Origin of the sequence: Nocardioides sp. ChNu-99 (assembly GCF_029493445.1) — a bacterium.
Classification (GTDB): Bacteria; Actinomycetota; Actinomycetes; order Propionibacteriales; family Nocardioidaceae; genus Nocardioides.
The window spans coordinates 1-55400 of record NZ_JAHWBL010000023.1; the positions used below are offsets into that span (position 1 = coordinate 1).

The following is a 55400-nucleotide window of genomic DNA, read 5'->3' on the forward strand; positions in this document are numbered from 1 at the left end:
GGCGCGGTCCGCACGCCGGCGCTCGCGCTCGGCCCGTCGGCGGGCCGCGCGGTCCTCACCGGGCGCGGCGAGCGGGGCGCCGAACGCGGCGTACCCGTCCTGGGGCCCGTCCTGGGGCCCGTCCTGGGTGCCGTCGTGCCGACCGGGGCGCGCGGGGAGGGTGCCGGTCTGCTGCCCGGGGGCGGGGTACCCGGCGTGCTGGTCGTGCTGGTACGGCGGGGAGGCCCGGTGGGCGTCGCCCGTCCCGTCGCCCGTCCCCTCGCCCCCGCCGGCGCCGTGGGCCAGGGGGCGGGTGTGCTCGACGTCGTCCGCGCCGTCCCGGGGGTCGTCGCGGAAGGGATCGCGGGGGTCGCTCACGGGGTGGCACCGTCCTCGTCGGGCTGGGGAGACGTCGTCACGTCCGCCACCGGGGCGCCGGTCCCGGTGACCCGCGCCGGTCCGGCGGTGCGGGCCCGCAGCGCATCGGTCACCTGCAGCAGGTTCGCGGTCGGCGGGCGGCGCTCGGCGGCGGGCGGCTGCGGGGAGACCCCGAGGGCCACGATCCCCAGCATCGCGGCGCCCACGGCGCCACCGCCGATCGCGGCCACGGTCCACCGGTGGCGACGGTCGTCGTCGGGCGCGGGCGGGTTCGTCCACTCGGGCGCGGCGGCGTACGACGCCACGAGGCGGTCGGCGCTCAGGCGACCCTTGAGGGAGTCGGAGACGCAGTCGGGGGCGGCCGTGGCCAGCGTCGACAGGGTGCGCTTGACCCAGGCCTCCGTCTCGACCTGCTGCTGGCAGGAGGGGCAGTCGGCGACGTGCGCCCAGGCGCTCGCGCTGGCGCGCTCGTCGAGCCGCTCGTCGAGGAGGTCGCTGACCTTCGTCCCGAGGTGTCCGAGGAGGGTCATGACCTCACCGCGGCCCGGCCGGGACGACGCGGCGGGCGACCAGGCCCTCCGCGGCGGTGCCGGTGACGCGGCGCGCGGCCTCGGCGGCCCCGCGGACCACGGGCAGCGGACCGGTGCCGGGGCCGGCGTACCGGGTGCGGCCCGCGGACGGCGCGCGGTGCGCCAGCGCCTGGCGCAGCTGGGCGCGGCCGCGGTGGATGCGCGAGCGCACCGTGCCGAGCTTGACGCCGAGGATGTCGGCGATCTCGTCGTACGACATCCCCTCGATGTCGCACAGCACGACGGCGACGCGGAAGTCGGGGGTGAGCTGGGCGAGCGCGTGCTCCACGTCGTCGTCGAAGGTGCGGTCGCCGACGGAGGTGGCCGGACCGGGGACGGCGGAGGCGAGGGACTCGGCGCGCTCGGAGGAGAGCTGGTCGAAGCGCAGGCGCTGGCGGCGCCGGGCCTGGTCGAGGAACAGGTTGGTCGTGATGCGGTGCAGCCAGCCCTCGAACGAGCCGGGGCCCGACTCGGTGAACGAGTCGATGCTGCGGAACACGCGCACGAACACCTCCTGCGTGAGGTCCTCCGCGTCGTGACGGTTGCCCGTCAGGCGGTAGGCCAGCCGGAAGACGCGGTCGGAGTGCCGGTCGACGACCTCGTCCCACGTGGGCGCCCCACCGGGGCGACCGGGACCGTCGTGGTCCACCTCGTTCACGGCATCCTCCTGGTTGTCCGACCGTCCCGACCCCACCTGGCGACGGAAGACGAAAATAGGCGGTCGTACTGAGAGGAACCTGTGAGGGGTCCCTCCTGTTCCCGCCGCGACGGGCGTGGGGCGGCCCCCTCCGGGTCCCGGCACCCGGTACCCCGTTCCGGCCGGTCGGGGCACGCGGGTCGAGACGGTCCCCCGTGCCCGGCACGGCGTGGGCCCCGCGGGGCCGCGCGCCCACTAGAGTTCGACGCGCCACACGCACCCAGGAGGCCGTCATCACCACCCCGATCACCGCTGCGAGCTGGACCTACTCGGAGGAGTTCGTCGTCGAGGACGACGTGCTGGCCGCTGCGCGCGCCCGGGCCGAGGAGGTCGGCGTCGCGCCGGTGTCCCCCGGGGCCGGCGCCGCCCTGCGCTTCCTCGCGGCCGTGCTCGACGCCCGCGCGGTCGTCGAGATCGGCACGGGCACCGGCGTCTCGGGCCTCTGGCTGCTGCGCGGCATGCGCGCCGACGGCGTGCTCACCAGCGTCGACGTCGAGGCCGAGCACCAGCGCCTGGCTCGCGAGACGTTCGCCGAGGCCGGCATCCCCAGCCAGCGGGTCCGCGCCATCCCCGGCGCGGCGCTCGACGTGCTCCCCCGCCTCACCGACGGTCACTACGACCTCGTGCTGTGCGACGGCGACAAGCTGGAGTACTCGGCGTACCTCGTCGCCGCGCTCCGGCTGCTGCGTCCCGGTGGCGTGGTGGTCTTCGACAACGCGCTGTGGCACGACCGGGTCGCCGACCCGGCCAAGCGGGACGAGACGACCGTCGCCGTGCGCGAGCTCGGCCGGGAGGTCGCCGCGTCCGAGGAGCTGGTGCCCGTGCTCCTGCCCGTGGGCGACGGCCTGCTGGCCGCCAAGAAGGTCGGCTGACCCCCGCCGTACGTCGCGGCGCACCGCCCTGCCCGCAGCCCCGTCGACGGCCCCGTCCTCGGCCCTGCCGTCAGCGGGCCCTCAGCGGGGCAGCGCGGCGGGGTCGAGGCCGGCCAGCCAGTCGAGCAGCAGCCGGGCCCCGAAGCCGGTCGGGCCGGCCGTCCACTCGTGGGCGTCGCCCGCGGCGTCGCCGACGGACGCGATGTCGAGGTGGGCCCACGGCCGGCCGCCCGTGAAGTGGCGCAGGAACAGCGCGGCCGTGATGGCGCCGGGTCCGCCGGGGGCGTTGTCGGCGTCGGCGACGGTCGAGGCCAGCTTCTCCTCGTAGACGTCGGCGAGCGGCAGGCGCCACAGGGGCTCCCCGACCGCGCGTCCCGTGGCGAGCAGGCCCTCGGCGAGCGCGTCGGAGGTCGCGAACAGCCCGCCCGTTCGCTGGCCGAGCGCGACCTTGCCGGCGCCGGTCAGGGTGGCGATGTCCACCAGGATCGCCGGGTCGAGCTCGTCGACCGCGTAGGCGAGGGCGTCGGCCAGCACGAGGCGGCCCTCGGCGTCGGTGTTGGTGACCTCGGTGGTGCGCCCGCCGTAGTGGCGCAGCACGTCGCCGGGGCGCAGGGCGTCGCCGCCGACCGCGTTCTCCGCCGCCGCCACGAGACCGGTGACGCGCACGGGGCAGTCGACCGCGGCGAGGGCGGCCAGGGTCGCGATGACGACGCCGCCGCCGGTCATGTCGCGCTTCATCGTGCGCATGCCCTCGGCCGGCTTGAGGGAGAGACCGCCGGAGTCGAACGTGATGCCCTTGCCCACGAGCACGACGCGGGGCAGGCGGCGGGCGGCGGCCCGCGACGTGCCGGCCGGCACGTAGTCGAGCCGCACCAGGCAGGGTGGGGTGGCCGAGGCGCGGCCGACGGCGGCGATGCCACCGAACCCGCGGCGCTCCAGCTCGGGGCCCTCGACGACCTCGACCTCCAGGCCCTGGGCCTCGGCGAGGCCGCGGGCCTGCGCGGCCAGCCAGGCCGGGGACTTCACGTTCGAGGGCACCGTCGCGAGCAGGCGGGCCAGCCACGCGGCGCGCGCCACGGCCGCGGCCCGGTCGACCACGGGCACCAGCGCGTCGGGCAGCCCCGCGAGCACGACGGTGCCGACGGGGGTCGACGTGGGCGCGGAGGCGCCCCAGGTGAAGGAGAAGGAGCCGAGCGTCAGCCCGGCGACGTGCGCGGCGACGGCATGGTCGTCGTCGGTCGCGGCCGCCACCGTCGAGACGACCCGGTCGCGGCCACGGCAGGCCCGGGCGACCGCGGCGCCGGCGCGGCGCAGATCGGCGGGCGATCCGGCTCCGATGCCGACGAGCAGCAGCAGGCGCGGGACGGCGTCCTCGTCGGACGGGTCGAGCAGGGGCACCCGGGTGATCTCGCCGGCGGCGCCGGTGGCGCCGTGGGCGTCGAGCTGGGCCAGCAGGTCCAGCGACCAGCGGTCGGCGACCTCGGGGCCGCCGGGACCGACGACCGGGCCGGCGGCGTCGTCGTCGGTCGCCGCGTCGGCGTCACCCTCGGCGTCACCGTCGGCGTCACCCGAGGCCGTGCTCTCCCCCGGCTCGCCGCGCAGGACCGGCACGACGATCGTCGTGCCGGTCCGCGGGGCGTCGTGCTCGGTCGGCCCGTCGGCGGGCGCGTCGTCCCAGGCGTCGGCCAGCGCCGCCGCCACGAGGACGGTGGGCGGCTCGGGCTGGGACGGCAGTCCGTCGAGCGGGAGTCCGGTCAGGGGGGAGGGCACGGCGGGAGGCACGTGTCAGGCGACGACGGCCTTGAGGGCGTCACCGAGCTCGCCCGCCTCGACGGCGTTGAGCTCGACGACGAGCCGGCCACCGCCCTCGAGGGGCACGCGCATGACGATGCCGCGACCTTCCTTGGTGACCTCGAGCGGACCGTCACCGGTCCGCGGCTTCATCGCCGCCATCCGTGCACCTCTTTCTCTTGGTGGATCGAACCGTCGGCGCGTCGGCGACGGAGCGGCCGGTGGGTGGGCCGCCGACCATTATCCCCCATCCGCGCGCGAATCCCCGGAAGACCTCACAGGTCGTCCCGGGTTCGTGCGGCGCGCCGACCGGGGTGGGGCGCTCAGGCGGCGCCGGCGGAGCGCTGCAGCAGGGCCGCGATGCGGCGCGAGGCGTGGGTGCGCATGTAGGTCGCGTCGGGGTTCGTGCCGTACTCCACGGTGAGCGCGACGCCCGGGTAGTTGTTGTTGAACCAGCCCGTCATCGTGCCGTGGCAGACGCCGCCGCAGGTGAAGCGCTTGCCGGGCAGGTCGAGCGTCTCGGCGGTGGCGCGGGCGAAGCTGGGGAACTTGGTGTCGAGGTCCACGCCGTTCAGCGGCTGGTGGAAGCTGAGGATGACGTCGGGCTGGATGCGGCTCAGCAACCGCACGGCACCGACCGTCTCCGGCTCGGAGACGGGGCGCGGGCCCGAGTAGTAGTTGCCCGTCAGACGGCGCCAGTCGTTGTCGAAGTTGCGGTTGAGGTCGACCCCGCGGGCGTTCTGGCGGTCCCGGCGCAGCAGACCGTCGGGGTTGTACGACGGGACGACCCACAGGTTGACCGCGCTGAAGCGACCCGCCGCGGCGAGGTCGCGCAGGCCCGGGTAGATGGGGCCGACACCGCGCTCGTTGCCGTGCATCCCGATGACCACCACGGCGGTGAACTCGGCGTCCCAGTTGCCCATGCGGTGGGCCACGAGCGGCCGCCCCTGGACGGAGGTCCCGTAGGTCCACGACGCGAACTGCTGCGCGGCCGCCGCCTGCGGGGCGACGGCGGCGGGACCGGCCGTGGCGCGCGGCGCCGCCTGGGTGGCCGGCGTACCGGCGAGGAGCACCGCGCACAGCGCGGCGACGACCGCGGCGAGGAGGAACGGGGACCGTGTGCTGCGCGGCGACGACGTCACCGGCGCATCGTGTCACAGGTCACGCGCGCCGGGGAGGGTCCGCGACGCGGCCGCGCCCGGCTTCCGGCCCGCTGCCGCGCGGGGTCGGGTGGCGGGTTCCCCGGTGCACCGGGGAACCCGCCACTTCACACACGAAACTTTCACCCGGAAGTGGCGGGTTGCGTGGTCAAGTGTCGTCTCGGGGCAAGTTCCGGGCCGGTACGGCGGCGCGCGGGGTCGGCGTACCGGGTGCGGGCTGCGGATGGGCACGGCGCCGCGCCTGCGCGGAGGTCTGCTGCTCGACGTCTGCTCAGCAGACCTCCGCACAGGCGGGCCGGTCGGGCTCGAGCGGGTTGGGCGACCACCCGACGGGCGTCACCGCCGGGGCGGCACCCGCCTCAGACCGACCCGGAGAGGTAGGCCAGCGTGAAGACGACGGCCGACGCGGCGACGCCGAGGTGGCCCAGCAGCGCGAGGCCGAGGCCGACGAACCAGCCGCGGTCGCGGGCGTCGGAGTGGCGACCGCGACTGGGCAGCCAGCGGCCCAGCAGCAGGAGGCCGGCCCAGCCGGTGATCCACCACAGGCCCAGGCCCACCACGCCGAGCAGCGAGTGCCACGTCGCGCCGTCCTGGTCGACGAGGAGGAACACCACCCACAGCAGGCCGCCGGCGAGCCCCGCGCCCGTGTGCACGTCGAGGAGCCACGGGGAGACCCCGTGGCCGTGGCGCGGGCCCTGTCGGGTGCCCGCGGACCTCCGTCCGAGGACGCGACGGGTCAGCAGCACCACCGCGACGGCGAACGCCGTGAGCAGGTGGACGGCCAGCGGATCGGGAACGGGCACGGCGGCTCAGTGTGCCGCACGCGGCGGGTCGTCGTCATCCGCGGGGGCGGCCGGCCGGTACAGGTCCAGCCCGTCGCGCTCGGCGGCCAGGCGGGCGAGGAGCGCGTCGACGTCGGCCGGCCGGTAGCCGCGCACCACGAGGGGGAAGCGCACCCGCCGCAGGTCGTCGGCGGTCAGCGGTCCCTGAGCGGGCAGCCCGCTGTCGGGGCGGTCGCCGTGCTCCGGGGCGAGCGGGGTGCCGTGGCCCGCCGCCACCGCGGCCGCGCCCACCATGGCGGCGACGGCGAGCACCGCGAAGACCCACATCACCGGGGTCCACCTCCTGGTCTCGTCTGCGGTCCGCCCGCACGCGCGGCCGTCTGCACGGCTGCGGCGTGCGGCTCACTCAGGGTAGGAGCCGGCCGGTCGCGAGGAGGAGCCGCCCTCGAGACGGTCGACCACGATCCGCACCGCCTCCGCGGGGTCGTCCGTGAGGTGCAGCTGGTCGAGGTCGCTGGCGCGGATCTTGCCGTCGGCGAGCACGACGTCGCGCATCCAGTCGATGAGCCCCCGCCAGTACGCCGTACCCAGCAGCACGACGGGGAACTCCGTGACCTTCTGGGTCTGGATGAGCGTGAGCGCCTCGAACAGCTCGTCCAGCGTGCCGACGCCGCCGGGGAGCACGACGAAGCCGCTGGAGTACTTCACGAACATCGTCTTGCGGGCGAAGAAGTAGCGGAAGTTGATGCCCTTGTCGACCCACGCGTTGAGCCCGGTCTCGAAGGGCAGCTCGATGCCGAGGCCGACGCTGACGCCGCCCGCCTCGGACGCGCCCTTGTTGGCGGCCTCCATGGCGCCGGGCCCGCCGCCGGTGATGACGGCGTACCCGGCCTCGACGAGCAGCCGCCCGACCTCCTCGCCCTGCGCGTAGTGCGGGTGGTCGGTGGGGGTGCGCGCCGAGCCGAAGACGCCGATGGCCGGCCCGAGCTCCGCGAGCGCCCCGAAACCCTCGACGAACTCGGCCTGGATGCGCATCACGCGCCACGGGTCGGTGTGCACCCAGTCGGCCTCACCCGTGGAGTCGAGCAGGCGCTGGTCGGTGGTCGTCAGGTCGACCTGGCCGCGGCGCAGGAGCATGGGGCCGCGGCGCTTGATGCGCTCACGCAGCGGGACGGCCGCCGTCGGCACCCGGTCAGGACCGGTGGGCATCGGCTCGCGCTGCCCGCCCGAGGCATCCGGCTCGGCCGGGTCGGTGGACCCGGTGAGCTCGCCGGCCGGCGCCGGCCGGCCGTGCCCGTCGTCCTGCTGGTGGTCCTGCCGGTCGTCGTGCTCGTGGTCGTTCACGCCGCTCCCCCGTCCTCGCCCAGCCAGGTGCGCAGGGCCCGCTCGCAGTGCACGACGTCGGCCGCCGGCACGAACTCGTCCTGCTTGTGGGCGAACATCGGGTCGCCCGGGCCGAAGTTGACCGCGGGGATGCCGAGCGCGGTGAAGCGCGCGACGTCGGTCCAGCCGAACTTGGGCGCGACCTCCCCCCCGACCGCCGCGACGAACGCCGCCGCCGCCGGCACCCCGAGGCCCGGGAGCGCGCCGGGGGCGGAGTCGGTGAGCGTCACGTCGTACCCGGAGAAGACCTCCTCGACGTGCGCCAGCGCCTCGGCCTCGCTGCGGTCGGGTGCGAAGCGGTGGTTGACGGTGACGACGCACTCGTCGGGCACCACGTTGCCCGCGACGCCGCCGGAGACGAAGACGGCGTTGAGGCCCTCGTGGTACTCCAGGCCGTCGATGACGGGGCGCCGGGGCTCGTACGCCGCGAGCCGGGCCAGCACCTCGCCGGCCGCGTGGATCGCGTTGACCCCGCGCCACGAGCGGGCGGAGTGGGCGCGCTCGCCGCGGGTGCGGACCTCGACGCGCAGCGTGCCCTGGCAGCCGGCCTCGACGGCGGCGTTGGAGGGCTCCATGAGGATCGCGAAGTCGGCGGTCAGCAGGTCGGGGTCGGAGGCGGCGAGCTTGCGCAGCCCGTTGTGCTCGGCCTCGATCTCCTCGGCCTCGTAGAGGATGTAGGTGACGTCGCGGTTCGGCGCCGCCAGCTCGGCGGCGAGCTTGAGGATGACGGCGTCGCCGCCCTTCATGTCGCACGTGCCGAGACCGTGGAGCAGCTCGCCGTCGGGGGTCTGCTCGCGGCGGTGCGGCAGGTTGTCGTTGACCGGCACCGTGTCGAGGTGGCCCGCGATGACCACCCGCTCGGCGCGCCCCAGGTCGGTGCGCGCGACGACCGTGTGGCCGCGCCGGGTCAGCGTGAGGTGCGGCAGCCCCGTCAGGGCCTGCTCGACCGCGTCGGCGATCGCGCCCTCGTCGCGGCTGACGGACTCGATGTCGACCAGCTGCGCCGTCAGCGTGACCACGTCGGCGCCCAGGTCGAGGCGGGGTGCGGGGGGCGGGGTGGGCATGGGGGTCATCCAACCAGGCGGGGTGGCGGGTTCCCCGGGGCACCGGGGAACCCGCCACTTCCGGTGCCGAACTTCCCACCGGAAGCGGTGGGTCGGGTGTTAAACCGGCCCTCAGGCGCCCTCGGCGCGCGCCAGCTCGGCCTTCCAGGTGCGGAAGCCCTCCTCGGTGCGGCCGCGCCGCCAGTAGCCCGAGACGGACAGGTCGCGCTTCCCCACGCCGCGGCGGCGCAGCACGGGGCGGACGTGGTGCATGACCGCCTCGGCCTCGCCGTGCACGAACGCCTGCACGCGACCCTCGGGCCAGGCGCCCGCGTCGAGCTCGGCGACCGCGACGGCGAGCGGGGACCCGGCGCCGGTGAGGTACGCGGGGGCCTCGTGGGCCGCCGTACCGCGGTGGAGCCAACGCAGCTCGACGCCCGCGGGGACGGGCAGCGGCAGCTCGTCGCCGGGGCCCGCCACCTCGACGAGGGCGAGACCGCGGGCGTCGGCGGGCAGCGCCTCGACCGCAGCCGCCAGGGCGGGCAGCGCCGACTCGTCGGCGACGAGGAGGTGGAAGTCGGCGGTCGGGTCGGGCGCGTACGCCCCGCCCGGGCCGTTGACCCACAGCCGCGTGCCGACGGCGACGCTCGCCGCCCACGGGCCCGCGACCCCCTCGTCGCCGTGCACCACGAAGTCGATGGCCAGCGTGCCGGCGGCGACGTCGAGCTCGCGCACCGTGTAGGTCCGCACGACCGGCTGGTCCTCCGGCGCCACCGTGGCCCGCATCTCCCGCAGGTCGAACGGCTCCGGGTAGGTCACCCCCGGCCGCGGGAACACCAGCTTCACGTAGCGATCGGTCGCGGTGCTGTCGGCGAACGCCGCCAGGTCTCCCGAGAAGCGGACACGGACGAGGTGCTCGCCCAGCGGCGCGGAGCCGGTGACGGTGAGCAGGGTGGCGCTGGGCAGGACGACTCCTCGGGACGCGTACGGCGACACGCACCGTCCGGTGCGCACTTAGGCAAGCCTAACCCCGGACTGTGCGCGGAATCCCGGTGGTCTACGACCCAGGCATCGCGCGCAGACCACAGGTCTCCCCGCCTCAGCGGGGAAACCCGTGGCCCCGTCAGGCCTTCGCCAGCGCGACGGTCACGACGACACCGTCGCCGACGGTCGCCTCGGTGGTGCTGGCGCCGGCCGGGGCGTCGCCGCCCACGGCGTACGACGTCGCGAGGGTCTCCCCCGCCACCAGCGCCTCCCACGTGCGCAGCGCCGCGGCCGCCTCGTCGGGCCCCGTGAGCACGAGCGCGATGCGGTCGGAGACGTCGAGCCCGGCGTCCTTGCGCGCCTGCTGCACCGCCCGCACGACGTCGCGGGCCAGGCCCTCGGCCGCGAGCTCGGGCGTCACGGTGGTGTCGAGCACGACGAACCCGCCGCCCGGCAGCACGCCGATGGCCTCGCCCTCGCCGGCCTGCGCGACCGTCTCGAGCGTGAACTCGCCGTCGACGAGCGCGAGCCCGCCGGCGGTGACGGTGCCGTCCTCGGCCACCGACCAGTCGCCCGACTTCGCGCCCTTGATCGCGCGCTGCACGTCCTTGCCCAGCCGCGGGCCAGCGGCGCGGGCGTTGACGGTCAGGCGCTGCGCGACGCCGTACGACGACGCCTCCTCGGCGTCGGCGGGCACGAGCCGCACCGCCTTGAGGTTGAGCTCGTCCGCCACGAGGGCGGCGAACCCGGGCAGCACGGCCTCGAGGCCGGCGGGGTCGTCGACCACGACGGTCAGGGACGCCAGCGGCAGCCGGTTGCGCAGCTTCGCGCCCTTGCGCAGCGCGGAGCCCGCCGAGCAGACCTCGCGCACGAGGTCCATCGCGGCCACCAGCGCGTCGTCGCCGGGCAGCTCCTCGACGTCCGGCCAGTCGGCGAGGTGCACGGAGCGCTCGCCGGTCAGGCCGCGCCAGACCTCCTCCGTCGTCAGCGGCAGCAGCGGCGCCGTCACCCGGCAGACCGTCTCGAGCACGGTGAAGAGGGTGTCGAACGCCGCCGTCGACGCGTCGCCGTCGCTGGCCCAGAAGCGCTCACGGCTGCGCCGGATGTACCAGTTCGTCAGCACGTCGAGGAACCCGCGGGTCGTCTCGCACGCGTCGGCGATCGCGAGGTCGTCCAGCTGGGTCGTCATCGCCGCGACGTACTGGCGCAGCTTGGCGAGCACGTAGCGGTCCAGCGGGTCGGTCGAGTCGGTGCGCCGCTGCGCGGTGTACCCCTCGGCGTTGGCGTAGAGGCTGAAGAAGTACCAGCTGTTCCACAGCGGGATCATCACCTGGCGCACCGAGTCGCGGATGCCCTGCTCGGTCACCACGAGGTTGCCGCCGCGCAGGATCGGGCTGGCCATGAGGAACCAGCGCATCGCGTCGGCGCCGTCCCGGTCGAAGACCTCCGAGACGTCGGGGTAGTTGCGCAGGGACTTGCTCATCTTGTTGCCGTCGCTGCCCAGCACGATGCCGTGGCTGATGCAGGTCGAGAACGCGGGCTTGTCGAACAGCGCCGTGGCCAGGACGTGCAGCGTGTAGAACCAGCCGCGGGTCTGCCCGATGTACTCCACGATGAAGTCGGCCGGGAAGTGGCCCTGCAGGCCCGCCGCCCCGTCGAACCAGTCGGCGTTCTCGAACGGGTAGTGCACCTGCGCGAAGCTCATCGAGCCCGAGTCGAACCACACGTCGAGCACGTCGGTGACGCGCCGCATCGTGGAGCGCTCGCCCTCGGGGCGCGGGTCGTCGGGGTTCGGCCGGGTCAGGTCGTCGACGAACGGGCGGTGCAGGTCGGGCTCGCCGGCGGCGTTGCGCGGCAGGCGGCCGAAGTCCCGCTCGATCTCGGCGAAGGAGCCGTAGACGTCGAGGCGCGGGTAGGCCGGGTCGTCGCTCTTCCACACCGGCACCGGGGAGCCCCAGAAGCGGTTGCGGGTGATCGACCAGTCGCGGGCGTTCTCCAGCCACTTGCCGAACTGGCCGTCCTGGATGTGCTCGGGCACCCAGCGGATCTGCTGGTTCAGCTCGAGCATCCGGTCCTTGATGGCCGTCACCTCGACGAACCACGACGAGACGCCCTTGTAGATGAGCGGCTTCCGGCAGCGCCAGCAGTGCGGGTAGGAGTGGTCGTAGGTCTCGCGGCGCAGCAGCACCGTGCCGAACGTGACCGCCCCCAGGTCGGCGGCGTCGCGGCCCGCGACGTGGTCGAGGGCGTACGTCGCGTTCTTGAGGTGCTCGATGACGAGCGGGTTGGCGTCGAAGACCTGGACGCCGGCGTACTCGGTCACGGGCGCGGTGAAGCGGCCGTCCTTGCCGACCGGCATGACCGCCTCGATGCCCTCCCGGTCGGTGACGACCTTGTCGTCCTCGCCGAAGGCGCCGGCGGTGTGCACCAGGCCCGTGCCGTCGGTGGTGGTGACGAACTCCGCGGTGACGATGCGGAACGCGTTCTCGTGGCCCAGGTAGTAGGAGAACGGCGGGGTGTAGTGCCGCCCCGCGACCTCGGCGCCCGTGTACCGCGCGACCACCTGGTCCTCGATCGCGTCGCTCCCCTCGTCCTTCAGCTCCCGCGCGTACGACGCGAGCCGCGCCTCCGCCAGCAGGTAGCGCTCCGGCGTACCGGTGGAGGAGGACTCGACGACGACGTAGTCGATGTCCTCGCCCACCATCACCGCGAGGTTCGACGGCAGGGTCCACGGCGTCGTCGTCCACACCAGCGCGAGCACACCGGCCAGGGGGTCGTCGCCCCCGTCGGGGCCGTCGCCGTGGATGCGGACGCCGACCGTGACGGCCGGGTCCTGCCGCACCTGGTAGACGTCGTCGTCCATCCGCAGCTCGTGGTTGGACAGCGGCGTCTCGTCGTTCCAGCAGTAGGGCAGGACGCGGAAGCCCTCGTAGACCAGGCCCTTGTCGTGGAGCGTCTTGAACGCCCAGATGACCGACTCCATGTAGTCGGGGTTGAGCGTGCGGTAGTCGTTCTCGAAGTCGACCCAGCGCGCTTGGCGCGTGACGTAGTCCTGCCACTCGCCGGTGTACTTCAGCACCGAGGCGCGGCAGGCGTCGTTGAACTGCTCGATGCCCAGCTCGAGGATCTCGTCGGTGGTCTTGATGCCGTTCAGGCGCATCGCCTCGAGCTCCGCGGGCAGGCCGTGGGTGTCCCAGCCGAAGCGGCGCTCGACGCGCTTGCCGCGCATCGTCTGGTAGCGCGGCACGATGTCCTTCACGTAGCCCGTCAGCAGGTGGCCGTAGTGCGGCAGCCCGTTGGCGAACGGCGGACCGTCGTAGAACACGTACTCGTTGCTGCCGTCGGCGCCCGCGTCGCGCGCCGCGATGCTGGCCGCGAACGTGCCGTCGCCCTCCCAGTAGGCGAGCACCTGCTTCTCGATGTCGGGGAAGCGGGGGGAGGTCGGGATGCGGTCGAGACCGCTCGTGGAGACCCGGGGGTAGGCCATCGCGCTGCTCTCCTGGTACGTCGCTCGGGCGCCGGCAGGGCTGCCGGAACTGTCTGGCCACGAGGACGACGGATGCCGCGGTACCACCTCGCTTGCCGCCCCACCCCGGTGTCCCGGGACGGCGCGACCGCTTCGTCGGGGGCTGTGACGGGCCCACCCGTCCGGTTCTACTGAGCGGTCGTGCGGACCGCCGTTCTTCCGGAGGCTCGCCGCTGATGACGGCTCGGACGCCTCTGCGCGGGATGGTACGCCGCGGCGCGGGGCCCCGCGAATCCGATCCCGGGCCAGCCGGGGCGTCGGCCGGGGCCGGCCGGGGTCAGCCGGTCGGGGCCGGGGGCAGGACGCCCGCGGCGTCGAGCGCCGCCGCGGTCAGCCGGCGGCCGAGCTCGACCATCTCGGTCGCCCGGTGGAAGTCGAGGGTGCGGCAGGCGTCGACGGGCACGTCGACCGTCACGTCGGCGGGGAACGCCGCCTGGCGGTAGCGGTGCACGAGGCCCTGCATCGCCTCGAACGACTGCGCGGTGACGTCGGTGAGGCGCAGGTCCTTCGGCAGCGGGTCGGTGCCGCCCGTGACCGGTTCGGCGGCCGTGGCGGGCTGCAGGCCCCCGCCGCCGTCGCCCGCCAGCACGGGGGCCTGCTCGGCGGGCGTCGGGGCGTCGTGGTGCCGCCCGTGGCGCCCCTCGTGCAGCTCGTCGGCGTCCGGCTCGCGGCCGGTGACGCTGGCGATCGTGCGGCGCAGGCGGTCGCGCCACTCCTCCAACCGCTGCGGGGCCGCCGACTCCTGGGCGGGCGCCTGCCGGTCCGCGCGGGCGCGTCGACCCAGCAGCGAGACCGCGACCGTGAGGTCGGCCGGAACCGCCGTCGTCGGGTCGACGGGCACGGGGTTGAGCAGGCCGCCGTCGACCAGGAGCCGCCCGTTGATCATCACCGGCGTGAACAGCCCCGGGATGGCGATCGACGCCCGGACCGCCGGCAGGAGCGGGCCGCGCTGGAACCAGACCTCGCGCCGCGAGCCGAGGTCGGTCGCCACCGCGGTGAAGGGCACGGGGAGGTCCTCGATGTCGGTGCCGTCGAAGAGCTCGCCGATCGCCCCCAGCAGCCGGTCGGCGGCCACCGCGCCGGGCGCGGACAGCTTGAAGTCCATGAGGCGCAGCACGTCGCGCTGGCGCAGCCCCGCGGCCCAGGCGAGGAAGTCGTCGTCGCGGCCGGCGGCGGCCAGGCCGCCCACGAGCGCCCCCATGGAAGTGCCGGCGATGGTGACGATCTCCCCGCCCCGGGCGCGGATCTCGTGGATGGCGCCGAGGTGGGCGTACCCCCGGGCGCCCCCGCTGCCGAGCGCGAGGGCGACGCGGACGGGCGACGGGGCGGACATGGCGCCGAGGCTACCGACGGCCGGCGCGGGCCGCGCGGGGGCGGCCGGCGCCTCAGCAGGTCGGGTCGGTCGCCGGCTCCCCGGCGAGGCGGGCACGCGTCCACGCCACCAGCTCGGCGGTCAGCGGGGAGGAGTCGGCGACGAGCGAGCCGTGGTCGAGCCCGTCGTACTCGACGTAGCGGGGCGTCTCCCCCGCCGCGCACCGCTGAGCGATCCACCGGCGCTGCAGGTCGGCGCGCACGACGACGTCCGCGGCGCCCTGGGCGACGAGGACCGGCACGTCGGGCACGGTCGGGGTGTTGGCCACGAGCCGGTCCGCGACGTCGGCGCGGTCCAGGTCGTCCTCGCCCAGGGCGGGACCGCGCAGCTGGCTCGCCGCGGCCCACGCGGCGACGGCGTCGCGGCCCACGAGGCAGCGCGAGGCCACCCGGTCGGCGAGGTGGGCGGCGAGCCAGCCCTCGTCGTCGCGCAGCCCCAGGTCGTAGGTCTCGTCCCAGGTCACCGCGAGGTAGGCGTTGAGCACGCGGTCCCCGCCCGGGCCGGAGAGGTCCCGCACGAGCGCGGTCAGGTCGGTGGCCGGCGCGAGCGCCGCGACGCCGGCGACCCCGACCTCGGGGGCGTACGACGGGGCGAGCCGCCCCGCCCACAGCGCGGCGTGCCCGCCCTGGGAGTGCCCCCACACGACGGTGGTGGGCGCGAGCGCCCGCAGCTCGCCGGCGGCGCGCACGGCGTCGAGCACGTTCGCCCCGGCCGCCGGGCCGTCGAGGTAGGCGTGGCGGCCCGGCGCCCCCAGGCCCACGTAGTCGGTGGTGACGGCGACGGCACCCGCCGCGACCACCTCGGCCAGCGCGGCCTTCGCGCCGGCGAACGGGTCGCTCGACGCCGACGGAGCGCACGGCCGGGCGACGCCGGTCGTGCCGTGCCCGACCGCCACCGCCGGCAGGGCCTCGGGGCGCCCGGTCGGGGCGACCACGGTGGCGCTGGCCAGCGCCGGCTCCCCCGCCGCGTCGCGCGTCGTGTAGAGGATCCGCCACCCCTCGGCGCCGTCGGGCACGTCGGTGGTGAAGGGCTCCTGGCGCACCAGGCGGCCGGCCTCCGCGGGCACCTCGTCGTCGTCCGGGGCGGCGTAGAAGGCGTCGAGGGTGGGCCGGGAGCCGACGTGCACCACCACCGTGGCGACGAGGAGCAGCACCGGCACCGCGGCCGCCCCGACGAGCAACCAGGTGGGCACGCGGCGCCGGTCGCGCTCGGACCGGCGCGTGCGGCCGCGGCCGGTGTCCGCCTGGTCGCCGCGGACGCGTCGTACGACGTCGTGCACCCCGGTCCGCAGGGCGACGAACCCGCCGCCCACGACGAGCGCCACGGCGAGCAGCCACGGGAGCACGCGCAGGGTCGTGGTGGGCCACGCCAGGGCGAGGAGGACGAGGGCGGCGAGGCCGACGACGACGGCGGTCCGACGGATCACGGGGCCATCCTGCTCCCCACGACGACCGGCTCGGCGCCCGGGCGTAGCGTGACGCGTCGTGCAGCTCCGCGGTCTCCTCGCCGACACCCGCCCGCTGGCGGTGCCGGCCTTCCGGCGTCTCTGGCTGGCCAACATCGTCACCGTCGTCGGGGCCCAGCTCACCGTGGTGGCCGTGCCGGCGCAGATCTACGCGATGACGGGCTCCTCGGCGTACGTCGGGCTGACCGGCGTCTTCGGGCTCGTGCCGCTCGTCGCGTTCGGCCTGTGGGGCGGCGCCCTCGCCGACCACGTCGACCGCCGCCTCCTGCTCGTGGTCACCACCCTCGGGCTCGTCGCGACGAGCGTGCTCTTCTGGGTGCAGGCGGCGCTGGGGTCGCAGGACGTGTGGGTGCTGCTGGGGCTGTTCTCGGTGCAGCAGGCCTTCTTCGCGGTCAACCAGCCGACGCGGACCGCGATCCTGCCCGCGCTCGTCGACACCCCGCTGCTCGCCGCGGCGTCGGCGCTCAACACGACCGTCATGCAGGCCGGGGCCATCGCGGGGCCGCTGGTGGCCGGCGTGCTCATCCCCTTCACCGGCTTCGCGTGGCTCTACCTGGCCGACGCCGTGTGCCTGCTCGCGACGCTGTACGCCGTGCTGGCGCTGCCGCCGCTGCCCGTCGTCGGCGCCGTCGGCACGCCGGGCCTGCGCTCGGTGGTCGACGGCCTCGTCTACCTGCGGACGCAGCCGGTGCTGCTCATGAGCTTCGTCGTGGACGTCGTCGCGATGCTCTTCGGGATGCCCCGAGCGCTCTTCCCCGAGATCGCGCACCTCGACTTCGGCGGCCCGGACGGCGGCGGCATCGCGTTCGCGCTGCTCTTCGCCGCCATCCCGGCCGGCGCGGTGGTCGGCGGCGTGTTCTCGGGGTGGGTCTCGCGGGTGGAGCGCCAGGGCCTGGGCGTCGTCGTCTGCATCGTCGTCTGGGGCCTGGCCGTGACCGCGTTCGGCCTCGCCGCGGGGCTGGCGGACGGGTCGGCCGGGACCTGGCTGGTCGTGGCCGTGCTGGCGCTGTCGATCGGCGGCGGCGCCGACATGGCGAGCTCGGCACTGCGCCAGTCGATGCTGCTCACGGCCGGGACCGACGAGGTGCGCGGCCGCCTGCAGGGCGTCTTCCTCGTGATCGTCGCCGGCGGCCCCCGCCTGGCCGACGTCGCGCACGGCGGGGCGGCGGCGGTCGTCGGGGCCTCGGTCGCCGCGGCCGGCGGCGGGATCCTCACCGTGGTGGGCGTCGTCGTCGCCGCCCTCGCGGTGCCCGCGTTCGTGCGCTACCGCGTCGCGGTCAGTCCCCGCTGAGGCCGGCGCGCACCACGGGCTGGGGGCCGCGCATCGTGTCGATCCAGAACGTCACCTCGTCCGGCGAGGGCCAGCGCGGCAGCACCGGGCCGGCGAACGGGTCACCGGGCTCGACGGTGCGCACGCGGATGTAGGCCAGCCGGCCCTCGTCGACGCGCAGCCCCACCACCAGAGGCTCACCGTCGTCGCCCACGAAGCGGGCGTGGACGGGGAACTCGGCGTCGGCGGGCACGGCCAGCGGCACGTCCCCGGCCACCTCGAACGTCGCGAAGTCGACGGCCTCGTGCTCGCCGCGCTCCGCGTCGGTCGTGACGGCGCGCAGCAGCTGGGCCCGCAGCGCGAGCGCGCCGTAGTCCTCGGTCTGCGACAGCAGCGCGTCGGTCAGGGCGCGCACGTCGGCGTCGAGCGGGCGCTCCACCCACTCCAGCTCGCCGGGCTCGGGGGTCTCGTCCGCGGCGCCGCGGCCGAGGCGGTCGCGCACCCAGGCGCGCGGGTCGCCCACGAGGTCGACGGGCACCGCCGCCCGGGCGGCCTCCCACCCGGCCCAGGCGAGCCCTCCGACGAGGGACGCGGCCGCACCGCGTCGTACCAGCCGCAGCGCCTCGCGGCGCGCTCGGGATTCGGGGTGCATGCCCCCGACGGTAGCCGGACGGTCGGCGCGGTTCCGTAGCATGGGTCCACGTGACCGCAGCCAACGCCGCCGACGTGCCGACCTCGACCTCCGGGCCGACCCCGCCGACCCCGCCGACCTCCGCCTGGGGCGTGGGGCTCGCGACCACCGCCCCCGACGGCACGGTGCTCGACGTCTGGTTCCCGGCCCCCGCGCTGGGCGAGGCGCCCGCGGCCGACGCCCCCGACGCCGTGGCCGGCGCGGACCTCGACGCCCTGGCCGGCGTCGACGAGCTGCGGGGCGTGGTGCGGGAGGTGCGCCGCGTCGAGATCGCCGACCTGCAGGCGCCGCCGACCTCGACGGAGGACGTGTGGCTGCGGCTCCACCTGCTGTCGGCCCGCCTCGTCGTGCCGCACTCGATCTCGCTCGAGGGCCAGTTCGGCCTGCTCGCCAACGTGGTGTGGACCTCGGCCGGCCCCTGCGCCGTCGAGGGCTTCGAGCTCACCCGCGCGCGGCTGCGGGCCGCGGGCACCCACGTGAGCGTCTACGGGATCGACAAGTTCCCCCGCATGACGGACTACGTCGTGCCCTCCGGCGTGCGCATCGCCGACGCCGACCGCGTCCGCCTCGGCGCGCACCTCGCGTCCGGCACCACGGTGATGCACGAGGGCTTCGTGAACTTCAACGCCGGCACGCTCGGCGCCTCGATGGTCGAGGGCCGCATCTCGGCCGGGGTCGTCGTGGACGACGGGTCCGACGTGGGCGGCGGCGCCTCGATCATGGGCACGCTCTCGGGCGGCGGGAAGCAGGTCATCTCGATCGGCCGCCGCTGCCTGCTGGGCGCCAACTCCGGGCTCGGCATCTCGCTGGGCGACGACTGCGTCGTCGAGGCGGGCTGCTACGTCACCGCCGGCTCCAAGGTCGCCGTCATCGAGCCGGGCGCGGAGCCCCGCGTCGTCAAGGCCGCCGAGCTCTCGGGCGCCTCCAACGTGCTGTTCCGCCGCAACTCCGTCTCCGGCGCGCTCGAGGCCGTGCCGTGGCGCAGCGAGGGCGTGTCCCTCAACGCCGCGCTGCACGCCAACGACTGAGGGTGCGGGCATCGACGGCGCGGACGGGGCCGCTGGTGGCTCCGGCAGGACCGGGCGGGTGAGCCGCCGGCTGCTCGTCGGCGCCGTCGTCGTGGCCCTCGTCGTCGGCGTCGTCGCCCTCACCGGGCGCTGGGTCTACCGCAGCGTCGAGGGCTTCCTGCCCGGCGCGCAGGGGTGCGTCGCGACCCTCGACGTCGACGGGGAGACCGCCGAGGTCGAGCTCGACGTCGAGCAGGCGGAGCACGCGGCGCTCATCGTGGCCACCGCCGTGCGTCGCGGCCTGCCCGCGCGGGCCGCGACGATCGCGCTCGCCACGGCGTACCAGGAGTCGAAGATCCGCAACATCGACTACGGCGACCGCGACTCCGTCGGCCTGTTCCAGCAGCGGCCCTCCCAGGGCTGGGGCACCGAGGAGCAGCTGACGGACCCCTCCTACGCCACGAACGCGTTCTACGACGCACTCGTCGAGGTGCCGGGGTACGCCGACCTGCCCGTCACCGAGGCCGCCCAGGCCGTGCAGCGCTCGGGCTTCCCCGAGGCGTACGCCGACCACGAGGCCGACGCGCGGGTGCTCGCCTCCGCGCTCACCGGGTGGACCGGGGCGGCCCTCACCTGCCGCGTCGACACCGACGTGCGCACCGAGGCCGGCGACGAGCTCGACGCGTCCGGCCTGACGGCGCGGGCGGCGACGGTGCGCACCGAGCTGGCGGCGGCGTACGGCGAGCTCTCCCTCGGCGGGTTCGCGCCCGGCGGGGTGAGCACGGGGCACTCGGAGGGCTCGGCGCACTACGACGGCCGCGCCCTCGACGTCTTCACGCGACCGGTCACCGAGGAGACGCAGCGGCTGGGCTGGTCGGTGGCGCAGTACCTCGTGGCCCACGCCGAGCGGCTCGACGTCGCCACCGTCATCTACGACGACATGATCTGGACGGCGCGGCGCTCCGGGCAGGGCTGGCGCCCCTACGACGTGGACACGTCCGGCGTCGACGAGGACACCGCGGCGATCCTGGAGCACCGCGACCACGTGCACGTCGACGTGTTCGGCAGCTGACCGCTGCCCCAGGCCGGCGGGGCGCAGGCAGGGACCGGCGGGGCGCTCAGGCCAGGCGCGCGGCGGCGGCGGCGATGCGCTCGTCGGTGGCGGTGAAGCCCACCCGCACGTGCTGCGCGCCCGCGGCGCCGTAGAACGAGCCGGGGGCCACGAGGATCCCGCGCTCGGCGAGCCACCCGACGGTGGCCCAGCAGTCCTCGCCGCGGGTCGCCCACAGGTAGAGCGACGCCTCGGAGTGGTCGATGCGGAACCCGGCGCGCTCCAGCGCCCCTCGCAGCTCGGCGCGGCGCGCGGCGTACCGGCTGTGCTGCTCCGCCACGTGCTGGTCGTCGTCGAGGGCGGCGGCCGTCGCGGCCTGGACGGGCGCGGGCACGATGAGGCCGAGGTTCTTGCGCACGGCGAGCAGCTCGGCCACGACGGCCGGGTCGCCGGCGACGAACGCGGAGCGGTAGCCGGCGAGGTTGGAGCGCTTCGACAGCGAGTGCACGCTCAGCAGGCCCTCGTGGCTGCCGCCGCACACGTCGGGGTGCAGCACCGAGGTGGGCGGGCGCTCCGCGTCCCAGGCGCACTCGAGGTAGCACTCGTCGGAGACCAGCAGCGTGCCGCGCTCGCGGCACCACTCCACGACCTTGCGCAGGTGCTCGGGCGGCAGCACGCGGCCCGTGGGGTTCGACGGCGAGTTGAGCCACAGCAGCGCGGGGCGCTCGGGGCCGATGGCCGTGAGCGAGTCCGCCGCGAGCACCCGGGCGCCGGCGAGCGCCGCCCCCACCTCGTACGTCGGGTAGGCGAGCTCGGGGATGACGACGAGGTCGTCGGGGCCGAGCCCGAGGTGCACGGGCAGCGCACCGATGAGCTCCTTGGAGCCCACGCTGGGCAGGACGCCGTCGAGACCGAGGCCGGTCACGCCGAAGCGGCGGGCCAGCCAGTCGACGACCGCCTGGCGCAGCCGCGGCGTGCCGATGGTCGTCGGGTAGCCCGGCGCGTCGGAGGCGGCGGCCAGGGCGTCCCGCACCACGGCGGGCGTCGGGTCGACCGGCGTGCCGATCGAGAGGTCCACGACCCCGTCGGGGTGCGCGCGCGCCGTGGCGGCGTACGACGCCAGCCCGTCCCAGGGGAAGTCGGGCAGCCGGCTCGAGACCGGCCGCCGGCCCGTCGGGGTCACTCCTGGTTCTGGGGCGGCAGGGCGGCGACGAAGGGGTGGTCGGCGTCGATGGCGCCCATCTTCGCGGCACCGCCGGGCGAGCCGAGGTCGTCGAAGAAGTTGACGTTCGCCGCGTAGTAGTCCTTCCACTCCTCCGGCGTGTCGTCCTCGTAGTAGATCGCCTCGACGGGGCAGACCGGCTCGCACGCACCGCAGTCGACGCACTCGTCGGGGTGGATGTAGAGCATCCGCTTGCCCTCGTAGATGCAGTCGACCGGGCATTCGTCGACGCACGCGCGGTCCATGACGTCCACACACGGCTGGGCGACGACGTAGGTCATCTTGAGGTCCTCCTGAGACGGGCAGGGCGGGTCGTTCGCGATCGGGGGGTGCGCTCGCGCGCACCGGCCCACCCTAGTATCCGCACGGTGACGCCTCCCGACGAACCCCAGCATGCGGGCACCCCCGCGGCGCACGACCTCGGGGCGCACGGTCTGGGTCCGCACGTGGTCGGCACCCGCGTGGTCGTGCGACGCGTCGTCCCAGGTCAGGTGGGTCCCACCGGCGGCCCGAGCTTCACCGACGTGCTCGGCGTGGCCGAGCAGTGGTCTCCGTCACTCGTGGTGCGCCGCGCGGACGGCACGCGCGTCGAGGTGCCGCACGACCTCATCGTCTCCGGCAAGCCGGTGCCGCCCCGCCCGAGCCCGCGCCTGCGGGTGGACGCCGGGGCCGCCGAGGCGCGGATGCGGCTGCTGTGGCCCGGCACCGAGCGCGAGCGGCTCGAGGAATGGGTCCTCCAGGCCTCGTCGCCCACCGGCGGCCGGCTGCGGCGGCGCACCAACTCGGTGCTCGCGGCCGGGACGGTCGACCTCTCCCCCGCCGACGCACGGGCGCACGTCGCGGACTGGTACGCCGCGCGGGAGCGCCGACCGCTCGCCATGGTCGTCGTGGGCTCGGCGGAGGAGGAGCTGTTCCGCGACGGCGGCTGGCACGAGCCGGTCGACGTGGACGGGTGGCAGGTCGCGCTGCAGCTCGCCTCCCTCGCGCAGGTACGGCGCGCGCTCGCCCGCCGCGGGGCGTCGCCGTACCCGGACCTGACCGTCGCCGAGACCCACCGCGACGAGCACCTGGTCGTGCTGGACGCCGCGGTGGAGGTCGAGGAGCCCGGCGGGGAGCGGGTCGTGCTCGCGCGGGGCGGCGCGGCGGTGCGCGGCGACTGGGCCGGCCTGCACGACCTCGCGGTGGAGCCGGCGTACCGGCGCGCGGGGCGCGGCACCGCGGTGCTGGCGGCGCTCGTCGACGAGCTCGCCGCGCTGGGAGCGACGACGCTGGCCCTGCACGTGCTGACCACGAACGCGCCCGCCCTCGCGCTCTACGAGGGGCTGGGTTTCGTCACCCACCACACGGTGACGTACCTGGCGCCGCCCGACTGAGGGCGGGGGGCCCGCGGCCCGGGTCAGCCCGTCGGGGCCGCCGGGTCCGCGATGGTCTCCTCCGGGGCGGCCGGCGGCGTCGGCGCGGGGGCCGGGTCGGGCTGCGGGGCACGGCAGACGACCGTGTCGGACGGCGTGTAGGTCGTGCTGAAGACCTCCTCGCGCACCACCTCGCCGGAGCCCGGGCGCTTGAAGATGCGGGTCACGTCGACGTCGAAGCCGCGGTAGCCGGTGTGCGGCTCGCAGTCCGGGGTGGTCAGCGTGCGCGTGCTCGGCTGCGTGAAGTTGTGGCGCTCCGAGGTGGTCTCCTCGATGTCCCACACCTTGGTGGAGTACATCCGCACCGTGATCGAGCCCGGCGACCCCGGCGAGCTCGCGTCGAGCTGGGTGTCGATGAGCACGCCGTGCTCCGTGTCGTTCTTGAAGCGCAGGTCGAGCGCCCCCCAGACCACCGTGGCCTCGCGGCCCACCGGGTAGCGGTCGATGTAGAACGAGTGCGGCTTGTGCTCGACGTCCTCCAGCCCGGCGAAGAACATGGCGTTGAACAGCGTGGTCGCCATCTGCGAGACGCCGCCGCCCAGGTCCTGGCGCAGGATGCCGTCGCTGATGACGTAGCCCTCGGTGAACCCGTTCTCGCGGGTGCGCTCGCCGACGGTGTCGTTCATCGAGAACGTCTCGCCCGGCAGCAGCAGGGTGCCGTCGATGAGCTCGGCGGCGCGCCCGATGTTGGTGTTGCGGTAGGACGCGTGGGGGTACGACGTCGTGAACTCGCTGACCAGCTCGGTGACGCCGAGCGCCTCGGCCTCCTCGGTGGTGAGCTCCGGCTCGGCGGCCGTCGCCTCGACGACGCCCTCGCGGCTGCCCTCCGGCGCGGTGACGAGGCCCTGGAAGACCGACGCGAGGGTCTCGGGGAGGTAGTCGACGCCCGGCTGCGCGGGCACGACGGTGGGCCGGCCGTCCTGCAGCACGATGGAGGCGTCGACCGGGCGGCCCGGGTCGCCGACGCGGTCGTCGACCGCGTCCTTGAGCACGGCGCCGTCGACGACGCCGACCAGCCCGCCGTCGCGGGCCTCCATGCGCAGCGCGGGCGAGAACTCGGCCGGGTCGAGCTCGACGGGGGTGTCGCCGAAGGTGAGGGTGACGGGCGCGGAGACGGCCGGGTCCGCGAAGGCGGCGCGCGCGGCCTCGACGTCGGCCGCGTCGACGGTCGGGCTGATGTCGGCCAGCTCGAGCTCCGTGGCGCCGCCCTCGGCGACGAACGCGTCCTCGATGCGCTGCGCGGCGGCCTCGCGGTCGAAGCCGCGGCCCGGGGTGGGCTCGGTGACGACGACCGCGCCGTCCTCGAACCCGACGGCGCCCTCCACCGCCGGCTGTCCCGCGGCCTGCTCCAGCTCGGAGAGCGCCTGCTCGACGGCGGCCGGGTCGGAGTCGACGACGGCGGGGAGGTCCTCGCCGCCGGTGAAGTAGGTCCAGAGCCGCTCGGGGCTCCAGCTGCGGCGCCCGCCCGCGTCGGCGACGGACGCCTCGTGGTCCACGGCGAGACCGAGGGCCGCCGGGTCGAGCTGCCGGGTCACGTCCGTGCCCGCCACGCTCACGTCGAGGGGCTGGGCGACGCGGTCCGCGAGGCCCGCCTCGAGGGTCGCTGCGGCCTCGTCCTGCGGCTGGCCGCCGATGTCGACGCCCGCGACCGTGGTGCCCCGGGCGACCTTGTCGCCCGCCACGACGTACGCCGCGACGTAGAGGCCGCCGAGCACGAGGAGGAGCCCGAGCAGCGAGTACGCCGCCACTCGCCGCCCGCGGCGCCGGCGCGGCGGCAGGGGGCCGGTGTGACCGGTGTCGTGGCCGGTGTCGTCGGCCTCGTCGTGGGTGTCGGGGAAGCCGGGGACGAACGGTCGCTCGGCGGTGTCCGCGCGCTCCCGCTTCGGGTCGGGGCGGGTCGCGGCGTCGCGGCCGGTCCGGGGGCCGGCCGCACCACCCGGCGCGGACTCGTCAGCACTGCTCACCGCGCCATAGTAGGGAAGGCGACTCGAAGTCGGTCGTCGCGGCGCCCGGCTCACCCGTGCGGGTGGGGCCCCCGGCCCTCGGCGGGCGGGGTCCGCCGTACCCGGCCGCCCGCGGCGAGCACCACCACGCCGACGAGGGCGACGGCGAAGGTGAGGGCCAGCAGCGTGTAGCCGCGCCCGTTCCCCTGGATGAGGTAGTCCCCCTCCGGGCGCGTCCGCAGCGCGAGGAGGACGGGTGCGACCCAGCCGACGACGAACGGCACGACCGTGCCGCGCCGCGTCGGCACGGCCCAGAGCACGGCCGCGGTGGCCGCGGCCACGAGCGGGAGGCCCCAGTCGTGGCCGGTGACGACCACGGCCGCCGCCCCGGTCAGGGCGCCCACGAGCAGCAGGCCGGCGCCGAGCAGTCCGGCGCGGAGCACGAACGCGGGGCCGGTGCGGCTCACAGCCCCGCGAAGAGGTCGTCCTCGAGCCCGTCGGCGCCGACCGGCCCGCGGGGGCCCTTGGCGAGGCGGTAGAACTCGATGCCCCACACGGCGTTGCCGAGGTTGTTCGAGAGCGCGAAGAAGGGGCCGTCGACGGTGATCTGGGTGGCGTGGGCGCGCATGGCGTCCATCTTGGCGTCGGCGTGGTCCCCGCCGTCGACGCGGCAGTCGAGGTCCTCGTCCGGCGAGCCCATCGGCATGGGGCCCTCGGGGTCGACGCCCTCGAAGGTGGTGGTGTCGCCGGCCGCGCGCAGCTTGCGCAGGCCCTCGCGCAGCTGGGTCGCCGACATGGCGCCCCAGTAGACCTTCGCGACGTCGTGGGCCTCGCCCAGGTCGCGGCGGTAGGAGGGCACGGCGGCCAGCGCGACGGCGTACGTCGCGACGCGGTGGGCCTGGATGTGGTCCGGATGGCCGTAGCCGCCGAACTGGTCGTAGGTGACGAGCACCTGCGGGCGGACCTCGCGGATGATCGCGACGAGGTGGTCGGCCGCCTCGGTGAGGTCGGCGTTGGCGAAGGCGCGCTCGTCGGTGTCGTCGGCGGCGATCGCGTGGCCGTCGGCGTGCCACTTCATGCCGGAGTCGCGGTAGCGGCCGAACCCGCCCAGGAACCGGTGGTCGGTGACGCCCAGCACGCGCATCGCGTCGGCCAGCTCGCCGCGGCGGTGCTCGCCCAGCGCGTCGTCGCGGTCGGCGGCCAGGTGCTCCAGCTCGGGGACGAGCACCTCGCCCATCTCGCCGGCGGTGCAGGTGACGAGGGTGACGCCGCGGCCCTCCGCGACGTACCTGGCCATCGTGGCCCCCTGCCCGATCGTCTCGTCGTCGGGGTGGGCGTGCACCAGCATCAGGCGCTGCGCGGGTGCGGTGGTGTGCTCGGGCATGGGGACGAGCGTACGGCGAGCCGCCCACCCCCGGTCGCGGTAGGAGCGGTAGTCGTCGACTATCGCTCCCGCCGCGACCCGGAGTCGGCTGACGCCCCGGACCCGGTTGCGGTACGAGCGGTAGTGGATCGCTACCGCTCCTACCGCGACCCGGGCTGGGCGAGCGCTGCGGCTCGAGGCGCCGCGCGATGCAGCTCGGCCGGGGTGGGTCAGGTGGTGGTGGGGTCGGCCGGTGGGCGCTTGATCCGCTTCGGGGCGGCGGGGAGGTCGAGCGGCGGGAGCGCCGGGGCCGGGGCGTCCGGGCGCGCCTCGTCGAGCCAGCCGTCGAGGTCGTCGACCACCACCTCGAGCACGAACGCCGGCGCGTCGGTCAGCACCGCCCAGGGGTGGTCCTCGTCGTCGTCCTCGCCGGCGAGGCGCTCGCGGACGACCTCCGCGTCGTACCCGTCCCGGCGCAGCCGCGCCGCAGCCGCCTCGGCGTCGTCGTCGCTGAAGAAGATGGCCCGCACGGTGTCCATCATGCCGCGACCCTGTCCCGCCGGAGGTCGCGGTAGGAGCGGTAGTGGATCACTACCGCTGGCACCGCGACCCGTCCGTCAGGCCGCTGCCGCACCACCGCGGCGGGGTACGCCGAGCGCCACCAGGTCGGCGACCACCTCGCCGGGCTCGGTGCGCAGCTCGACGGCCGCGCAGCCGATGACCACGCGCCCCGGACCGCTCAGCCGACGGTGCCGGCGCTTGTCGGCCACCCAGTGGGCGACCTCGAGGTGGAAGGCACCGTCGACCTCGAGCACCACGACGGTGCCGTCGGCCAGGTCCCACTCCGCATCCGTGTAGCGGCGACGGCCCCCGGCGTCGAGGCGCACCCGCTGCCGGTGCGGCGCCACGAGCCCGGCGGCGGCGCACACGACACCCAGGTCCATCTCGGCGACCGAACCGGCGCCGCCCACCACCTCGACCAGCGCCTCGGCGAGCAGCCGGGCCCGGGGCAGGGGCGCGAGCCGGGGCAGCCAGTCGAGCAGCTGCTCGCCCGTCGTGACCCGTTGCTGGACGCAGGCGGCGATCAGCCCCGCGGCGGAGCGGGGGTGCCGCAGGCGCGAGGCGGCGAGGAGGGCCGCCGGCTCGGCGCGGAGCACCGGAAGACCACGGCGGTGCGTCGTCCAGCGCTCGAACGGGCGTCGCGTGCGGTGCACCTCGATCCCGTCGGCGGGCAGGTGCTGCCCCGTGCGCACCACGACCGACACCTCACGCGTCGACCAGCCGCTGAGCCCGTGCAGGGCGAGGGCGGTCCGACCGGCCAGCGCCGACGGCCCGGACGGGTGGAGGACGGCGATCCACAGGCGCTGCTCCTCGACCGGCGGACCGCTGGTGGTGCTCACGACGGTGGGCGTGCGGACGACCCACGTGCCGGCGGCGACGCGTCGGCGTACCTCCTCGCGGTGGAAGCCCAGCTCGCGCAGCTGGTCCCGCGAGACCACGCCGGCCTGCTGGTCGGCGACGGCCCGCAGGGCGGCGAGCTGCTCCGTCCTGCGGCGCCGCAGCGCGGCGGCGTGGCGGTCGGCGATCTCGTCGGGCACGCGTCGAGTCTCGACGCGCCGGGCCGTCCCCGCGACCGGCCGTCCACAGGGGAGAGGGGTCAGCGGTGGCGACGCCTGACCGGGCCGGGTCGCGGTACCAGCGGTAGTCGGCGACTATCGCTGCTACCGCGACCCCGAGGCCGCAACCGGCGCGGGCGAAGCGGGCGAAGCCCCGGGCGACCCCGGCCCAGGCGTCAGGAGATGACGCGCAGGCGCACGGTGCCGCCGATGTCCCCGAGCTCGGACAGGGCGGCGTCGGGGATCGGCGAGTCGGTGTCGGTCACCGCGTAGCCGAGGTCCCCGCGCGTGGCGAGCGACTGGTAGCCGATGTTGATCGCGTGGCGGCCCAGCACGTCGTTGAGCGCGGCGAGCACGCCCGGCACGTTCTGGTGCAGGTGCGTGATGCGCTGCGTGTGCGGGGTGCGCTCGGGCATGAGGGTCGGCAGGTTCACCGACAGCGACGTGGCGCCGCGGCGCACGTAGTCGCGCAGCTTGCCGCCGACGAAGCGCCCGATGTCCTCCTGCGCCTCCTCGGTGGAGCCGCCGACGTGCGGCGTCAGGATCACGTTCGGCAGGTTGCGCAGGGGCGAGTCGAACGCGTCGCCGCGCTTCTTCGGCTCCTTCGGGAACACGTCGACCGCGGCACCGGCGAGGTGGCCCGACACCAGGGCCGCCCGCAGCGCGTCGTAGTCCACCACGAAGCCGCGCGAGAGGTTGAGGAACAGCGAGCGCGGCCGCATCATTGCGAACTCGGCCGCCCCGAACACCCCGGCGTTGGCCTCGCGGCCGTCGACGTGCAGCGTCACGGTCTCGGCGACCTCGAGCAGCTCGGCCAGCGAGCTGCAGCGCGTCGCGTTGCCGAGCGACAGGCGGTCGTCGACGTCGTAGAAGTAGACACGCATGCCCAGCGCCTCGGCCACGACGGAGAGCTGCGAGCCGATGTTGCCGTAGCCCACGATGCCGAGCGAGCGCCCGCGGATCTCGTGGCTGCCGTCGGCCGACTTGTCCCACACGCCCGCGTGCAGCGCCTTGTCGCGCTCGGTGAGGCGCCGCGCCATCGCGATGATGTTCGCGATCGCGAGCTCCACGACGGAACGGGTGTTGGAGTACGGCGCGTTGAACGTCGCCACGCCGAGCGTCGCGGCGCGCGCGAGGTCGATCTGGTTGGTGCCGATGCAGAAGGCACCGATGGCCGTCAGGTCCGGGCGCGCATCGAGCACGCGCTGCGTCACCTCGGTCTTGGAGCGGATGCCGAGCAGGTCGACGCCCTCGAGGGCCGCGATCAGCTCGTCCTCGTCGAGCGCACCGGAGTGCTCCTCGACGTCGAAGCCGGCCTCCGTGAGGATCTTGCCGGCGGTCGGGTGCAGGTTCTCCAGCAGCAGGGCTCTCACGTCCCCTACTTTCCCACTCCGGAGGTGCCCGGAGCACATCCGCGCGGATGGTGGGACGCCGTCCTGGTCCGGGCCGGTTCGTGCGGGTTCGTACCGTGGCGAGATGAGCACCCCCCTCCTCGTGCGCCGCAGCGCCTCTCGCCGTGCCCTCGTCGACGAGCTCGCCCAGCGGTACGGCGGACGCCCCGGCCTCGGCGCCCTCCTCTGCGACCTGCCCGGCCGCGCCCACCGGGCCCCCTGGGCGCGTCTGCTGGGCCACCGGGTGGAGCAGGCGTGGGGCTGGGAGGCCGCGGACCGTCGTACCGCCCAGTGGTGGCCCCAGGGCGTCACCACCTCCGGCGACGCCACCGCGCTGGGGAGCAGCCCGGCCGGGCTGGGGGAACGCCGCGTGGCGGTGGTGAGCTGGTACGCCAAGCCCGTCGCCGGCCCGGGCGGCAAGGACGAGAACCACGGGGTGCGCCTGACGTTCCTCGACCTCGACACCCTCCGCTACCGCCACGTGCTGCTCGTGAGGCCGGTACGGCGCGAGGACGGGCAGGTGCGCCTCGAGCCGGTGACCGCCCACGCGGGCGGCATCGTCTGGGCCGGGTCGTGGATCCACGTCGCGGCGACCGGGAAGGGCTGCGTCTCGGCCCACCTCGACGACCTCCTGTGGCTGCCCGACGGCGAGGAGGACACCGCGCACGGCTACCGCTGGGTGCTGCCGACCCGCGTCGACCACCGCGGCGGCGTGGAGGAGCCGGCGCCCACGAGCGCGCAGCCCGGCGCGAAGGTCGAGAAGCTGCGCTGGTCCTTCCTCTCGCTGGCCGAGGGGACGCAGGGGCCGTCGCTGCTGGTGGGCGAGTACGGCCGGGGCGAGAAGTCGACGCGGGTGGCGCGCTTCCCGCTGGGCCCCGACGGGCTGCCGGCGGGCTCGCCGGGCGACCGCCGCACGACGTACGCCAGCGAGGTCGTGGAGACCGGCGTGAAGGGCATGCAGGGCGTGGCCGACGTCGCCGGCCGCCTCCACGTCACGACGTCGCACGGCCCGTGGGGCGCGGGGAGCCTCGTGACGGCGCAGCACGGGGCGGGTCTCGCCGGGGCCGCGTGGCGGCGCACCGCGGCCGCCACGCCGATGGGCCCGGAGGACCTGTCGTGGTCGCTGGGCCGGCTGTGGGTGCCGACCGAGCACCCGCGGCGCCGGTGGCTGGTCGCTCTGCGACCCGTGGGCTGAGGCCCTCAGCCGCGCGGCACGCGGGCGAGCTGGCGCGCCTGGGCGACGAGGCGGCCGGCGGAGTCCCAGACCTCGCAGTCCTCCTCGAAGAACCCGCCGGCGACGTTGCGGGTGGCCTGGCGCACGCGCAGCCACCCGGGGGCCGGTACGGCGCGCACGTGCGCCGTCAGCTGCACGGTCGGGGCCCAGCCCGGCCGGCCGAGGTCGAAGGTGACGGGCGGCATCGCGTCGAGCGTCATGAGCAGCGACAGCGGGTCGGGCTCGCGGTCGGCGAGGCGGAACCAGGCCTGCAGCTCGCCGCGGCCCGACGGCCGCCCGGCGATCCACCCGGCGCAGGCGGGGTCGAAGCGCATCTCGAACCGCTCGACGAGCGGGGCGAGGCGGCGGAACTCCTCGGGCGCCGACGACGAGGCCGGGCACTCCTCGACCGGGGGCAGGGCGGGCGGGGCGCCCGTCGTACCCACCTCGTCGGTCAGCGCCCCCAGGTCGCCGAAGGTGGCGAGGGCGGTGATGCGCGTCGTACCGCCCTGGGCCACCTCGGCCGCCACCGTGGTGAGCGTGCCGCGCCGCACCACGCGGGTCACCAGCTCGGCGGGGCCCTCGACGCAGGCGCCGACGTACGTCGCGGCCACCGCGACCGGGTCGGGCCGCTCGGGCACCGTCGCGCGGACCGCGGAGCCGATCAGGGCCAGCAGGAAGCCGCCGTTGATGCCGCCGCCGACGGACCAGCCGCCCGGCAGGTGCGCGGTGAAGCGGCGCTCGTCGTCCCCCACCTCCCCGGCGCCCGGGGTCAGGGTCAGGTCGCGGTCGAAGGCGGACTGCTCGCTCACGGCGCGGAGCCTACGTGCGCACGAATCGGCGCGGACGGCCCCCCGCCCCTAGACTCCTGGAGGCCCCTCGGGCCTTCCCACCCTTCGACGGAAGCGACGCATCCTCACCATGACCACCCTCCGTTCCGACCTGCGCAACGTCGCGATCGTCGCGCACGTCGACCACGGCAAGACGACCCTCGTCGACGCGATGCTCCGCCAGGCCGGCGCCTTCACCGCCCACCAGGCCGAGAGCGTCGCCGAGCGCGTCATGGACTCCGGGGACCTGGAGCGCGAGAAGGGCATCACGATCCTCGCGAAGAACACCGCGGTGCACTACGCGGGTCCCGCGGCCGACGGCCAGCCGATGACCATCAACATCATCGACACCCCGGGCCACGCGGACTTCGGCGGCGAGGTCGAGCGCGGCCTGTCGATGGTCGACGGCATCGTGCTGCTGGTCGACGCCTCCGAGGGTCCGCTCCCCCAGACCCGCTTCGTGCTGCGCAAGGCGCTCAACGCCGACATGCCGGTGATCCTGGTCGTCAACAAGACCGACCGCGGCGACGCCCGCATCGCCGAGGTCGTCGACGAGACCTACGAGCTGTTCATGGACCTGCTGGACGAGAGCCACAGCCAGGACGCGCTCGACTTCCCCGTCGTGTACGCCTCGGGCCGCGCCGGCGTCGCCGGCCTCGAGCAGCCCGAGAACGGCGAGCTGCCCGACTCCCCCGACCTCGAGCCGCTCTTCAAGACGATCCTCGAGACCATCCCGGCCCCGACCTACACCGAGGGCGCGCCGCTGCAGGCGCACGTCACCAACCTCGACTCCTCGCCGTTCCTCGGTCGCCTCGCGCTGCTGCGCATCCACGAGGGCAACCTGAAGAAGGGCCAGACCGTCGCGTGGATGAAGCGCGACGGGGACGTCAAGAACGTCCGCATCACCGAGCTGCTCGTCACCGAGGGCCTCGAGCGCAAGCCCGGCGAGTCGGCCGGTCCCGGCGACATCGTCGCGGTGGCGGGCATCCCCGACATCACCATCGGCGAGACGCTGGCCGACCCGGAGAACCCGGTCGCGCTGCCCCTCATCCACGTCGACGAGCCGGCCATCTCGATGGTCATCGGCACCAACACCTCGCCGCTGGTCGGCCGGGTGAAGGGCTCGAAGGTCACCGCGCGCCTCGTGAAGGACCGCCTCGACTCCGAGCTCATCGGCAACGTGAGCCTGCGGGTGCTCCCGACCGAGCGTCCCGACGCCTGGGAGGTGCAGGGCCGCGGCGAGCTGGCGCTGGCCATCCTGGTGGAGCAGATGCGCCGCGAGGGCTTCGAGCTCACCGTCGGCAAGCCGCAGGTGGTCACGAAGGAGATCGACGGCAAGGTGCACGAGCCCGTCGAGCGCCTGACCATCGACGCGCCGGAGGAGTACCTCGGCACGATCACCGAGCTGCTCGCGACCCGCAAGGGCCGAATGGAGCAGATGACGAACCACGGCACCGGCTGGGTCCGGATGGAGTTCCTCGTGCCCGCGCGCGGCCTCATCGGCTTCCGCACCGAGTTCCTCACCGACACCCGCGGCACGGGCATCGCGCACCACATCTCCGAGGGCTACGAGCCGTGGGCCGGCGAGATCCGCTCGCGCAACAACGGCTCGCTCGTCGCCGACCGCAAGGGCGCCGCGACGGCGTACGCCATGACCTCGCTCCAGGAGCGCGGCGTCATGTTCGTCGAGCCCGCGACGGAGGTCTACGAGGGCATGATCGTGGGCGAGAACTCCCGCGCCGACGACATGGACGTCAACATCACCAAGGAGAAGCAGCAGACCAACATCCGGTCCGCCACCTCCGACAACTTCGAGAAGCTGATCCCGCCGAAGAAGCTGTCGCTGGAGCAGTGCCTGGAGTTCTGCCGCGACGACGAGTGCGTCGAGGTCACGCCGGAGATGGTGCGCATCCGCAAGGTCGTCCTCGACCAGAACGAGCGCGCCAAGATGGCGTCGCGCGCCCGCAAGTCGAAGTGACCCCCGGCGCCCCGCGCGCCTGAGCCACCCCGGCTCCACCACCGCCCCGTCCGGGTCCCCCGGGCGGGGTGGTGTCGTCAGCGGGGACCTCGGCGAGCGCTCAGGCGGCGCGGAGCCGCACGACCCAGTACTGCACGCCGTACGGCGCCGCGTCGTGCAGCACCTGCGCGGTCCAGGTGCGCCCGGTCGCGGCGACCGCGGCGAGGTGGCGCCCGAGCGCCGCGAGCGGCGCGACGTCGGCCCACAGGGCGGCGGCCAGGTCGAGGTCGAGGCCCGCGAGGGCCTGCGCGTCGGCGGACGCGAGCGCGGCCCCGGCGGCGGCGTCGAAGCCCTCGGCGCGCTCGTCGAGGTGGCCCGGCGCCTTCTCGGTGCGGGTCGCGGACCCGTTGGCCACGACGAGCAGTCGTCCGGCGTCGGCCGGCACCTCGCCCTCGACCGCGGTCGCGTCCGTCGCACCGGCCTCGGCCAGCAGGTGCCGCGCGACCCGCAGGCCGACCGCGGGGCCGGCGCTGCGGCGTACCTCCGCGGGGGTGGGCGGGCTCGCGAGCACGGTGACGGGCTGCGGGGGCTCCCCCACCAGCCCGGGTACGGCGGAGCGCACCGCCCGGCGCAGGTCCGCCACCGGGTCGACGAGGCCGGCGTGCTCGGGCAGCAGCGCGGGCACGCCCGGGACGACGAGGACGTCGACGCCCGCCTGGGCCGGGGGCACCTCAGCCGCCGTGGTGCGGCGGCACCTGCGCGCGCAGCCACGCGTCGCCGGCGGCCTCGCCGGCCCCGGGGCCCTCGCGGTCGTCCCGGTCGTCGCTCGTCTGCTCCGGCAGCGTCTCGCCGAAGACCGCGGCGAGGCGCCGGCGGCGCTGCTCGGGGGTCTCGGGGGCGCTGCCCGGCCCGGACGGACCGGACATCAGGCGCAGAGGCCGTTCTGCTCGGCGATCTCCTCGGGCGTCAACGCCTCGGCCGGGTCGCTGTCGGTCGGCTCGGAGGTGGCGGAGTCGGTGTCCGTCGGCTCGGAGGTGGCGGACGAGCTCGGCGGGGCGGTGGTGGACGGCGCGGCCGTCCCGCTGCCGCCCGGCGCGATCGTGCCGGTCGAGTCCGTCGCCGTGATCGCCTCGCCGAGGAACTCCCCGGTGAGGGGCCGGTCGGTGCGCACGAGCTCCCAGAGGTCGTCGGCCTCCTCGGTCCACACGAGGCGGTTCGGGTCGGGCGCGTACTCCTCGTTCGGCACGGTGATGAACGTGATCTGGTCGAGCCCGATGCCGTTGAGCTGCAGCCCGAGGTTGCCCAGCTTGGCGAGGCTGCGGTACTCCGACGAGATCGTCATCGAGCCGGTCACGGCCTGGAGGAAGCCGCTGACGCGGTTCGGGTTCGTCAGGGTGTCGGCCGAGACCACCTTGTTCACCATCGACGCGAGGAACGCCTGCTGGCGCTTGATGCGCCCCAGGTCGCCGTTGGGTGAGCCCTGGTGCCGCTCGCGCACGTAGTCGAGCGCCTGCTCCCCCGTGGCGTTGTAGGTGCCCTCCGGGAGGCTGATGTTGTACTGGTCGTCCTCGATCTCGTTCGGCACGCAGATCTCGACGCCGTCGATGGCGTCGACCATCCGCTCGAAGCCCTCGAAGTCCATCTCGACGACGGCGTCGATCGGCACGTCCGTCAGCGTCTCGAGCGTCTTGACCGTGCAGATGGCGCCGCCTGCGCTGTACGCCGTGTTGAACATGACCATCTCCTCGCCGGGGACGGTCTCGGAGTTGTCGTCGACGCAGTCGGGGCGGTCGACGAGCGCGTCGCGCGGCAGGCTGATGCCGTAGGCGAAGTCGCGGTCGGCCGAGACGTGCATGAGGATCGCCGTGTCGGAGCGCCGGCCGCCCTCGTCCTCCTTGTCGGAGCCGACGAGGAGGATGTCGAGCGGCTCGCCGTCGGCGACCTGCTCGGGCCGCTCGTAGTCGAACTGCTCCTCCTCGTTCGCGAACTCGCCCAGGTTGCTCTCGAGCTGGCGGTAGAGGAAGGTGACGCTCAGCGCCGTGACGAGGGCCAGGGTGAACGCCGTGCCGAGGACGGCGCGCAGCACCGTGTGCCGGCGCTTGCGCCGGGCACGCCGCTTGGGGGTGGACATCGGTCTGCTCCTGGATGCTCGTCGGGCCACGCGAAATCTACGCGGAACCGCCAAGTCGTCGCGTATCGGCGGCATGGGGCGGCGACCGGTGGGTACCCGCGCACCGCCTGCGAGCCCCCCGCCCGGCGGTGGCAAGATTGCCCGCGCGGCCCCAGTAGCTCAGCGGATAGAGCAGCCGCCTCCTAAGCGAAAGGTCGCAGGTTCGACTCCTGCCTGGGGCACCACGCCGTACCCACGCCCCTCGGACGACACGCGGGCCTGCGTCGGACCGCCACCGCCGGGTACCGGCCGGTCACGGCGCCCGGGTCCCCGCGCGCTGCCCCGAGAGCCATCGAGGAGCCCCATGTCGACCGACGCCATCGTCCTCCTCAAGGACGACCACCAGCAGATCCTCAAGACCTTCTCCGACTTCGAGGCCGCCGGCGAGAACGCGCTGAAGACGAAGCAGCGGCTCGTGGACCGGATGATCGAGCTGCTCACGGTGCACACCTACATCGAGAACGAGGTGATGTACCCCCGCGTCCGCGAGCTCGTGCCGGACCTCGAGGACGACGTGCTGGAGTCCTACGAGGAGCACCACGTGGCCGACCTGCTCGTCGTGGAGCTGGCCGGGCTGACGCCCGAGGCCGAGCGGTTCGACGCGAAGACCACCGTGCTCATCGAGAACGTGCGTCACCACATCGCCGAGGAGGAGGACGAGTGGTTCCCGAAGGTCCGCGAGGCCCTCGGCCGCTCCGTCCTGCAGGAGATCGGCGCCGACATGCTCGAGGCCAAGAAGAAGGCGCCGCGCCGACCGTCGCAGCCCAGTGCGCTGAAGAAGACGATCGACGCCGTCATCAAGTAGCGACGGTCGCGGACGTCGGGCCGCGGCGCCCGCCCGGGGGGCCCCGCCCCCCCGCGCAGTTCCCCGCGGGGTGCGCCCCACATCTCGCCGGGGGGGGCGGGGGCGGGGGGCCGGGGCCCCGGGGGGGGGGCCGCGCCCCGACGGCTCAGTACCGCGCGGTGTGCTCGAGCACGGCGGCGGCCAGCGGCCCCACGACGGCGGCGGGCAGCGCGTGGCCCATCCCCGGTACGACGACGCGCCGCGCCAGCGGGACCCGCGACGCCAGGCGCTCCGCCGTGGGCGGCGGCGCGACGGGGTCCGCCAGCGCGTCGACGACGAGCACCGGCACCACGATCGCGCTCGTGTCGCGCTCGAGGCCCCGCTGATCGGCACGGGCGTGGGCGGTGGCCGCCGACGGGGTGCCGCGGTGCTCCGCGATGCGGCGCTCGCGCTCCTCGTGCTCGGCCGCGTCGAACGGCAGGTCGGGGCCGTGGAGCAGCCGGGCGTGCCGCAGCTGCCACTCGTGCTCCTCGGCGGGCGGGCGGTCGCGGCCCATCTCGGCCCACACCTCCAGCAGCTCGGGGAGCGGCCCGGGGGCCTCGTGGTCGTCGAGTGCCGGCGTACCGAGGATCGTGGCACTGAGGAAGCGCTCGGGGTGGTCGACCAGCTGCACCTGCAGCAGGGTGCCGCCCAGCGACATCCCGACCGCGTGGGCCCGGTCGACACCGAGGGCGTCGAGCACGGCGAGCAGGTCGCGGGCGAGGTCCCGCAGGGCGTAGGGCCGCTCGTCGAACGCGTGCGTGGAGCGGCCGGTGTCGCGGTGGTCGTAGCGGACCACCCGGTGGTGCTCGGCGAGCCGGTCGACGAGCGCATCGGGCCACTCGAGACCCGAGGCGTTGGCCCCCATCACCAGCAGCAGCGGCGGGGCCGACGGGTCGCCCGGCGTCTCGACCCAGAGCTGGTAGCCGTCGCCCACGTCCACGAACTGCTCGTCCCGGTGGGACCGGTCAGGTCGCTCGGGTCCGTCGGGTCGCCGTTCGCCGCTGTCCACCCGGCCACCGTACGCAGCCGCTCAGCGCGGCGTGCGGTCCACGAGGTCCAGCACGCGGCGGGCGACGCAGCCGTCCGGCGCCCGCACCTCGACGACGACCCCGCACGCGCGGGCGGCCCGGACGCCGTCGTCCAGCTCGCGGACCCCGACGGTGTGGAGCACCTCCACCTCGGTGAGGTCGACCACGAGTCGCCGCACGCCGGTCCGCAGGACCAGCTCGACGAACTCCCGCAGGTTGTGCGCGGCGGGGGCGTCCACCACCCCCCGCACGCCGACGGTGGCGTTGGCGCGGTCGAACGCGATCTCGAGCGATCGTTCCTGCTGGTCCACGGGGCACCTACGAGGCCGTACGACGGGTGCCCGCTGCTCGAGCACCGTCCGGTACCCATCGCCCTCTCCCCGAACCCGACCGGCAGGACGTGACCGACGGGACCCCGCTGGCGGGGCCCGGCGGGGAGCCCCGACTGGCGCCTCCCTTCCCCGCCGTGGGATCGTTGTTGCATGTTGTTCGCGATAAGCACGGAGGGCGCGGCGTGACCACCACGGACGCACCCCCCGTCGTCGCGACGGGACCGCCCGGGCGCGGGGGCCCGGGCGGTCCGCTGCGGGACGAGGGCCACGACCTCCTCGGGCTCGCGGCCCAGCGCCGCCGAGCGGCGCTGTGGACCACGGGCCTGGGCGTGGTGCTGCTGGCGACCCTCGTCGTCGGCGTGGGCGCCGGCCCGGTCGGCGTCTCCCCCGCCGACTCCGCCCGCATCGTGCTCCACCACCTGACCGGCTTCCCGGGCGAGATGACCTGGGAGCGGCGTCACGACGCGATCGTGTGGGAGATCCGCGCGCCGCGCGTCGTGCTGGGCGCGGCCGTGGGCGCCGGGCTCGCGCTGGCGGGGGTCGTGCTCCAGGCGATGGTGCGCAACATCCTGGCCGACCCCTACGTGCTCGGCATCTCCTCGGGCGCGAGCTGCGGCGCCGCGGGCGCCATCCTCTTCGGCGTCGGCGCCGGGTTCGGCGACTACGCGCTCCAGGGCAGCGCCTTCGTCGGCGCCCTGCTCGCCTCGCTCCTCGTCTTCCTCGTCGCCCGCAGCTCCGGGCGGATCACGTCCGTGCGGCTCCTCATGGCCGGGGTGGCGGTGGGCTACGCCCTGTCGGCGGCCACGAGCTTCCTCATCTTCGCCTCCGACTCCGCCGAGGGCTCGCGCTCGGTGATGTTCTGGCTGCTCGGCTCCCTCGGGCTCGCCGCCTGGAACGGGGCGCTGGCCGTGGTCGTCGTCGTGGTCGCCGCCACCGTCGCGGCGCTGGCCGTCGTGGGACGCCGCCTCGACGCGCTCGTCGTCGGCGACGAGACCGCACTGACGCTCGGCGTGCACCCCGAGCGCTTCCGCACCCTGCTGCTCGTGCTCGTCTCCCTCGTCGTCGGCGTCCTGGTCGCCATGGCCGGCAGCATCGGCTTCGTCGGCCTCGTCGTGCCCCACCTCGCCCGCCGCCTCGTCGGAGGGGCCCACCGCGCCGTCGTACCCGTCGCCGCCCTGCTGGGCGCCGTGCTGCTCGTGTGGGCCGACGTGCTCGCCCGCACGCTGCTGGCGCCGCAGGAGATCCCCATCGGCATCATCACCGCCCTCGTGGGCGCCCCCTTCCTGCTGCTCCTCGTGCGCCGCCTCCACGCGGTGCCGTCCTGACCCCGGAGGAACCATGTCGTCGACCCGCCCCGCCGTCCGTCGCCGTGCCGCGACGGCGACGGCCGCCGCCCTGCTGCTGCCCCTCGCCGGGTGCGGCGGCGAGGCCGCCGGGGACGCGGCCATCTCGGTGGAGAACTGCGGCGCGACCGTCGAGCTCGACGCCGCCCCCGAGCGCGTCGTGATGCTCAAGAGTGCGGCGGTGCCGACGCTGCACGAGCTCGACGTCCTCGACCGAGTCGTGGCCCGCGCCGGGCTCTACCCGGAGGAGTACTACGACGCCGAGACCCTCGCCGCCCTCGAGGAGGTGCCGCTGCTGACCGACCGCACGGACACCAGTGGCCACCTGCAGATCTCCCGCGAGGAGGTCGTCGCCGAGACGCCCGACCTCGTGCTCGGCGAGACCGAGAACCTCACGCGCGAGACCCTCGCCTCCTCCGGCATCGAGCTCGTCGAGGAGCCCGCGTTCTGCGGCTCGCTCGAGGGCGACGCGACCTTCGAGGACCTCTACGACCAGGTGCGCCTCTACGGCGAGGTGTTCGAGCGCGCCGACGAGGCCGACGCCTACGTGGGCGAGCTGCAGGACCGGGTGGCGGAGATCGAGGCCCGCGTCCCCGCCGACGAGGCCCGCACCGTCGCCGTCCTGTACCCGACGGTGGGCGGCGGCGTCACCTACGCGTACGGGCAGGGCTCCATGTCCGCACCCCTCGTCGAGGCCGCCGGGCTCGAGAACGTGTTCGGCGACGTCGCGGACCGCGTCTTCGAGGTCAGCGCCGAGGAGCTCGTCGCGCGCGACCCCGACGTGCTCGTCGTGCTCCACAGCGACGGGGACCCCGCGGAGGTCGTCGACGCCGTGGCCGACCTGCCGGGTGCCGACGCCCTGCGGGCGCTGGAGTCGGGCGCCGTCCTGCCGCTGCTCCTCAACTTCGCCGAGCCCCCCACGCCGCTGGCCGTCGACGGCCTGGACCGGCTCGTGACGTTCCTGGCGCAGACGCCAGCCGGGCCCACCGCGTGATCGCCGGGCACCGGGTGCGGCACCGCTACGGCGACGCCGTCGTCGTCGACGGTGTCGACATCGCGGTGCCCGCCCGCCGGACCGTCGGACTCGTCGGCCCCAACGGCAGCGGCAAGACGACCCTGCTGCGCGCGCTCTACGGGTCCCTGCAGCCGACCGAGGGGCGCATCGAGCTCGATGGCCGCGACCTCGCCGACGTGCCGCGCCGCGACCTGGCGCGCGCCATCGCCGTGGTCGTGCAGGAGCACAGCGGCGACCTGCCGATGCGGGTCACCGACCTCGTCCTCCTCGGCCGCCTGCCCCACCAGGGGCTGTCCGGGCGGCCGTCGGCCCACGACCAGGAGGTCGCGACCGACGCCCTGCGGCAGGTCGGCGCCCTCCACCTCGCCACCCGTGAGTACGCCGGGCTGTCCGGCGGCGAGAAGCAGCGCGTGCTCATCGCCCGGGCCCTGGCGCAGGAGGCCGAGCACCTGCTGCTCGACGAGCCCACGAACCACCTCGACATCCGCTACCAGCACGAGGTGCTCGACCTCGTCGCGCGCCTGCCGGCCAGCGTCGTCGTGGTGCTCCACGACCTCAACCTGGCCGCCCGCTACTGCGACCACGTCGTCGTGCTCGGCGCCGGTCGGGTCGTCGCCCAGGGCCCGCCCGACGAGGTCCTCGTCCCCGAGGTCCTCGAACCCGTCTACGAGGTCCAGGTGCGCCGCGTCGACCACGACGGCGACATCAACCTCGTCTTCCGCAAGGCCACCACCACGAGGAGCAGCGCATGACGCTCCAGCAGACCGCCGTCGGGGCGCCCACCACCCCCGGGACGACCTCCGGGACCGGCGCCGGCGACGACGTCGACCTGCAGACCCGCCTCGACCGCTACTGGAGCGGCCGCGCCGCGGCGTACCACCAGCGGCAGGTCGAGGGCGAGCGCGCCCCGCACGACCGGGCGCTGTGGCACCGGGTCTGGGGTGGCGCGCTGCCGCCCGCGCCGGCGCGCGTGCTCGACGTCGGGACGGGCACGGGGTACGTCGCGAGCGTGCTCGCCGAGCTCGGCCACGACGTCGTGGGGCTGGACAGCTCCCCCGGCATGCTCGCGGAGGCCGAGGACGACGCGGCCCGCCGCCGGGCCGCGGGCCTACCGGCGGCCCGCTACGTGCTCGGCGACGCGGTCGCGCCCCGCGGCGTCGCCGTCGGCCTCGACGCGGTCACGAGCCGCTACCTGCTCTGGACGCTGCGCGACCCGGTGACCGCGATCCGCGCGTGGGCCCGCCTGCTGCGCCCCGGCGGCACCGTCGCGTGCGTCGACGCGAACTGGTACCCCGGCGGCATCGACCGCGGCGTCGCCGTCGAGTCCGCGGACGGCCCCGGCGCCTTCGGCGCGACGTACGACGCACCCACCGAGGGCGGGCTGCCGCTCGCCAACGCGACCGGCGTCGAGGACCTGGTCGCCGTCATGGAGGCGGCCGGCCTCGTCGGCGTGCGGACCACCCGCCTCGACGAGGTCGCCGAGCTCGACCGCCGCTTCGGGATGTCGCCGGGGCACGAGTCCCGCCCGCAGTACCTCGTCACGGGCCGCACGCCGGCCTGACCCGCACCCCACCCGGTTCGTGGGGGGAGCGCCGCGGAAACCCTGGCGCTGGTACCACGAACCGAGGATCAGGCCCCGGGCTCGGCGTCGGACCCCGGCTCGGCGCGGTGCCGCGGTCGGGGCTCGAGGCGGTAGCGCGTGGTGCGGCTGCTGTTGGCGACCACCGCGATCGACGAGGCGTTGTGCAGCACCGCGGCGGCGACCGGTGACAGCGCGCCGGCGGCGCTGACGGCGAGCCCGGCCGCGTTGACCGCGATCGACATGCCGTAGTTCTCCCGGATCGTCGCGACCGTGTGCCGCGAGAGGTCCCGCAGCTCGAGCAGCTTGGCCAGGTCGTCGCCCGCCAGCGCGATCTCGGCGGTCTCCAGAGCCACGTCGGTGCCGCCGATGCCCATCGCGATGCCCACGTCCGCCAGCGCGAGGGCCGGGGCGTCGTTGGTGCCGTCGCCGACCATCGCCACCGTGTAGCCCTCGGCCTGCAGCGCCCGCACCACGTCCTGCTTGTGCTCGGGCATGACCTCGGCGCGCCACTCGTCGATGCCGAGCTCGGCGGCGACGGCGGCGGCCACCTGGGGGTGGTCGCCGGTGAGCATGACGATGCGCTCCACGCCGTCGGCGCGCAGCGCCCGCACCACCTCGGCCGACTCGGGGCGCACGGTGTCGCGCAGGCTGACGAGCCCGGTGAGCACGCCGTCGACGGCGAGGAGCAGCGGCGTCTCGGCCTGCGCCTGCAGCTGGGCGATCCAGCGCTCGGCGGCCGCGTCGACCGCGATGCCCTCGCGCTGCAGCAGCGCGGTGCTGCCGAGCAGCAGGGTGCGCCCGTCCGCGATGGTGCGCATGCCGAGGCCGAGGAGCACCTCGCACTCCTCGTGCTCCGGGATCGCGATGTGCCGCTCCTCGGTGGAGCGGATGACGGCCTGGGCCAGGGGGTGCCGCGAGTGGATCTCGGAGCTGGCGGTCGCTGCGCACGGCGGTGACGGGGTGCCGGACGGCGCGGTCCGCCTCGCGGTGACGTCACTGCTCCACATGCTCGACGGCGAGGCCCTGCTGCAGGCCATCCTGCCGCGCCCCGACCTGGAGGAGGAGCGGCTCGTGGCCGCCGCCGGCCTGTACGCGGCCGTGCTCACCGGCCGGCTGGACATCACCGGCGACTGAGGCGGCGACCGAACGCCGTCACCGGCCGACGGCGTACCCCTGGGCCCCGCGCGGGTTGGCGGCGCCGAAGAGCAGACCGGTGGCGAGGTCGCGTCCGACGGTGGAGATGCGCCCCAGGGTCCACGGGCCCGAGAGCGTGACGTCGTGCCCGCGCTCGCGCAGCTCGGCGACGACGTCCGCGCCCAGGCGGTCCTCGACGACGACGCCGCCGGGCTCCCACGTGCGCGGCCAGAACGAGCTGACGATCGAGGTGGTGTGGAACGCGGGGGCGTCGATCGCCTCCTGCGGGGTGTAGCCGCCGACGAGCAGGCGCAGCAGGTAGAGCAGCTGCCACTGGTCCTGCTGGTCGCCGCCCGGCGTGCCGAGCGCCGCGAACGGCACGCCGTCGCGGCTCAGCACGGTCGGGCTCAGCGTCGTGCGCGGGCGGGTGCCCGGCCGCAGCGCCGACGGGCTGGCCTCGTCGAGCCACGTCATCTGCAGCCGGGTGCCGAGGCAGAAGCCGAGCCCGGGGATGGTCGGCGACGACTGCAGCCACCCGCCCGACGGCGTCAGCGCGACGAGGTTGCCGGCCGCGTCGACGACGTCGACGTGGCAGGTGTCGCCCCGGGTCTCGCCGTTGCGGGCCACGGTGGGCTCCCCGACGCCGACCGGGCGCGCCGGCCGCCCCGCCGGCTGGCCCGGCCCGGGCGGGCCCGCGACCTCGACGTCCTCGGGTCGACGCAGGGGCGGGACGAACGGCACGAGTCCCGCCACCTCGCCCGGCCGGAACTCCAGCGACGCCGTCTCGCCGACGAGCCGGGCGCGGGCTGCGGCGTACTCGGGCGAGAGCAGGGCCTCGAGCGTGGCGCGGTCCGCCGAGCCGCCGTAGTGCGCGTCGCGGTCGGCCATCGCCAGCTTGAGCGCCTCGACGATCGTGTGGACGCCGAGCGCCGTCGAGGGGTCGAGCCGCTCGTCGGGGAGGTGGTCGAGGATGGCCAGGGTCTGCAGCAGCACGGGGCCCTGGCTCCAGAAGCCGGCCTTGTGGATCGTCGTGCCGCGGAAGGACGCGGTGACCGGCTCCTCGAGGCGCACGGGGTCGTCGGCGAGGTCTGCGAGCGTCAGCACGCCGGCGTGGTCGGTGCCCGACGAGTGCCGGTTCGGGGTGCGGCCGTGGGCGACGACGGCCTCCGCGACGCCGCCCGCGCGCCACTCGGCCCGCGCGGCGCGCACGCGGTCCTCCCGGGTGCCGCCCGCGGCGTCGGCCAGGTCGGGCGCCTCGGCGGCGGCTACGAGGCGGCGCAGCGTGGCGGCGTACGCCGGGTTGCGGACGACCTCGCCCGGCTCCGGCGCGCGGCCCTCCGGCATCCACAGCGCGGCCGAGTCGGGCCAGTGCTCGGTGAAGTGGTCGCCCATGACGGCGACGGTGCGGCACAGCTGGGCACCCGCCGCGTGCCCCTCCTCGAGGTAGTGCACCGCCGGCGCGAGCACGTCGCCGAGCTCCCACGTGCCGTGCTGCTCGAGGAGCGCGAGGAGCGACTCGACGGCGGCCGGTACGGCGGCGGCCAGCGCCCCGCTGCCCGGCACCGTGGTCAGGCCCTCCGCGCGGAGGTGCTCGATGGTGGCGCCCGCCGGCGCCGGTCCCTGGCCGTTCACGACCACGGGGTCGCCGCCCGCGGGGGCCAGGATGCCGACGAGGTCGCCGCCGGGACCGTTGAGGTGAGGCTCGACCGCGTGCAGCACGAAGGCGGCGGCCACCGCCGCGTCGACCGCGTTGCCGCCGCGCTCCAGCACGGACTGGGCGCTGCCCGCAGCCAGCCAGTGCGTCGCGGCGGCCATGCCGAACGAGCCCGTCAGCGTGGGGCGCGTCAGGTCGGCCGGCGGCGGGGTGAAGGACCGGCCGGGCGCGGAGCCGGGCGTGGGGGCGGGCGAGGGCGTGGAGGTCGCGTCGGGCACGCGTCGAGCATGCCAGGCGCGGTGACCACCGCCGGTCCGTGGTGGCCCGGGATTCGTGGTAGCAGCGCCGCGGAAAGCCTGGCGCTGCTCCCACGAACTGGGACGGGCGGGCAGGCCGTGCGCCCCTGCGGCCTCCGGCTCAGCGCCCCGAGGTCTCCTCGGCCTCCTCGACGGCCTCCTCGGCGCTGTCGCCGGTGACGTCGTGGGCTGCCTCGTCGGAGAGGTGCGCGCCGCCGAAGGGCTCGCCCGACCAGCGCAGCAGGCGCCACCCGGCGTCGGGGTCGCCCTCGAGCACGGCGCCGCCGGTGTTGCCGAGGCGGGACCCGGCGAGCTGGTCGCGGTCGGCCTGCGCGACGCGGATGCCCACGTACGCGCGGATCGCGGCGCCGTGGCTCACCACGAGCGAGGCGGCGCCGTCGGTGGACCGCTCGGCCACCACGCGCAGCGCGGCGTCGTAGCGGGCGAGGAACGCGTGGCCGCTCTCGCCGTCGACGAGGGCCGCGTCGAGGTCGCCGTGCAGCCAGGCGGCGACGCACCCGACGTACGCCCGCACGGCCTCGACGCTCGTGCCCATCTCGTGCTCACCCGCACTGATCTCCCCGAGGCCGTCGACGACCTCGAGCGCCAGCCCGTGGGCGGCGACGAGCGGGGCCGCGGTCTCCTGGGTGCGCACCCGGTCGGACGCGTGCGCCCGCGCGAAGGTCTCGCCGGCGAAGGAACCCACGAGCGCGTCGGCCTGGCGACGTCCGAGGTCCGTCAGGGAGGCGCCGGGGGCGGCGGTGTCGAGGGCACCGGCGACGTTGGAGGAGGTCTGGCCGTGCCGCACGAGGATCAGGCGCACGGGACCACCCGCGCCGGCGGGGCCGCGGTCACGGCGGGGACGAGGGGGGCGAGGGGCACGCGTCGAGCCTAGCGACCGGGGCGGCGGCTCAGCCGGGCCGGACGGTGAGCAGCTGGTTGCTCGTGCCGACGGGTCCGGTGGCGTCGTGCAGCACGCTCGTCGTCACGCCCAGCCCCTGCGGCCCGAACGAGACGGTCGTGTCGAACCCCAGCCAGTCGCCCGTGGGGGCCCGCAGCAGGTGCGCCGTCAGGTCCACGTTGGGGAACGCGACGCGGCGCGGGTCGACCCGCACCGTCATCCCGTTGCTGATGTCGAGCAGCCCCGCAGCACGGGCGGTCGGGCTCACCGGCTCGTCGGCGACGAGCGGTACGGCGGGGCGCGCCCAGAACGAGGCCCGTCCCGGCTCGATCTGGCGGCGGCGCACGTCGACCGACGCGATGAACCCGCCCGGCCAGACGGTCGTCGGGTCCCACGCCGGGACGTCCTCGGGGCCGGCGATGCGGGGCAGCGCCGACGCGGCGACGGTGGCGGTGGTGCGCTCCTCGAGCAGCCAGGCGCGCAGCGTCACCGCTGCACGACCGCCGGCGCACATGGTGGCCTGCACCAGCTCGATCGTGCGCCCGGGGCGCAGCACCTCGACCTCCACCTCGACCTCGCCGAGCGGCATGGTGCCGAGGACGTCGGCCGAGATCCGGGCGGTCAGCAGCGCGTCGTCGCGCCGGGCGTCGCGGTCGAGCTCGATCGCGTGGACCAGGAGGCCGAGGGCGGGTGCGACGTGCTGGGCCGTGGTGTCCCAGGCGCCGCCCGTGTGCTCGGTGGCCCGGAACCGGCCGGGCCCCGTCCGCTCGTAGTACGCATCGCTCACGGCGGGTCCCCCTGGTCGTCGGCGGTCCCGTCCGGGGCCGCCCGGTGATCTTCCTCGCCCCCGGCCGTCGGCGCCACCTCCACGAGCACGGAGCCGAGCGCGACCTGGGCGCCGGTGCTCGCGCCCAGGACCGCGACGGTGCCCGCGAACGGCGCGCGCAGCGCGATCTCCATCTTCATCGCCTCGAGGACGACGAGCACCTGGCCCGCCGCGACCGCGTCGCCGACGGCGGTGCGCACGTCGAGCACGGTGCCCGGCATGGGCGCGGTGAGGGCGCCGTCCCCGACCGGTGCAGCGCGGTCGCCGGGCGGCAGCGGACGGGCGAGGACGTGGCGCTGGCCGCGGTGCGCGACCTCGACCGCGTGCCGCCGGACGGCGACCGTGACGTCCACCCGCTCGCCGTCGACGAGGAGCGACAGCTCGCGGACCTCGGCCCCTCCGGCCGCGTCCCCGGTGCCCGCGGGGAGGACCCGCTCGCCGAGCAGACGCACCTCTGCGGTCCCGCCCCCCTCCGGCGTCACCCCCGTCCCGTCGACCACGACGGCGGTGCCGCCGAGCACCGTGCGCCACGGCGCGCGGGCTCCGGCGATGCGCCAGCCGTCCGACCGGAAGGCGCCGCCACCCGCCCGGGAGCGCCCGGCGCGGGCGTCGGCCCACGCGCCGACGACGAGGGGCAGCCTCGGGTCGGGCGCGGGCACCTCGGCGTGGTCGAGCCACGCGGTGTGGATGCTGGCGTCGCGGAACTCGTCCGAGGCCACCAGCGTGCGCAGGAACCCCGTGTTCGTCGTCAGGCCCAGCACGACGGTGTGGTCGAGCGCGGCCAGCAGCCCGCGCCGGGCGGCCTCCCGGTCGGGGCCCTCGGCGACGACCTTGCCGAGCATGGGGTCGTACGCCGTCGTCACCTCCTGGCCCGACTCGAGCGCGTGGTCGACGCGCACCCCGGCGGGCCACCGCACGTACGACGCCGTGCCCGCCTGCGGGAGGAAACCGCCGTGGCTGTCCTCGGCGTACACCCGCGCCTCGATCGCGTGCCCGACCAGCACGAGGTCGTCCTGGCGCACCGGCAACGGCTCGCCCGCCGCGACCCGCAGCTGCCACTCGACGAGGTCGATGCGCGCCGGCTCGCCTGCCGCGCCCGCGGGACCACCCGCCCGGCCGGCGCCCTTCACCCGGCAGACGGCCTCGGTCACCGGGTGCTCGACCTGCAGGCGCGTGTTCATCTCGAGGAAGAAGAAGTCGCCGGAGTCGACGTCGAGGAGGAACTCGACGGTGCCGGCTCCGACGTACCCCACGTGCTCGGCGAGCCGCACCGCGGCGCTCGTCAGCCGTTCGCGCAGGGCGGCGTCGACCGTGGGGCCGGGGGCCTCCTCGAGCACCTTCTGGTGGCGCCGCTGCGTCGAGCAGTCCCGCTCGAAGAGGTGGAGCACGGTGCCGTGGGTGTCGCCCACGACCTGCACCTCGACGTGGCGGCCGCGCTCGACGTACCGCTCCACGAGGATCGTGTCGTCCCCGAACGCGCTCAGCGCCTCGCGCCGCGCGGCGGCGACGGCCTCGTCGAGCTCGCCGGGCGTCCGCACGACCCGCATGCCCTTGCCGCCCCCGCCCGCGGCGGCCTTGACGAGCACGGGGCCGGACCAGTCGCCCGTGCCGCCGGCGCCGTCCGGGTCGCCGGCGTCGCCGCGCGGGACGACCGGCACCCCGGCGGCGACGGCGATCTCGCGGGCGGCGTCCTTGCGGCCCATCTGCTCCATCACGGCCGCGCTCGGCCCGACGAGGGTGACGCCCGCGGCCTCCAGGGCGGCGGCGAACGCGGCGCGCTCGGAGAGGAACCCGTAGCCGGGGTGCACGGCGTCGGCCCCCGCGGCGACCGCGGCGGCGACGACCTCGTCGACGTCGAGGTAGGACGCGACCCGCACCGCCCGGTCCGCCGCGCGCACGTGCGGGGCGCCGGCGTCGAGGTCGGTGTGGAGGGCGACGGTGCGCAGCCCCATCCGGGTCGCGGTGCGCAGCACCCGGAGCGCGATCTCGCCACGGTTGGCGACGAGCAGCGTGCGCAGGGGGCGCGCGGCCGGGGCGGTGGAGGTCGGGGTGGCGGTGCTCGGGGTGGTCATGGCCTCACATCCGGAAGACGCCGTAGGCGGGCGGGGGCACCGGTGCGCCCGCGGCGGCCGCGAGGCCGAGCGCGAGCACGCGACGGGTGTCGACGGGGTCGATGACGCCGTCGTCCCAGAGCCGGGCGGTGGAGTAGTACGGCGAGCCCTGCGCGTCGTACTGCGCGCGGATCGGCGCTCGGAACGCCTCCTCGTCCTCGGCCGACCACTGCTCGCCGCGGGCCTCGAGCCCGTCGCGGCGCACGGTGGCGAGCACCGCGGCGGCCTGCTCACCGCCCATGACGGAGATGCGGGCGTTCGGCCACATCCACAGGAAGCGGGGGTCGTAGGCGCGCCCGCACATGCCGTAGTTGCCGGCGCCGTAGGAGCCGCCGACCACCACGGTCAGCTTGGGCACCACCGAGCACGACACGGCGGTGACGAGCTTCGCGCCGTCGCGGGCGATGCCGGCGTTCTCGTACTCCCGGCCGACCATGAACCCCGAGATGTTCTGCAGGAACACGAGCGGGACGCCGCGGGCGTTGCAGAGCTCGACGAAGTGGGCGCCCTTGAGCGCCGACCCGCTGAAGAGGATGCCGTTGTTGGCGACGATCCCGACCGGGTGGCCCTCGATGCTCGCGAAGGCGCACACGAGCGTCTCGCCGTAGAGCGCCTTGAACTCGTGGAACCGGCTGCCGTCGACGATGCGGCGGATCAGCTCCCGCACGTCGTACGGCGTGCGCGGGTCGGCGGGCACCACGTCGTACAGGCTGTCGGCGGGGAACGCGGGCTCCTCGAACCCGGGGTCGTACGGCGCGCCCCGGCCGCCGTCGAGCCCTGCGGCGCCGCTGCCCGGGACGGGGGTGGGCGGCAGGGTCGCGACCGCGTCGCGCAGGATCGCCAGCGCGTGGTCGTCGTCGTCGGCGAGGTGGTCCACGACGCCGGAGCGCCGGGCGTGCACCTCGCCCCCGCCGAGCTCCTCGGCGGTGACGACCTCGCCGGTCGCGGCCTTCACCAGCGGCGGGCCGCCGAGGAAGATCGTGCCCTGCTCGCGCACGATGACGGTCTCGTCGCTCATGGCCGGCACGTAGGCGCCGCCCGCGGTGCACGACCCCATCACGGCCGCGAGCTGCGGGATGCCCTGCGCCGACATCTGCGCCTGGTTGAAGAAGATCCGCCCGAAGTGCTCGCGGTCCGGGAAGACCTCGTCCTGCATCGGCAGGAACGCGCCGCCGGAGTCGACGAGGTAGAGGCAGGGCAGCCGGTTCTGCAGCGCCACGGTCTGCGCGCGCAGGTGCTTCTTCACCGTGAGCGGGTAGTAGGTGCCGCCCTTGACCGTCGCGTCGTTCGCGACGACCACGACGGTGCGCCCGCTGACCCGGCCGACGCCCGCGACGACCCCGGCGGACGGGACGGTGTCGGGACCGCCGGGCTCCGCGCCGTACATCCCCGTCGCGGCCAGCGGCGCGATCTCGAGGAAGGGGCTGCCCGGGTCGAGCAGCCGCTCCACGCGGTCGCGCACCAGCAGCTTGCCGCGATCGGTGTGCTTGCGGCGGGCGGCCTCGGAGCCGCCGGCGCGGCCCTCGGTGAGCGCTGTCATCCGCGCCCGCAGGTCGGCGGCGAGCTCGCGCAGGTCAGCCATCGGACGTCGTCCCCTCTCGGTGGTCCCCGGTCGCGCCGGTCCCGCCGGTCGTGCCGGTCGTGCCGCGCTCGGCGAGGCGCAGCACACGCCGCGCCTGGGCGTAGATGGGCCCGTCGACCATGCGGCCGCCGTGGGTGCCGACCCCGCCGGCGGCGTGGGCGGCGAGCAGGTCCCGCGCCCACGCGACGCGCTCGGCGTCGGGCGCGAAGGCCGCCCGGATGACCGGCACCTGGCTCGGGTGGATCGCCACGCCGGCGTCGAAGCCGACCGCGACGGCGTCCTCGCAGGCGGCGCGCAGGCCGTCGGTGTCGGCGATGTCCATGTGCACGCCGTCGAGGGCGAGGCGCTCCGCGGCCTTGGCGGCGACGAGCACCCGGGAGCGGGCGTAGCGCACGACGTCGCGGTAGGAGGAGTCCGCGCGGCGGCTCGCGGTGCCGCCCAGCCCGGCGACCAGGTCGTCCGCGCCCCACATCAAGGCGACCACGCCGGGCACCTCCGCGAGCACACCGGCGCGCTCGACGCCCCGCGGCGTCTCGACGAGGCAGAGCACGTCGTGGCCCGCGGCGACGACCTCGGCGATCTCCGCCGGGCGCTCCGCCTTGGGCAGCATCACGCGGCGCACGCCCGTCGCGGCGGCGAGGGCGAGGTCGGCGGCGAGGTGCGCCGTACCGGCCGCGTTGACGCGCACCACGGTGCGGTCGGGATCGAGCACCCCGTCCGCCGCCAGCTGCCGTACGGCGGCCCGCGCCGCCTCCTTCGCCGGCTCGGCCACCGCGTCCTCGAGGTCGAGGATCACGACGTCGGAGCGCTCGAGCGCCTTGGCGTAGCGCTCCGGGCGGTCCGCGGGGCAGAAGAGGAAGCCCGGGCCCGGCTCCCAGGCGCTCACGCGGCGCCCCCGTCGGCGCCCCCGTCGGCGCCCGGCGTGCCGTCCGGGGCGGTGCGCACGAGGGTCTGGCGGGTGGCGGTGGCGACGACCACGCCGTCCTGGTTGCGCGCCGTGTGCTCGAGGGTGACGACGCCCTCCCCGGGCCGGCTGCGCGAGAGGCGCTTGTCGACCACGAGCGTCTCGGCGTAGAGCGTGTCCCCGTGCCGCACCGGCGCCGGGAACGCGATCGCGGAGAACCCGAGGTTGGCCACGATCGTGCCCTGCGTCAGCTGCGCCACGGACAGCCCGACGAGGGTGGAGAGGGTGAACATCGAGTTCACCAGCCGCTCGTGGAACGGGCCCTGCTCCGCGCTGGCCGCGGCGTCGAGGTGGAGCGGCTGCGTGTTCATCGTCAGCGTCGTGAAGAGCACGTTGTCGGTCTCCGTCACCGTGCGTCCGGGGCGGTGCTCGTAGACGGTGCCGACCTCGAGCTCCTCGAACCACAGGCCGCGCTGGGTGATGCGGCGCCGCTCGGCGCCGCTGCCCGTCGGGTCGCTCATCGGGCCGCTCACTCGACCGGGAGACCGAGGCCGCGGGCGATGAGCATGCGCTGCACCTCGGAGGTGCCCTCGCCGATCTCCAGCACCTTGGCGTCGCGGTAGAACCGGGCGACGGGGTACTCCTCCATGAAGCCGTAGCCCCCGAACACCTGTGTCGCGATGCGCGTCGCGGTCACCGCCGCCTCCGTCGTCTGCAGCTTCGCGATCGAGGCGGCGTGCTTGAACTTCTGGTACGGCGCGCCCGCGTCCTTCAGCGCCGCCGCCCGGTAGGTGAGCATCCGGCCCGCCTGGAGCATCACCTCGAGGTCGGCGACCTGGAACGCCACCCCCTGCTTGCGCCCGATCGGGCCGCCGAAGGTCTGGCGCTCGCCGGCGTACGCGACGCAGAGGTCGAGGCAGGCCTGCATGCAGCCGACGCTCAGCGCCGAGATGGCGACCCGGCCGTCATCGAGGGTGGCGAGGAACTGCGCGTAGCCGCGGCCCCGCTCGCCGAGCAGGTTCGCGGCCGGCACCCGGCAGTCCTCGAACGACAGCGGGTGGGTGTCCGAGGCGTGCCAGCCCAGCTTGTCGTAGGCCTTCTCGGCGGTGAAGCCGGGCGTGCCCGCGGGGATCATCAGCGTGCTGATCTCCGGTCGGCCGTCGGGGCGCGTGCCGGTGCGGGCCGTGATGTTGACGAGGCTCGTGATGGCCGAGCCCGAGTTGGTGATGAACTGCTTGGCGCCGTCGACCACCCACTCGTCGCCGTCGAGGCGCGCCTTGGTGGCGGTCGCGCCCGCGTCGGACCCGGCGCCGGGCTCGGTGAGCCCGAAGCCCGCGAGCGTGCGGCCCGCGACGAGGTCGGGCAGCCACGTCTCCTTCTGCTCCGCCGTCCCGTAGGTGAGCACCGGGTTGATCCCCAGCCCGACGCCGGCCTGCAGCGTGATGCCCATCGACTGGTCGACGCGCCCCAGCTCCTCGATCGCCAGGCAGAGCGACGTGAACCCGCCGTCCTCGCCGGAGAGCCCGGCCCCGCCGTACTCCTCCGGCGCGGTGAGCCCGAACAGGCCGAGGTCGCCCATCCGGTGCACGACGTCCGTCGGGAAGTGGTGCTCGCGGTCCCAGCGCGCGGCGTGCGGCGCGATCTCGGCCTCGGCGAACTCCCGCACCGAGCGGCGGAACTCCTCGTGCTCCCGTGACAGCTCGAACATGACGTCCTCTCGGATGGGGTGGCGCGACCGTCGGTTAATGCTCGCTAACCGCGGGCGGGGTGAGGTTATCGGTCGTTAACCCAGCGGGCAAGAGGTGGGAGGGTGGGCGCCTCACGCGCCGCCGAGGCCGAGCAGGTCGGTGCTGCGCTCGCGCATCTCGACCTTGCGGACCTTGCCGGTCACGGTCATCGGGAACTCGTCGACGACGAGCACGTGGCGCGGGATCTTGAAGTGGGCCAGCCGGCCCTCGCAGAAGGCGCGCACGGCGGCCGCGTCCAGCGGCTCGGCCCCCGCGCGCACCCGCACCCAGGCGCAGAGCTCCTCGCCGTACCGCTCGTCGGGCACCCCGACCACCTGCACGTCCTCGACGTCGGGGTGGGCGTGGAGGAACTCCTCGACCTCGCGCGGGTAGATGTTCTCGCCGCCGCGGATCACCATGTCCTTGATGCGGCCGACGATGGTGCAGTAGCCGTCCTCGCGCATGACGGCGAGGTCGCCGGTGTGCATCCAGCCGTCGGCGTCGACCGCCTCCGCGGTCTTCTCCGGGTCGTCCCAGTAGCCGAGCATGACGCTGTAGCCGCGCGTGCAGTACTCCCCCGGCTCGCCCCGCTCGACGGTCGCGCCGCTCACCGGGTCGACGACCTTGACCTCGAGGTGCGGGTGCACCCGCCCGATGGTGGCGGTACGGCGCTCCGCGTCGTCGTCGGCCAGGGTCTGGCACGACACGGGCGAGGTCTCGGTCATGCCGTAGGCGATGGACACCTCGGCCATGTGCATCTCCTCGACGCAGCGCTTCATCACCTCCACCGGGCACGGCGAGCCGGCCATGATCCCGGTCCGCAGGCCGGTGAGGTCGGTGGTCGCGAAGTCGGGGTGGTTCTGCAGCGCGATGAACATGGTGGGCACGCCGTAGAGGGCCGTGCAGCGCTCCTCGGCCACGACCCGCAGCACGGTCGCGGGGTCGAAGGCGGGGCCCGGGACCACCATCGTGGCGCCGTGCGTCACGCACCCCAGGTTCGCCATCACCATCCCGAAGCAGTGGTAGAAGGGCACGGGGATGCACAGGCCGTCGGCCGCGGTCAGGCGGATCGTCTCGGTGACGAGGTGGCCGTTGTTCAGGATGTTGCGGTGGCTGAGCGTGGCGCCCTTGGGGAAGCCCGTCGTGCCGCTCGTGTACTGGATGTTGATCGCGTCGTCCGGAGCCAGCGTCGCGGCGACCTGCGCGGTGGCGTCGTCGGGCAGGTCGGCGCCCGCGGCGGCGAGGGCGGCCCAGTCGTCGGTGTCGAGCAGCACGACCTCGCGCAGCGCCGGGCACTGGTCGCGCACGCCGTCGAGCATCGCCCGGTAGTCGCTGCCACGGAACCCGCTGGACGCCACCACCAGCGAGACCCCGCTGCGGTGCAGGGCGTAGGCGAGCTCGTGGCTGCGGTACGCCGGGTTGATCGTCACCAGCACCGCCCCGATCCGCGCCGTGGCGAGCTGGGTGATCGTCCACTCCGCGCAGTTGGGCGCCCAGATCCCGACCCGGTCCCCCGGCTGCACCTCGCGGGCCAGCAGGCCTCGGGCGGTGCGCTCGACGTCGTCGGCCAGCTCCCGCCACGTCCACCGGCGCCCGCTCGCCACCTCGACGAGCGCCTCGCCGTCGGGGTGCGCGGCCACGGTGCGGGCGAACGCCTCGCCGATCGTCTCCTCGAGCAGCGGCGGCTCGGTCGGGCCGGAGTCGTAGGACAGCATGCGGGTCTCCCTCGTCGTGGCGGACCCCGCCAGCCAACCCGCCTGTGACCCGCGACACAACCCTCCGGGGAGGGGTACGGCGCGCTCGCCCCGGCGTCGCGGTAGGAGCGGTAGTCGGTGGCTATCGCTGGTACCGCGACCCTCCGCCGGTGGTTGAGGTGCTCGCGCTAGCTGTGATGTCCAGGGACGTTGGTCAGCCTGGTGATGGGTGGGTGGCCGCCGATGGCGGTGTGGGGCCGGTGGTGATTGTAGAAGTGCAGCCAGGTCTCGAGGGTGTCGTCGCGTTGCTGGGTTGAGGGGTAGTGGCGGGCGTAGGCCCAGCCGTCGGCGAGGGTGCGGTGGAAGCGTTCGATCTTGCCGTTGGTCTGGGGCCGGTAGGGCCGCGTGCGTTTCGCGGTGATGGCCAGTTCGGTGCATGCCTGGGTCCAGGCGTGGGACGCGTAGGCGGAGCCGTTGTCGGACAGCACCCGTTCGACGGTGACGCCGTGGGCGGCGTAGAACTCCACGGCGCGGCGAAGCACCGCGATCGCGGTGGTGGCTTTCTCGTCGTGGTGGATCTCGGCGTAGGCGATGCGGGTGTGGTCGTCGATGACGGTGTGGACGTGGGCGGTGCCGATGCGGGGGCGGTAGTGCTGGCCACGTTGACCAGTGCGGTGCGCGGTGGCACGGGCGTTGCGGAACCCTTGTTGACGGGTGGTGAAGCGGTGACCGCCGCCGTCGGGGATGTTGGCGAACTTGGTGACGTCGACGTGGATCAGCGCCCCGGGGTGGGGGTGTTCGTAGCGGCGCAGGGGCTCGCCGGTGACGCGGTCGATGTAGGACAACCGGCTGATGCCGCAGCGCACCAGCACCGCGTGCACGGTCGAGGCCGGCACCCCTGCGTGTGCGGCGATCTGGACCGGCCCGAGGCGTTGGCGCCAGCGCAGCCGCACGATGCGGCGCACGGTGGCGGGGTCGGTCTTGGTGGGGCTGGTGCGGGGTCGTGAGCTGCGGTCGACCATGCCGGCGGGGCCTTCGTGGCGGTAGCGCTGGGCCCACTTGGCTGCGGTGCGGGGGCTGACCATGAACATCTTCGCGGCAGCGGTGTGGGTCCAGCCGGTTTCCACGATCAGGCGGGCAAGACGTAGACGAGCGCGTGGGGTCAGTGCGGCGTTAGCGTGGGACATGAAGGCCTCCGGTGGGTGAAGCGGTACCTCGACAGCTCCACTTCACAACCGGAGGCCTTCGCCTGTCAGACAGGCTCACCGCCAGGTAGCGGGACAACCTCCCTGGACATCACAGCTAGCG

53 protein-coding genes and 1 tRNA gene are annotated in these 55400 nt (G+C 75.3%); 14 read left to right on the forward strand and 40 right to left on the reverse strand.

Annotation, left to right across the window (positions count from 1 at the left end):
* From KK617_RS09600 to sigE, 3 genes are all read right to left on the reverse strand, one after another.
* Positions 1-357 (reverse strand): hypothetical protein (locus tag KK617_RS09600; RefSeq protein WP_277499766.1); only part of this gene is annotated, 357 nt, incomplete at its 3' end.
* Positions 354-887 carry a hypothetical protein gene (locus KK617_RS09605; RefSeq protein ID WP_277499767.1) on the reverse strand — a complete coding sequence of 178 codons (534 nt, stop codon included), beginning with the start codon at positions 885-887 and terminating at the stop codon, positions 354-356. The genes KK617_RS09600 and KK617_RS09605, both read right to left, overlap by 4 nt.
* 4 nt (positions 888-891) lie before the next feature.
* Entirely contained in the window at positions 892-1584 is a 693-nt protein-coding gene (sigE, locus tag KK617_RS09610; protein ID WP_277499768.1) for an RNA polymerase sigma factor SigE, read from the reverse strand.
* A 272-nt stretch (positions 1585-1856) separates the two neighbouring features.
* Between sigE and KK617_RS09615 the strand changes: the two genes are divergently transcribed.
* Positions 1857-2495, forward strand: a complete 639-nt coding sequence (locus tag KK617_RS09615; protein ID WP_277499814.1) for an O-methyltransferase — start codon at positions 1857-1859, stop codon at positions 2493-2495.
* An 81-nt stretch (positions 2496-2576) separates the two neighbouring features.
* Here the strand turns inward: KK617_RS09615 and KK617_RS09620 are convergent, their stop codons facing one another.
* The 11 genes from KK617_RS09620 to KK617_RS09670 form a co-directional block, all read right to left on the reverse strand.
* Complete coding sequence (locus KK617_RS09620; protein WP_277499769.1) at positions 2577-4265, reverse strand: leucyl aminopeptidase family protein; 1689 nt, start codon at positions 4263-4265, stop codon at positions 2577-2579.
* A 15-nt stretch (positions 4266-4280) separates the two neighbouring features.
* Positions 4281-4448 (reverse strand): DUF3117 domain-containing protein, encoded by a 168-nt coding sequence (locus tag KK617_RS09625; protein WP_277499770.1) that lies wholly within the window; start codon positions 4446-4448, stop codon positions 4281-4283.
* A 161-nt stretch (positions 4449-4609) separates the two neighbouring features.
* The gene (locus tag KK617_RS09630) at positions 4610-5428 is read right to left on the reverse strand and encodes a M14 family zinc carboxypeptidase (protein WP_277499771.1); all 819 of its coding nucleotides are present in this window, start codon (positions 5426-5428) and stop codon (positions 4610-4612) included.
* Positions 5429-5805: 377 nt separating this feature from the next.
* A complete protein-coding gene (locus KK617_RS09635; RefSeq protein WP_277499772.1) occupies positions 5806-6249 on the reverse strand; it encodes a hypothetical protein in 444 nt (147 codons plus the stop codon).
* Positions 6250-6255: 6 nt separating this feature from the next.
* Entirely contained in the window at positions 6256-6555 is a 300-nt protein-coding gene (locus KK617_RS09640; RefSeq protein WP_277499815.1) for a DivIVA domain-containing protein, read from the reverse strand.
* Positions 6556-6630: 75 nt separating this feature from the next.
* Positions 6631-7365, reverse strand: a complete 735-nt coding sequence (locus tag KK617_RS09645) for a TIGR00730 family Rossman fold protein (protein WP_277499816.1) — start codon at positions 7363-7365, stop codon at positions 6631-6633.
* A gap of 203 nt (positions 7366-7568) precedes the next feature.
* On the reverse strand, positions 7569-8675 hold the full coding sequence (gene dapE / locus KK617_RS09650; RefSeq protein WP_277499774.1) for a succinyl-diaminopimelate desuccinylase: 1107 nt from the start codon (positions 8673-8675) through the stop codon (positions 7569-7571).
* Between the two features lie 111 nt (positions 8676-8786).
* Positions 8787-9668, reverse strand: a complete 882-nt coding sequence (locus KK617_RS09655; RefSeq protein WP_277499775.1) for a siderophore-interacting protein — start codon at positions 9666-9668, stop codon at positions 8787-8789.
* A 109-nt stretch (positions 9669-9777) separates the two neighbouring features.
* Positions 9778-13125 (reverse strand): isoleucine--tRNA ligase, encoded by a 3348-nt coding sequence (gene ileS / locus KK617_RS09660; RefSeq protein ID WP_277499776.1) that lies wholly within the window; start codon positions 13123-13125, stop codon positions 9778-9780.
* A 316-nt stretch (positions 13126-13441) separates the two neighbouring features.
* Entirely contained in the window at positions 13442-14497 is a 1056-nt protein-coding gene (locus KK617_RS09665) for a patatin-like phospholipase family protein (protein WP_277499777.1), read from the reverse strand.
* 52 nt (positions 14498-14549) lie between these two features.
* Positions 14550-15962: a lipase family protein gene (locus tag KK617_RS09670; RefSeq protein ID WP_277499778.1), complete on the reverse strand. Its 1413-nt coding sequence runs from the start codon at positions 15960-15962 to the stop codon at positions 14550-14552.
* Between the two features lie 58 nt (positions 15963-16020).
* On the opposite strand from KK617_RS09670, the gene KK617_RS09675 reads away from it, so the two are divergent.
* Positions 16021-17292: an MFS transporter gene (locus KK617_RS09675; protein ID WP_277499779.1), complete on the forward strand. Its 1272-nt coding sequence runs from the start codon at positions 16021-16023 to the stop codon at positions 17290-17292.
* Here KK617_RS09675 and KK617_RS09680 read toward each other — a convergent pair.
* Positions 17279-17923: a hypothetical protein gene (locus KK617_RS09680; RefSeq protein WP_277499780.1), complete on the reverse strand. Its 645-nt coding sequence runs from the start codon at positions 17921-17923 to the stop codon at positions 17279-17281. The two genes, KK617_RS09675 and KK617_RS09680, sit on opposite strands and share 14 nt — an antisense overlap.
* Before the next feature lie 74 nt (positions 17924-17997).
* Between KK617_RS09680 and dapD the strand changes: the two genes are divergently transcribed.
* Together dapD and KK617_RS09690 are read left to right on the forward strand one after the other, a co-directional pair.
* A complete protein-coding gene (gene dapD, locus KK617_RS09685) occupies positions 17998-18990 on the forward strand; it encodes a 2,3,4,5-tetrahydropyridine-2,6-dicarboxylate N-succinyltransferase (RefSeq protein ID WP_277499817.1) in 993 nt (330 codons plus the stop codon).
* Positions 18991-19048: 58 nt separating this feature from the next.
* Positions 19049-20041 carry a hypothetical protein gene (locus tag KK617_RS09690; RefSeq protein WP_277499781.1) on the forward strand — a complete coding sequence of 331 codons (993 nt, stop codon included), beginning with the start codon at positions 19049-19051 and terminating at the stop codon, positions 20039-20041.
* Between the two features lie 46 nt (positions 20042-20087).
* Here KK617_RS09690 and dapC read toward each other — a convergent pair whose 3' ends face one another.
* Positions 20088-21203 (reverse strand): succinyldiaminopimelate transaminase, encoded by a 1116-nt coding sequence (gene dapC, locus KK617_RS09695; RefSeq protein WP_277499782.1) that lies wholly within the window; start codon positions 21201-21203, stop codon positions 20088-20090.
* The gene (fdxA, locus tag KK617_RS09700; protein WP_277499783.1) at positions 21200-21523 is read right to left on the reverse strand and encodes a ferredoxin; all 324 of its coding nucleotides are present in this window, start codon (positions 21521-21523) and stop codon (positions 21200-21202) included. The genes dapC and fdxA overlap by 4 nt, the downstream gene beginning before the upstream one ends.
* Positions 21524-21610: 87 nt before the next feature.
* On the opposite strand from fdxA, the gene KK617_RS09705 reads away from it, so the two are divergent.
* On the forward strand, positions 21611-22615 hold the full coding sequence (locus KK617_RS09705; protein WP_277499784.1) for a GNAT family N-acetyltransferase: 1005 nt from the start codon (positions 21611-21613) through the stop codon (positions 22613-22615).
* A gap of 23 nt (positions 22616-22638) precedes the next feature.
* On the opposite strand, the gene KK617_RS09710 is transcribed toward KK617_RS09705, so the two are convergent.
* The 6 genes from KK617_RS09710 to serA form a co-directional block, all read right to left on the reverse strand.
* Complete coding sequence (locus KK617_RS09710; RefSeq protein WP_277499785.1) at positions 22639-24618, reverse strand: VanW family protein; 1980 nt, start codon at positions 24616-24618, stop codon at positions 22639-22641.
* Between the two features lie 50 nt (positions 24619-24668).
* Positions 24669-25064 (reverse strand): hypothetical protein, encoded by a 396-nt coding sequence (locus tag KK617_RS09715; protein WP_277499786.1) that lies wholly within the window; start codon positions 25062-25064, stop codon positions 24669-24671.
* A complete protein-coding gene (gene mshB, locus KK617_RS09720; protein WP_277499787.1) occupies positions 25061-25981 on the reverse strand; it encodes an N-acetyl-1-D-myo-inositol-2-amino-2-deoxy-alpha-D-glucopyranoside deacetylase in 921 nt (306 codons plus the stop codon). Before mshB ends, KK617_RS09715 begins: the two co-directional genes overlap by 4 nt.
* A 209-nt stretch (positions 25982-26190) precedes the next feature.
* Positions 26191-26502, reverse strand: a complete 312-nt coding sequence (locus KK617_RS09725; RefSeq protein WP_277499788.1) for a hypothetical protein — start codon at positions 26500-26502, stop codon at positions 26191-26193.
* 75 nt (positions 26503-26577) lie between these two features.
* Positions 26578-27558 carry a hypothetical protein gene (locus KK617_RS09730; RefSeq protein ID WP_277499789.1) on the reverse strand — a complete coding sequence of 327 codons (981 nt, stop codon included), beginning with the start codon at positions 27556-27558 and terminating at the stop codon, positions 26578-26580.
* 194 nt (positions 27559-27752) lie between these two features.
* Positions 27753-28949 carry a phosphoglycerate dehydrogenase gene (gene serA / locus KK617_RS09735; protein ID WP_277499790.1) on the reverse strand — a complete coding sequence of 399 codons (1197 nt, stop codon included), beginning with the start codon at positions 28947-28949 and terminating at the stop codon, positions 27753-27755.
* Positions 28950-29052: 103 nt separating this feature from the next.
* On the opposite strand from serA, the gene KK617_RS09740 reads away from it, so the two are divergent.
* Entirely contained in the window at positions 29053-30162 is a 1110-nt protein-coding gene (locus KK617_RS09740; protein ID WP_277499791.1) for a hypothetical protein, read from the forward strand.
* Positions 30163-30167: 5 nt separating this feature from the next.
* Here the strand turns inward: KK617_RS09740 and KK617_RS09745 are convergent, their stop codons facing one another.
* On the reverse strand, positions 30168-30992 hold the full coding sequence (locus tag KK617_RS09745) for a thioesterase family protein (protein WP_277499792.1): 825 nt from the start codon (positions 30990-30992) through the stop codon (positions 30168-30170).
* Positions 30993-31101: 109 nt separating this feature from the next.
* On the opposite strand from KK617_RS09745, the gene typA reads away from it, so the two are divergent.
* Entirely contained in the window at positions 31102-32988 is a 1887-nt protein-coding gene (gene typA, locus KK617_RS09750) for a translational GTPase TypA (protein WP_277499793.1), read from the forward strand.
* A 100-nt stretch (positions 32989-33088) separates the two neighbouring features.
* Here typA and KK617_RS09755 read toward each other — a convergent pair whose 3' ends face one another.
* The 3 genes from KK617_RS09755 to KK617_RS09765 are packed head-to-tail and all read right to left on the reverse strand — an operon-like array spanning position 33089 to position 35098.
* Positions 33089-33697 carry a hypothetical protein gene (locus KK617_RS09755; RefSeq protein WP_277499794.1) on the reverse strand — a complete coding sequence of 203 codons (609 nt, stop codon included), beginning with the start codon at positions 33695-33697 and terminating at the stop codon, positions 33089-33091.
* Position 33698: 1 nt separating this feature from the next.
* Positions 33699-33893 carry a hypothetical protein gene (locus KK617_RS09760; RefSeq protein ID WP_277499795.1) on the reverse strand — a complete coding sequence of 65 codons (195 nt, stop codon included), beginning with the start codon at positions 33891-33893 and terminating at the stop codon, positions 33699-33701.
* The gene (locus KK617_RS09765; protein ID WP_277499796.1) at positions 33893-35098 is read right to left on the reverse strand and encodes an LCP family protein; all 1206 of its coding nucleotides are present in this window, start codon (positions 35096-35098) and stop codon (positions 33893-33895) included. Before KK617_RS09765 ends, KK617_RS09760 begins: the two co-directional genes overlap by 1 nt.
* Positions 35099-35246: 148 nt before the next feature.
* Between KK617_RS09765 and KK617_RS09770 the strand changes: the two genes are divergently transcribed.
* Together KK617_RS09770 and KK617_RS09775 are read left to right on the forward strand one after the other, a co-directional pair.
* Positions 35247-35322 (forward strand) — tRNA-Arg (locus KK617_RS09770).
* A gap of 119 nt (positions 35323-35441) precedes the next feature.
* Entirely contained in the window at positions 35442-35942 is a 501-nt protein-coding gene (locus KK617_RS09775) for a hemerythrin domain-containing protein (RefSeq protein ID WP_277499797.1), read from the forward strand.
* Positions 35943-36087: 145 nt separating this feature from the next.
* On the opposite strand, the gene KK617_RS09780 is transcribed toward KK617_RS09775, so the two are convergent.
* Positions 36088-36903 carry an alpha/beta fold hydrolase gene (locus KK617_RS09780; RefSeq protein ID WP_277499798.1) on the reverse strand — a complete coding sequence of 272 codons (816 nt, stop codon included), beginning with the start codon at positions 36901-36903 and terminating at the stop codon, positions 36088-36090.
* Positions 36904-36993: 90 nt separating this feature from the next.
* On the reverse strand, positions 36994-37302 hold the full coding sequence (locus tag KK617_RS09785) for an STAS domain-containing protein (protein ID WP_277499799.1): 309 nt from the start codon (positions 37300-37302) through the stop codon (positions 36994-36996).
* Positions 37303-37505: 203 nt separating this feature from the next.
* On the opposite strand from KK617_RS09785, the gene KK617_RS09790 reads away from it, so the two are divergent.
* The 4 genes from KK617_RS09790 to KK617_RS09805 are packed head-to-tail and all read left to right on the forward strand — an operon-like array spanning position 37506 to position 41242.
* Positions 37506-38648, forward strand: coding sequence for an iron ABC transporter permease (locus KK617_RS09790; protein WP_277499800.1), 1143 nt, complete (start codon positions 37506-37508; stop codon positions 38646-38648).
* Positions 38649-38661: 13 nt separating this feature from the next.
* On the forward strand, positions 38662-39660 hold the full coding sequence (locus tag KK617_RS09795) for an ABC transporter substrate-binding protein (RefSeq protein ID WP_277499802.1): 999 nt from the start codon (positions 38662-38664) through the stop codon (positions 39658-39660).
* A complete protein-coding gene (locus KK617_RS09800; protein WP_277499803.1) occupies positions 39657-40433 on the forward strand; it encodes an ABC transporter ATP-binding protein in 777 nt (258 codons plus the stop codon). The genes KK617_RS09795 and KK617_RS09800 overlap by 4 nt, the downstream gene beginning before the upstream one ends.
* On the forward strand, positions 40430-41242 hold the full coding sequence (locus KK617_RS09805; protein WP_277499804.1) for a class I SAM-dependent methyltransferase: 813 nt from the start codon (positions 40430-40432) through the stop codon (positions 41240-41242). Before KK617_RS09800 ends, KK617_RS09805 begins: the two co-directional genes overlap by 4 nt.
* Positions 41243-41310: 68 nt before the next feature.
* Here KK617_RS09805 and KK617_RS09810 read toward each other — a convergent pair whose 3' ends face one another.
* Entirely contained in the window at positions 41311-42186 is an 876-nt protein-coding gene (locus tag KK617_RS09810) for an HAD-IC family P-type ATPase (protein ID WP_277499818.1), read from the reverse strand.
* Between KK617_RS09810 and KK617_RS09815 the strand changes: the two genes are divergently transcribed.
* Positions 42080-42397, forward strand: a complete 318-nt coding sequence (locus KK617_RS09815) for a hypothetical protein (RefSeq protein WP_277499820.1) — start codon at positions 42080-42082, stop codon at positions 42395-42397. The two genes, KK617_RS09810 and KK617_RS09815, sit on opposite strands and share 107 nt — an antisense overlap.
* A gap of 18 nt (positions 42398-42415) precedes the next feature.
* On the opposite strand, the gene KK617_RS09820 is transcribed toward KK617_RS09815, so the two are convergent.
* The 10 genes from KK617_RS09820 to KK617_RS09865 form a co-directional block, all read right to left on the reverse strand.
* Positions 42416-44329, reverse strand: a complete 1914-nt coding sequence (locus tag KK617_RS09820) for a gamma-glutamyltransferase (protein WP_346812957.1) — start codon at positions 44327-44329, stop codon at positions 42416-42418.
* Between the two features lie 139 nt (positions 44330-44468).
* On the reverse strand, positions 44469-45170 hold the full coding sequence (locus tag KK617_RS09825) for a histidine phosphatase family protein (protein ID WP_277499805.1): 702 nt from the start codon (positions 45168-45170) through the stop codon (positions 44469-44471).
* Between the two features lie 88 nt (positions 45171-45258).
* A complete protein-coding gene (locus tag KK617_RS09830; RefSeq protein WP_277499806.1) occupies positions 45259-46035 on the reverse strand; it encodes a thioesterase family protein in 777 nt (258 codons plus the stop codon).
* A complete protein-coding gene (locus KK617_RS09835; protein ID WP_277499807.1) occupies positions 46032-48146 on the reverse strand; it encodes a biotin carboxylase N-terminal domain-containing protein in 2115 nt (704 codons plus the stop codon). The genes KK617_RS09830 and KK617_RS09835 overlap by 4 nt, the downstream gene beginning before the upstream one ends.
* Positions 48147-48150: 4 nt before the next feature.
* Positions 48151-49767: a carboxyl transferase domain-containing protein gene (locus tag KK617_RS09840; protein ID WP_277499808.1), complete on the reverse strand. Its 1617-nt coding sequence runs from the start codon at positions 49765-49767 to the stop codon at positions 48151-48153.
* The gene (locus KK617_RS09845; protein WP_277499809.1) at positions 49760-50653 is read right to left on the reverse strand and encodes a CoA ester lyase; all 894 of its coding nucleotides are present in this window, start codon (positions 50651-50653) and stop codon (positions 49760-49762) included. Before KK617_RS09845 ends, KK617_RS09840 begins: the two co-directional genes overlap by 8 nt.
* Positions 50650-51192 (reverse strand): MaoC family dehydratase, encoded by a 543-nt coding sequence (locus KK617_RS09850; RefSeq protein ID WP_277499810.1) that lies wholly within the window; start codon positions 51190-51192, stop codon positions 50650-50652. Before KK617_RS09850 ends, KK617_RS09845 begins: the two co-directional genes overlap by 4 nt.
* A gap of 8 nt (positions 51193-51200) precedes the next feature.
* Positions 51201-52379, reverse strand: coding sequence for an acyl-CoA dehydrogenase family protein (locus KK617_RS09855; protein ID WP_277499811.1), 1179 nt, complete (start codon positions 52377-52379; stop codon positions 51201-51203).
* A gap of 111 nt (positions 52380-52490) precedes the next feature.
* Positions 52491-54113, reverse strand: a complete 1623-nt coding sequence (locus KK617_RS09860) for an AMP-binding protein (RefSeq protein ID WP_277499812.1) — start codon at positions 54111-54113, stop codon at positions 52491-52493.
* A gap of 167 nt (positions 54114-54280) precedes the next feature.
* Entirely contained in the window at positions 54281-55279 is a 999-nt protein-coding gene (locus tag KK617_RS09865) for an IS481 family transposase (RefSeq protein ID WP_277499813.1), read from the reverse strand.
* Between the last annotated feature and the right edge of the window lie 121 nt (positions 55280-55400).

Bases quoted from the DNA above. Each gene is read 5' to 3' on its own strand.
- KK617_RS09605 (WP_277499767.1), bottom strand. From the start codon at position 887: ATGACCCTCCTCGGACACCTCGGGACGAAGGTCAGCGACCTCCTCGAC.
- KK617_RS09865 (WP_277499813.1), bottom strand. From the start codon at position 55,279: ATGTCCCACGCTAACGCCGCACTGACCCCACGCGCTCGTCTACGTCTT.
- KK617_RS09855 (WP_277499811.1), bottom strand. From the start codon at position 52,379: ATGTTCGAGCTGTCACGGGAGCACGAGGAGTTCCGCCGCTCGGTGCGG.
- dapE (WP_277499774.1), bottom strand. From the start codon at position 8,675: ATGCCCACCCCGCCCCCCGCACCCCGCCTCGACCTGGGCGCCGACGTG.
- KK617_RS09765 (WP_277499796.1), bottom strand. From the start codon at position 35,098: ATGTCCACCCCCAAGCGGCGTGCCCGGCGCAAGCGCCGGCACACGGTG.
- KK617_RS09740 (WP_277499791.1), top strand. From the start codon at position 29,053: ATGAGCACCCCCCTCCTCGTGCGCCGCAGCGCCTCTCGCCGTGCCCTC.
- KK617_RS09725 (WP_277499788.1), bottom strand. From the start codon at position 26,502: ATGATGGACACCGTGCGGGCCATCTTCTTCAGCGACGACGACGCCGAG.
- KK617_RS09665 (WP_277499777.1), bottom strand. From the start codon at position 14,497: ATGTCCGCCCCGTCGCCCGTCCGCGTCGCCCTCGCGCTCGGCAGCGGG.
- KK617_RS09795 (WP_277499802.1), top strand. From the start codon at position 38,662: ATGTCGTCGACCCGCCCCGCCGTCCGTCGCCGTGCCGCGACGGCGACG.
- KK617_RS09805 (WP_277499804.1), top strand. From the start codon at position 40,430: ATGACGCTCCAGCAGACCGCCGTCGGGGCGCCCACCACCCCCGGGACG.
- KK617_RS09680 (WP_277499780.1), bottom strand. From the start codon at position 17,923: ATGCACCCCGAATCCCGAGCGCGCCGCGAGGCGCTGCGGCTGGTACGA.
- fdxA (WP_277499783.1), bottom strand. From the start codon at position 21,523: ATGACCTACGTCGTCGCCCAGCCGTGTGTGGACGTCATGGACCGCGCG.
- KK617_RS09815 (WP_277499820.1), top strand. From the start codon at position 42,080: ATGCCGAGGCCGAGGAGCACCTCGCACTCCTCGTGCTCCGGGATCGCG.
- typA (WP_277499793.1), top strand. From the start codon at position 31,102: ATGACCACCCTCCGTTCCGACCTGCGCAACGTCGCGATCGTCGCGCAC.
- KK617_RS09775 (WP_277499797.1), top strand. From the start codon at position 35,442: ATGTCGACCGACGCCATCGTCCTCCTCAAGGACGACCACCAGCAGATC.
- KK617_RS09835 (WP_277499807.1), bottom strand. From the start codon at position 48,146: ATGACCACCCCGAGCACCGCCACCCCGACCTCCACCGCCCCGGCCGCG.
- KK617_RS09860 (WP_277499812.1), bottom strand. From the start codon at position 54,113: ATGCTGTCCTACGACTCCGGCCCGACCGAGCCGCCGCTGCTCGAGGAG.
- KK617_RS09645 (WP_277499816.1), bottom strand. From the start codon at position 7,365: ATGCTCCTGCGCCGCGGCCAGGTCGACCTGACGACCACCGACCAGCGC.
- KK617_RS09850 (WP_277499810.1), bottom strand. From the start codon at position 51,192: ATGAGCGACCCGACGGGCAGCGGCGCCGAGCGGCGCCGCATCACCCAG.
- KK617_RS09840 (WP_277499808.1), bottom strand. From the start codon at position 49,767: ATGGCTGACCTGCGCGAGCTCGCCGCCGACCTGCGGGCGCGGATGACA.
- KK617_RS09760 (WP_277499795.1), bottom strand. From the start codon at position 33,893: ATGTCCGGTCCGTCCGGGCCGGGCAGCGCCCCCGAGACCCCCGAGCAG.
- KK617_RS09625 (WP_277499770.1), bottom strand. From the start codon at position 4,448: ATGGCGGCGATGAAGCCGCGGACCGGTGACGGTCCGCTCGAGGTCACC.
- ileS (WP_277499776.1), bottom strand. From the start codon at position 13,125: ATGGCCTACCCCCGGGTCTCCACGAGCGGTCTCGACCGCATCCCGACC.
- KK617_RS09640 (WP_277499815.1), bottom strand. From the start codon at position 6,555: ATGTGGGTCTTCGCGGTGCTCGCCGTCGCCGCCATGGTGGGCGCGGCC.
- mshB (WP_277499787.1), bottom strand. From the start codon at position 25,981: ATGCCCGAGCACACCACCGCACCCGCGCAGCGCCTGATGCTGGTGCAC.